Below are 56,849 nucleotides of genomic sequence, written 5' to 3' on the forward strand. Positions count from 1 at the left end.
CCTGCTCGCAGCCCTCGGGTGTGTGGGGTTGATGGCCGCCAGTCTGGCTGCAGCGCAGGGGGTGGCTCTGGAAAAAGTTCAGCCCAAAATGGTCTGTATGGTCAATGATACTCTGTTTCCCAGGGAGCAGATTCCGGTCGAGGTGGATGGGAAGACCTATTTTGGCTGCTGCGAGATGTGCAAGGGCCGATTGGCCGAGGATGCGAGCATCCGATCGGCAAAGGATCCCGTATCGGGCGCCTCGGTGGACAAGGCGCTCGCGGTGATCGGGGCCGCGCCCGACGGCAAAGTTCAATATTTTCTTACCGAAGAGACGTTTTCTCGATACAATCAGGGTTCCTAGGGACCTCAGGAGAGAAAAGCGATTATGTCGTCCGACCGACGAAAAGATGAAGCCTCCGAATCCAAGGGGCTCGATGCAGATGCAGATTGGCTGAATGCCATCAGCGACGTCGAAAAGATCGATGCGGCTACCAGCGGCCCTGATATCGTCGATTCAGAGCCGACAACGGGTTTGGCGGAGCGCTTCCGCCAACGTCAGCACGTTGAGCCGACTCTCACCGAAGATCCGGGTCTTTCGATCGATCCTCACTCGATGGAGCGCATTCGCCGCGGCAAGATGCCGATCGAGGCTCAGGTGGACCTTCATGGGTGCACTCAGGAAGAAGCTCTCAGTTCGGTGAACGAATTTCTCGAAGAGTCCTGGAACGCCAAGCGACGTCTGGTTCTGGTGATCACTGGCAAAGGTACCGCGCGCGATGGTGGAGGCGTGCTGCGTTCGGCAGTTCCTCGCTGGATCACCGACGGCCGATTTCGCAGTTGTCTGGTCGGGATCAGTGCCGCCGACAACCGCCACGGCGGCGATGGGGCAGTCTATGTCATGCTGCGCAAGCAGTAGCCCAAGGTCTTCGGGATAAAGACCGTTCGCAAACTGCCGATATAAAAGCAGGCTCTTCCACCTTCGGGAATGGCCTCCGCCACAGTTTCAGGGAGACTTTTGCATGTCACGCTATCGCCAGCTTTTGCAGGAAATTGAATCCGAGCCCCGCCGTTGGCTGGTGACAGGTGCCGCAGGTTTCATCGGCTCCCATTTGGTCGAAACCCTTTTGCGTGCTGGACAAAATGTAGTCGGTCTGGATTCTTTCGCGACCGGTCATGCCCATAATCTCGATAAGGTTCGCGCCTTGGTCGGATCCGAGTCGGCGGGCCGATTCACTTTCATCGAAGGAGATATTCGCGAGGAGGAAGACTGCAAGCGCGCCTGTGACGGGGTGCAGCACGTTCTGCATCAGGCGGCCCTTGGTTCGGTGCCGCGCTCGCTGGAAGATCCGATTGCGAGTCATGCCGCGAATGTCGACGGCTTTTTGAAAATGGCCAATGCCGCCCGGGTCAGCGGCGTGGATTCCATGGTCTACGCTTCGTCGTCGAGCGTTTATGGCGACCATCCGGCTCTGCCCAAGGTCGAGGATGCCATCGGCAATCCGCTTTCCCCCTATGCTTCCACCAAGTTGATCGACGAGATCTACGCCAGCACCATGCACCGTTGCTACGGGATGCAGATTGCCGGCTTGCGCTATTTTAACGTGGTGGGGACGCGCCAGGATCCCAACGGTGCCTATGCGGCGGTGATTCCGCGCTGGATTCGGATCTTCCTCGAAGGCGGTACGCCCGAGATTTTCGGCGATGGAGAGACCTCGCGCGACTTCTGCCCGGTGGGGAATGTCGTACAGGCGAATTTATTGGCGGCGACCACCGAGGCCGCCGGCGGTGAGGTCTTCAACATCGCACTCGGCGGGCGCATGACTTTGACCGAACTCTATGGCCATCTGCGCGATGCCCTGGTCGCTCAGGGTGTGCCTTGCGGGGATCGCGACGCGATTTACAAGGAATTTCGGAGTGGCGACGTCCGGCATAGCCACGCGAATATCGACAAGGCCGTAGCCCTGCTGGGATACGAGCCGGAGTTTACTCTCGCTGACGGGTTGGGGCTGACCGTCGCCGGCTTCGTGGCTGCCGAGGATTGAGCCCATTTTGACCATTTCCCTGTTGCTCCTGTCCCGCATGCGTTAGGGGAGATGAGCGATGGCGGCGGGTGAAAATAGCGAGACAACAGCCAAGGACGCTGCACCCAATCCGGAGGTCACCCCCCGTGCGGCCCGCCGGCAAATGCGGGATTTCCTGCGCGTCCACGAGCAGCGTCGACGCCAGCTGCCTCGCGCACTTCTGGTCGGATTGCTCGCTGGCCTGGTTGCCGTCGGCTTCCAGTTCATGCTCGTGCAGGCCGACGGCGTCCGGGATCGGCTGGTTTTATTCTCCTACGATGTCGGCTGGTGGGGCTTTTTGCTCCCGATGGGCTTTGGTGCTCTCGGCGTTTCCTTCGCGTTGGTTTTGGTCAGCTCCTTCGAGCCGGATGCCGCCGGCAGCGGCATTCCTCACCTGAAGGCGGTTCTGCATCATTTGCGTGGATTCCGCTGGCAGCGGATCCTTCCCGTCAAATTTATTGGTGGGATCGCGGCGATCGGCAGTGGTTTGGCTCTGGGACGAGAGGGCCCCACCATTCAGATGGGTGGGGCGATCGGCCAGATGGTGAGCCGTTGGTTCAAAAGTACTCCACGCGAAAGCCAGACATTGATGGCGGCTGGTGCTGGCGCGGGGCTATCGGCGGCCTTTAATGCACCCTTGGCGGGGCTGGTCTTTGTTCTGGAGGAAGTCCAGCGAGACTTCGCCCCGGCTGTGTTTACGGTGACGCTGATCGCTTCTGTGACCGCCGATGTGACCGCTCGTTATCTGCTCGGCCACCAACCGGTATTTACGATCGGCGACGTGCCGATCCCGTCGCTGGCTTCCTTGCCGGTGTCGCTGTTTCTTGGAGTGGCGGCGGCGATCGTGGGCGTTTTCTTCAACCGGGCGATGATCTGGACGGTTGATTTTTACAAAAACTTTGCGCATTGGCCGCGCTGGCAGCTCGGTGCCGTTGTTGGCGCGGGCGTTGGGCTCGTCGGCTATTTTGTGCCGGGTTCGCTGGCCGGCGGCCACCACCTTGTGGAAGCCACCATCGCCGGAAAGCTCGGTCTGATGATGCTGCTGGGTTTTTTCTTTCTGCGCTTCGGTTTGACGATGGCCAGCTACGGGAGTGGGGCACCGGGCGGGATCTTCGCGCCCATGTTGGTTCTCGGCGCTGCTTTGGGCAGCTTCACGGGGCAAATTTCCCATTCCCTCATGCCCGAGATCGTGACCCACCCGGAAACATTTGCCGTCGTTGGCATGGCGGCTCTTTTCACCGCAATCGTTCGGGCCCCCCTGACGGGCATTGTCTTGATGGTGGAGATGACCGGCGAGTACGATCTGGTTCTTCCCTTGTTGATTGCCTCGCTGACCGCAGGCGGCATCGCGGACTATCTCGGTGACAAACCGATCTATGAGGTTCTGCTCAAGCGGGATCTGACGCGTTGGCAGGAAAAACCTCAATTGGCAGAGACTTTATTGCTCGAATTGACGGTCAGCCCGTCATCGCCTTTCGATGGTAAGGAAGTTCGTGAACTGGGTCTGCCCCCGGGCTGTATTCTGATTACCGTGCATCGGGGTCTGAACGCCGAGGTACCTACCGCGACCTTCAAGCTGCAGGCCGGAGATCGGATCACGGTTGTGGTCGCACCGCAGGCGGCCGCGGCTGTTGGATTGCTCCACGACGGAACTGGCGCCACATAACTCGGTCCCCGGGGTCTTTCGGGATTCTCGCCGGATTTGATCCCGAATCTTCGCCGGGCTGGTTCTTCGGCGCTGGACGGTTTAAAAGAAGATCGCCATGAGTGAATTTTCCTTGCATCCCTTGAATGATGGTTTTTCCTGGGCCACTCCGCCCGGTCCTTACCGTCGCATCCGTCCCGAGCAGGCCGAATCCTGGAACGAGCAGGGTTTTCTGGTCGTCGAGGATGCCTTCTCGCCGGAAGTCATGGCTCGCGTGATCAGCGAGATCGATCCCTTCGAGGCGCAGGTGGAAGCCTTCCTGCAAATGCAGCAGGACGGAAAATTATTCATCGCTCGCTCGGGAGAGATTACTTTCACAACCCACTTGGTGACTCGGTCGGCGTATTTGCGGGACTTCGCCGCGGGGCCCGTATTTCAGGACCTCGTTCACGATCTGGTCGGGAATCGGGTACGCCTCTACTGGGATCAGGCGGTCTACAAGAAGCCGGAAAACCCATCCGAGTTTCCCTGGCATCAGGACAACGGCTACACCTTCGTGCGGCCCCAGCAGTATCTGACTTGCTGGGTCTCGCTGACCGATGCGACCGAAGAGAACGGCTGCCCGTGGGTGGTGCCAGGTGTTCATCGCCACGGAACCCTCGCTCATGAAATGACCGAACTCGGTTGGCGTTGCCTCGACAAGCCCGCGGATGCTGTGCCGGTGCCTGTTCGGGCGGGCTCGATCGTCGTATTTTCGAGTTTGACGCCGCATCGTACGGGCCCCAATAGCTCGGACGGCGTCCGTAAATCCTACATTTTGCAATACGCCCCGGACGGCGCGCAGGTGATTCAGGACGATACCGAGGTCCCCTGTGATGCTCCGGAGCGTCAGTTTCTGGTGCTGGAAGACGGCGGCTCTCCCGGGTCGAACGCCTAGGGTACGGGCTGCCGCAGCGCTGCTGTCGCGGGTATCCGTCGGGTTCGATTCGCCTAGACGGCGCTGGTGGCGTAACGGGCGCGGAGCTTGTTGCGGTAGACGATGGCGACCAGATTCATCAGGGTCACGACCGTCACCAGCAGAAGTGCAGTGGCAAAGACCAGCGGCTGGGCGGCCTCGACGTTCGGGCTCTGAAAGCCCACATCGTAGATGTGGAAGCCCAGGTGCATGAATTTTCTCTCCAGGTGGATGAAGGGTGCATGGTGGTCGATCGGGAGCGTCGGGGCCAGCTTGACCATCCCGACAATCATCAAGGGTGCGACTTCGCCGGCCGCGCGAGCCATTGCGAGAATCATTCCCGTCAGAATTCCGGGCGCGGCGGCGGGAACGACCACCTTCCATGTCGTTTCGAATTTGGTGGCACCCAGCGCCAGCGAGCCCTCGCGGACCGCTCGTGGGACGGCCGCCAGGCCTTCTTCGGTGGCGACAATCACCACCGGGACCGTAAGGAGGGCCAGCGTCAGGCTGCCCCAGAAGATGCCACCCGTCCCGAATGTCGGGGTCGGTAGAGACTCGGGATAAAAGATTTGATCGAGACTGCCGCCGATCCCGTAGACAAAAAATCCGAGGCCGAAAACGCCAAAGACGATGGAGGGGACGCCGGCAAGGTTGTTGACGGCGATACGAACGGCACGAACGGCCGGACCCTCAGTCGCATATTCGCGCAAATAGAGGGCGGCGAGCACGCCGAAGGGAGCCACCAGGAAAGCGAGGATGAAGACCATCATGACGGTTCCGAAAATCGCCGGAAAAATGCCGCCTTCTGTATTGGATTCGCGGGGGTCGTCACTGATGAACTCCCAGATTTTTGCGAAATAGAGGCGCACGGCGTCGGCGGTACTCAGGGCATTGGGGTGCACGGCACGAACGACTTCGCCGATCGGCATTTCCATCGATCGCCCGTTGCTGCTTTTCATGACCAGCGTCCCGAGCGCCAGCGCATCGCGTCGAGCGAATAGTTCCGTCGCGGCAATTTCGTATGCGGCTTGCGCGCGAGTTTCGGCCTTGTCGATCGTGGCGAATTCCGCTGCGGCCCGGTCGGGCGCGAGGTCCTGCAGGGCGACTCGCTTGCGCTCCAGGCGCAGTTGTTCGATCTCGTGGTTCAGGTCGCCGATGGGGCCCTTCTCAAGGTGCTCGGCTGCTTCGCGCTGGGCGGTTTTTTCGGCGTGCAGGGCCGGGAAGGCTGCGGCTACAGCTTCAGGACCCTGTGCGAGCACGATCCCGTCCCGCCGAATCTCGTGCATGGTGCCGTAGAAGTTGCCCCACTCGAGTCGTTCGAGGACGGTTGCATCGGCTGGCGTGGTTTTAGAGGCGATATCGGCATCGTCGATCCAGAGGAAGTCCATGCCGTAAAGATCCCGGTTGCCGACCTTGATCCGCGTGCGGGTGGCCCCCTCTTTATCGGGGATCTCTTCGTTTCCCCAGACTTCTCCGAGATGTGTGGTCCCGTCCTGCATGGAGAAGAGCACGACTTGCTTCTGCCAGAAATAAGCCAACCCATTGACGGCGATCAGATATACCAGTCCGATTGTCAGGAGAAGGTTGAGGGCCAGCGCTCCCCCGCAGAACCACGTGAAGATTTGCCCGAAGCGATCTGTGCCATTGCCAGTTTTTTTCATCAGAGTTTGCCGTAGCGCTCGCGAAGGCGATGCCGAACGATTTCGGCTGCCGTGTTGACGATAAAGGTCAGAATAAACAGCAGGAGTGCTGCCAGAAACAGCGTTCGGTAGAGAGTGCTGAATTGCGGAGCTTCGGGGATCTCGACGGCGATATTTGCCGACAGAGTTCGGAAGCCGTTAAACGGATTCCAATCCATGATCGGGGTATTCCCCGTGGCCATCAATACGATCATGGTCTCGCCGACAGCGCGGCCGAACCCGACCATGATCGCCGAGAAAATGCCCGGACTGGCTGTCGGCACCACGACGCGCGTGACCGTCTGCCAGAGGGTTGCGCCCAGCGCCAGAGATCCCGAGACCAGTTGCTTGGGGACGTTCGAGAAAGCATCCTCGGAAATTGCAAAGATGATCGGGATCACCGCAAAGCCCATCGCCATGCCGACGACGATCGCGTTGCGCTGATCGAAGGGCAGACCTGAGGAGTTGCGTAGCCATTTGGCAAAATCACCTTCGAAAACCAGATTTTCAAAGGGAATGCTCATTTCGATGCAGCCATAAATCCCCGCACCGAGGACCAGCATGAAAGGAAGAACTTCGATGCCCGCAGGAAGTCGATTTCGCGAACCGGCGGGAATTTTCGACCAGGCAAATCCTGTCAGGACCAACAGTAGCGGCAAGGCGACGGCCATGAGGAAGACGGACGCGAAAACCTCTTCGAGCCGCGGTGCCAGCCACAAGCCCGCCAGGAACCCCAGGACCACGCTTGGCATTGCCGCCATGATCTCGATCATCGGCTTGACGATTGCCTTCAGCGTCGGTGACATGAAGTGCGAAACGAACATCGCTCCGAGAACTGCCAACGGGACCGCCAGCAACAAGGAGTAGAAGGTGCCTTTCAGGGTGCCGACGAGCAGGGGGACGAGGCTGAATTTAGGCTCGAAGTCGTCGGTGCCACTGCTGGATTGCCAGATCATATCTGGTTTGGGGTAGGATTCGTACCAGACGTCACCGAAGAGGGTCTGCAGGCTGGTTTCGGGGTGGGGGTTGATGATGTCGAGCGTGGCGATCTCGCCGGCGCCCGCGATATAGGCGGCGTCGGCCTTGGGCCCGAAGTCGATCGCGGTGACGTTCTCGAGCGGGCTTTTCCCGCGCCAAAGTCTGCGGTTGGACGTGGAATAGTAGAGGCCGAGTTCGCCCGCCTCGGTGGCGGCGAGAAACCCCTTGTTGCGTCGCGACGGGGAGAATTTCGTGATGGCACTCTCCAGAGGCGCCATCTCGCGAATTCGTGTCAGAGTTGGCTGGTTGTTCTTGTCCTTGACGAGAAACCAGACGCTGATGCCGCCATCGGCCTGGCCGACGATCAGCGAGCGTCCTCCGATCAGCAGAGTCAGAGCTGTGATGTCGGCGCCCGCGGCAATTTTGCTGGGTTCGCGCAGGCGCCCCCCGCGGGAGTCCCACCACAGCAGCGTGCCACCGGCCGCGGCCGCGTAGATATTACGGCCCGTATCGTCGATGACGATTTGCCGGAGTTCGGTGAGCGGCGCGGACTCGCTGCGACTCTCCGACGTCGTGACTTCGCCGGTAAACAGATTCTCTTCGTTTTCCTCGAAGACCGCCACGACTCGGCCGTCCTTTTTCTGCGCAACGGTAACGCGACCGCCTTCCGCAAGCGGTCGCATGGCAAAAGCGCCGGGCATTTCGCCCTCGGGTGCGACGCGGACGGTCGGAAGAACGTCAACGATCGGTTCGACGCGGCGTTTGCTGTCCGGGAAGGTGATCTTCCAGCTGACGCGAGCGGAATGGAGCTGTCCGTCATCGCTGGCCGCGACCAGAAGATCCGACCCGGGTGGATTGAGCCCATCCCGATTTTTCCGACTCGCGGGGATCATTTCCTGGGTGGCAACGACCTCGCCGCTGGAAAGGTCGAGGGCCCGGATCTGCCCGTCGCTACCGAGCCCGACGATATGCGTGCGGTAGGGGTCGGCTACGAGCGCCTGGGGCTCGACCAGGTTGGCCTGCACCTGAGCCACTTCTCGGACCTGGGCGTCTTCGAGAAGTGGGAGCACCTCCCAGATCAGGAATACGACAATCGCCACGATACTCGCGATGATCGCGACTCCACCTCCACGAACCGTAAAGGTAGCTAGTTTGTCGGCCATCAGTCGCCTTCGCGTGCGACGGTTGCCGGCACGATTGCTCGTCTTCAAGCCCGGTTCCTCCCTCTTTGCTTTAAACGTGAACGACGCGCTGGCGCCACCGATCGACTCGATAATTTTACCGGGTCGATCGGTGGCCTCGCGGGCCTACTGCAATTGCCGGGTCTGCTTTGCGCTCACCGCCGCCGAAAGGGGGAGGTAGCCATCCTTGACGACGATCTCCTGACCTTCCTTGCTGAGCACATAGGTCAGAAATTGAGCGGTCAGTGGATCCAGAGGCTTGCCCGGTGTCTTGTTCACATAGACGACCAGGTAGCGTGCGAGCGGATATTTGCCCGAGAGCACATCTTCCGGCTCCACGGATCCGTAGGGGCTGCCTTCCTTTTTGGCGATTTTCAGGGCTTTCACGCCCGAAGTCCGGTAGCCAATCCCGCTGTAGCCCACAGCGTAGATATCCTCGGCGATTCCCTGGACCACAGAGGCCGAACCTGGCTGTTCCTTGACGGTATCCCGGTAATCGCCTTTGCAGAGCGCGACTTTCTTGAAAAAGCCGTAGGTCCCCGAGGCCGAATTACGCCCGTAGAGGCTGATGGGCTGGGATTTCCAGGCGGCTGCCTCGTCGCCCGCTTCGCCCCAGGTCGTGATGCCCTCGGGGGCGCCACACGCCATGTTTGAGGAGAAGATCGCATCGACCTGCGGCAGGGTAAGCTTTTCGATCGGGTTGTCCTTGTTGACGTAGACGGCCAGAGCATCGACCGCGACAAAAACCTCCGTCGGCTCATAGCCGAACCGTTTCTCGAACTCGTCTCGTTCCGTAGGCTTCATGGAGCGACTCATCGGCCCGATCTGGGCTGTGCCCGAGATCAGGGCGGGCGGTGCCGTGGAGGAACCCTTGCCTTCGATCTGGATCCGGACGTTCGGGTATTGCTTCTGGAACCCCTCGGCCCACAGCGTCATGAGATTATTGAGAGTGTCCGAGCCGATGCTGTCGAGATTCCCGGCAATGCCACCCACCTTGGTGTAAGCCGGCAGCTTTTCGTCGACCTCGACCGGGGCGGCTTGCACGGCAGGGCTCCACAGCATCAGGAGACTGCAGGCGGTAATAGCTCTGATAAATGAATTGATCATGATTTTCCTCTGTCGTTGGGGTCGATTGCCGACCATTGGATGACCTAGAAGACAACCTGGAAACGGGTTTGCCACACGTTTTCGCTGCCGATGGGTTCCCGCTCCGAGTAGATATAGTTGATCGTCCAGCGGAAGGCCGGGTTGAGATACCAGTTGATGCCCAGAGAGGTGTCGCGCAGTTCGCCCCCCTGAACCGACCCCGAATTCAGGTCGAGTCCGCTGTAGCGGGCCGCGATCTGAAAGGCGCCCCAGCCCGAGTTTTTGCCAAGAGTGACAGGCGATTTGGGTTGGATGCCGCTGAAGGCTCCCTTGCTGCGGTTAAATGGACGATGTTCTCCGGTAAGAATCCAGCTCGCCTCGACAAACCAGCTGTAAAAGTCCAGATCGGGTCCGGTGGTCGCATTCATAAAGCTGTGGCTGTACTCGGCCTGGCCGGTAAAGGGACCGATGACGTTTGCCAGACTGATATTGATGAGGTTGTTGCCGTTGGTGGAGATGTCGCCCGTACCGATCAGGCGTGGGCCAAAGCTGGTATTCGGGCGGCCGGAGTAGGAGGTCGTGCCGGCGTTGCGGAACTGATGGGTTGCGGCGACACCTGCATAGAACATCTTGCGGCCGTCTTCTTCCCACCAGGGCAATCCGTAGACACGAGTCGCTACGTTATACTCGGAATCGAAGTCGAAAGCGCTCGCCGTTTCATTGGAGTCGATATACGCGCCCAGGTCCCAGCCCAGGCGGCTATCGAAGAATCGGGGGTACATCGTGATACCCGTGTTTCGTGCGGCATCCAGTGTGGCTCCGGCACCGCGCTCCATGAAAGTGTTGTTGTTGCTGCTGGTCATTTGATCCAGCGAGGAAGGCTCTTTCATATGGCCGATCAGAACGGATCCAAAGAACGGAAGGTTACGGGCGCCCAGATAGAGATCCTTGATCCCGGCTTTTGCGCCCGCAAAATCATATTGAGCCTTGAAGAGAAAGTTCTGGAAGAGCGACCCGCTTACGTAGAGGCGCGCGCGTCGGATTTTTCCTCCTGATTCAGTTGAACCTTCATCGAACTCTGTCTGAATTGCCGAACTGGGCTTCAGAATGGCCCAGTCGTTCTGAATCCGCCCGCCGATCTTCAGCTTGAAGGCCTTGTCGGGGGATTCCAGGCGCAGGCCGCTCTTCCAGTAGACCTTGTAGTTTGTGGAAGCCTTCTGGAGGGTTTTCTCCTCGGCCGCAGCTTTTTCTTTCAGTTCTTCATATTTTGATTCGGATACCTTGCCGGTCTCGCGTAGGATTTCGAGAATCTCGGCGGTGACGCCTTGCTCTGCCCTTACGAATTCGGCGGATAGCAAGACGGTGCTCAGAATCATCTGGCAAACCAAAAACCTTGAAAACATTATACTTTATCCTCGGAATGGCTGGTGGGACGATCTCGCGAGTCCCAATTGCAAAACATCATTTTCGCGTTTCCTGCGGTGGAATCTAACAGCGGAATGTTTCCATCTGGTTACGGAGCAGTGTCGATCCAGTGAAAGATCCGGCGGGACCGACGATTTGCTTCTGTTAAGGTGCACGCATGTCTTATCCGGAGCCGAATTCCTCGATCCCGCTCGAGATCGTGCGGGAGGATGAGGAGATCCTCGTTGTGGCCAAGCCAAGCGGTCGGGTGAGTCTCCCGGGTGCGGGCCATACCTCGGATTCGGTTCAGAATGCTGCGATGGCGCATGCCGGGACGGTTTTGGGGGGGCTCGGGGCGGCACGGGATTACGGGTTGCTGCACCGACTCGACCGCGCGAGCAGCGGGCTTCTCCTGTTCGCAAAAAGCCCGAGAGCCTATGATCGCCTGCGTGAGGATTTTGCCCGGCGTCGCATTCGTAAGGATTACCTCGCGATTACCGCCGCGACGCCAATTCGAGGCGAGGGGGTCCTTCGCCAGCCATTGGCGGAACTGCGACTGCAGGACCGCAAGGTTTCGCGGCCGGATCCGCAGGGCAGCCCGGCGGTGACTCACTATCGTTTGCGCGCCCGCGGGCGCTCGGGTGTCGCGTTGCTGGAATGCCGAATCGAGACTGGCCGGCTCCATCAGATTCGCGCGCACCTTTCCTCGATCGGGGCCCCGCTCCTGGGCGATCTTGTCTATGCGAAGCGCGAGCCGGACGGTCGCGCCTCGATCGGCCGTAAGGCGGATCGAGAGATTCTGCTGCACGCCTGGCGTCTCGGATTCAAGCACCCGGGCACCGGCGAAAGCCTCCTCGTGGAGTTGTTGCCGCCGAGCCGTTTTTTGAGCGCATGCCGCCAGCATGGACTTCCCTTTTCCGGCGGAGGGCGGAAGCCTTCCCTGCAAAAACCTCGTAAGCCGCGGTCCTAGTCGAGCAGCGCCCGGACCGCTGCGGCGGCGTGGATTTTCTGCTCGGTCTCATAGGTCGCCTGATTCGATTCCAGGGTCTCCGCCGCATAGCGATAATTGACCATCAATCCGAGGGATTGTCGGAGTCCTTTGGGCGAGATGTCGGCGTTGGCGTGGATGGCTTCGATGCGAGCGCCATTGCGCAGGTGGAATCGGGCTACAGGGTCGATCGGTGTTCCGTCGGCTCGAGTTGCATGGAAGTAGCGGGCGCAAAGCTTTTGCAGGTCCGGGGATAGTTGGGCCGCGGTCTCTGGTTCGAGCAGACTTTCGCGATTCTCGAGGACGGTCGTCAGGCTTGCTCGCAGCGGGTCATCCGGGTCCAGGAATTCTGCGTTCTCGCGCGCGAGTCGGCTCTCCAGCCATACCCGAAAGCCGGGGATGGGCGAGAGGGTCGCGAAGGTCCCAAGCTGTGGGAGGTCCTGCCGCAGAAGGCGGGCGGCCCCGCGCAGGAGATACTCGCCGAAGCTGATGCCGCGCAGCCCTTTCTGGGGGCTGGAAATCGAATAGAAGATTGCGGTATCGGCCGCGTGGGGGTCGCCGACCGGGGCTTTCTCGTCCAGCAGTTTCTGAATCGAACTCGAAAGGCCGGCGACCAGCGCTACCTCGACAAAGGCCAGTGGTTCTCCGGGCATGGACGGGTGAAAGAGGGCGTAGCAGCGGCGGTCGGAATCGAGTCGGTTGCGTAGATCTTCCAGCGAGCGGATGGCGTGAACCGCCTCGTAGGCGACAAGTTTTTCCAGAAGTGCCGCAGACGAATTCCACGTGATCCGTTCGAGTTTGAGAAAGCCGAAATCGAAAAAGGACCGCAGGACGAAAACCAGGGCATCGTCGAGAGCTTGCAGTTGGGGACTCCGGGACACGATGGTGAGCAGGTCGGCGCGGAGATCGACAAGGAATTTTGCCCTGTCGGGTACGGCATGGAATTGCGTGAACAGGCGTCTGTACGGGGGGCGAAGAGCGCGGCGCAATTGGCGTTGGGCGTCGATCCTCGGGCCGACCTCGGTGGCCTCCTGCCAGGCTCGGGTGGCTGCGGCGATGGCCTCGGGCGACGGTCCGAACTCCTCGGCCAGGAGGATCAGGAAATTCTGTCGGCCCTCGCTGTCGAGGTTCTGGTAGCGGGCGGCAAGCTCGATCGCGTGGAGGCGACCGACAACCTCGCTGCCAGCAGCATCGAGGCACGCGGCGATCGCCTGCCTCCAGGTTTCGACCGGCTCCTGCATCCTTCGAATCCTAGAGCCCCTTCTCCTGCGCTAGTTGGGCGAGAGATGTTTCCGGTCGAGCTCCGTAATGGGAGATGATTTCGGCCGCAGCGAGACTGCCGAGCCGACCGCAGGTGGGGAGGTCCCGTCCCTGCGTCAACCCATGCAGGAAGCCTGCCGCAAATTGATCCCCGGCCCCGGTCGTGTCCACGACTTTCGCTACAGGATCGCAGGCGATTTCGTGGACTTCGCTGCCCGTAACCACCACGCTGCCGCGTTCGCCACGGGTCAGGGCGGCCAGCGTTCCGCTGGCCTTTACCTGCTGCAGGGCCTCGTCGAAGCTCGTGGCCTTGTAAAGCGAAATGATCTCGGCCTCGTTGGCGAAAAGAATATCGGCTTCGGCATCGACCAGATTGCAGAATTCTTCGCGGTATCGATCGACGCAGAAGGCGTCCGAGAGGGTAAGCGCGACCTTGCGATTGGCGCCGTGCGCGATTCCCATGGCCTTGCGAAAGGCCTGTTTCGCCTCGGGTGGGTCCCAGAGGTAGCCCTCGAGATACGTGATGGCCGAGGCCTCCACCAATTCCTCATCCACGTCACTCTCGGTCAGAGTCACACACGCCCCCAAATGGGTGTTCATGGTCCGTTGGGCATCGGGTGTGACGAGAATCAGACAACGAGCTGTGGGAGGGCCGCTGGTGGCCATTTTTGTCTCGAAATGAACGCCCAGCTCGCGGATATCGTGAGCAAAGGTCTCGCCGAGTTGGTCCTGGCGGACTTTGCCGACGAAAGCACCGCGGCTACCGAGGGAGGCAACGCCGGCAATCGTATTACCCGCTGATCCGCCCGAGGCCTCCTTGCCGGCGCCCATCTCGGAATAAAGCGTTTCCGCCTCTTCGGAGTCGATGATGCGCATGGAGCCCTTGTCGAGCTTGCGCTCGGTCAGGAATTCTTCGCTGGCGTTGGTGAGGACGTCGACAATGGCATTCCCGATGCCGAGAATATCGAAACGGGTTTCGGACATATTCATGTTGCTCCTTCGTTCTTACGCTCAACCACGCCCCGGGGTGGATCACAATGCGTTCGCGTACTACGTCCAGAGGTATGGTGGAAGGCGAAATCAAGATTCCCGAGGGTTTTCCCTCGAATTGGGACAAGCAGATGGGTTTTCGAATCCTCGAAATGTCCGGAGAAAAGGTCGTTGGCGAGTACGTGGTCGATGAGCGACATCACCAGCCCTATGGCATTGTCCATGGCGGTGTTCATTGCAGCGCTGTGGAGACGGTTTGCTCGATTGGTGCCGGCCTGTCGTCGCGAGAGCGAGGAAATGCGCACGGTGTGGTTGGGCTGGAGAATCACACGAGTTTTATTCGAGCTGTGCGTTCCGGCAAGGTGACGGTGACGGCGACTCCGGTGACGCGCGGCCGACAATCACAACTGTGGGAAGCCGAGTCGCGGGATGAAGAGGGCCGATTGGTCGCACAGGGCAAGGTGCGGCTTCTCTGCTTGCAGGCAGACGCCGTTCTCGGCGGAAGAACATTGGACGGAAGGCAGGAAGACAATGACGGAGCGTGAAAAAGATCTGGCGGCAGCAATTGACGCCGTGCGGGCGGCGTCCAGTATTTGCCGAGCCGTGCAGCAGCGGTTGGTGACCGCCGACACCCTCGAGAAAAAGGACAAGAGCCCCGTGACGGTGGCCGACTTCGCCTCGCAGGCGATTGTCTGTGAGCAACTGCAGCAATGCTTTCCGGATGATCTGGTGGTGGGCGAGGAAGGTTCGGCCGATCTTCGTGGAGACGAAGTCGCGGAATTACGCCAGGCGGTGGTCGAGGCTGCAGCCGACGAGATGGGGTACGAACCCGAAGAGGAAGAAGTTCTCGGATGGATTGACCGCGGTAGCGCCAAGGCGGATACGGAGCGCTATTGGACCATTGATCCCATCGACGGCACCAAGGGGTTTCTGCGTGGGGAACAATACGCTGTGGCATTGGGCCTGATCGAGAACGGCGAGGTGGTACTCGGCGTTTTGGGTTGTCCGAACCTGCCTGGTCCCCGTGGAACCGGATCGCTTTTCAGTGGGGTGCGCGGCGGCGGTGCCATGGTTCACGAACTCGATGGCGAGGGGATCGCGGGGGAAGCGATCCGCGTGGCTGCACCGGCAACGGTCGCCGAGGCCCGCTTCTGTGAATCCGTCGAATCCGGGCATTCCGATCACTCGGCCTCGGCACAGATCGCGGCAGCTTTGGGGATCACGGCCGAGCCTTACCGCATTGACAGCCAGTGCAAATATGCAGCTGTGTCTCGTGGCGATGCTTCGATCTACCTCCGGTTGCCGACTCGCGCCGATTACGAAGAAAAGATTTGGGACCATGCCGCAGGATTGGCCGTTGTGGAGGCCGCCGGCGGGCGGGTCAGCGATACAACCGGTGCCCCTCTGGATTTCGGTCAGGGGCGAACTCTGCGCGCCAACAAGGGTGTGATCGCGACCAGCGGCGGGATTCATCAGGACGTTGTTGCTGCGGTACAAAAGGTTCTCGCAGCGGGGTGAGTACCGACTCGCCGATTGCGCGGCAGGTGTGGAATGCTGGCCGCGCCTTGTCCCGGTCGATGCGCGGATTGACATTCGCTGCACCGGTGGCGTTTGTCTATAATCCGCTCGACTATGCGAGTGCCGCCCACCGGGTCTACGTCGACAGGTTTGCTGGTTCCAGGAAAAAGACGATCTTTCTCGGCATGAATCCGGGGCCATTCGGGATGGCCCAGACAGGTGTGCCGTTTGGTGAGGTCGCGATGGTTCGGGATTGGATGGGCATCGAGGCCAAAATCAAACGCCCCCCGGCCGAACACCCAAAGCGGCCGATCACTGGTTTTGACTGCACACGCTCCGAGGTCAGCGGGGCCCGACTCTGGGGGGCTGTGGCCGAGCATTGGGGCGACCCCGAGAACTTTTTTGCCGATAATTTCGTAGTCAATTACTGCCCGCTGCTTTTTGTCGAGGAGTCGGGTCGCAACCGGACCCCTGATAAATTGCCTGCGGCCGAGAGGGAGCCGATCTACGCCGCTTGTGACCGCCACCTGCGCAAGCTCGTCGATATATTGGCCCCCGACCTCCTCGTTGGGGTCGGCGCATTTGCTGCGGATCGTGCCCGCCGCACGCTGGGGACCGACGCCCTTCGGATCGAGACGGTTTTGCACCCGAGTCCCGCGAGCCCTCGGGCAAATCGAGGCTGGAAGGAACAGGCGGCGCAGGAATTGATGGCAATCGGATTGTGTCGTTAGCTCAGGCGAACTGAACGTCGCAGGCGGACTCGGAGAGTTCCCATAGTGCCTCGGCGGTTTGGCTATCGATGGCGTAGGCGGCGACCCCTTCGCTCGCTTCGTCGCTGAGCGAAGCGACGCGACAGTCCAACAGGTAGCTCCCGCCCCGCCCCTCGAGTTCCGGAGCGCTGGCGCCCCAGCAGGTTGTTGCTGCGCCCGCATCGACGGTTTTGAATTCGAGTGGTTTACCGTCCTTGCCTCCCATCAGAAGCTCGATGTCGGCGGAATCCAGGTGGCGCCCCAGATCGGTCGCGATGGCGCCGGGGTGCACGGCAAAAGAGTGAATTCCCTCGCGGCCGAATCGCGCCTCGAGTCCGACGGAAAAGAGAATATTGGCGGTTTTTGCCTGACCGTATGCAGCCCATTTATCATAGGGCTTTGCGTGGAAGTCCGGATCCTCGAGATCCATGCCGCCAAGGAAATGGCCGGCAGAACTGAGATTGATCACCCGAGCCGCGGGTGCGCGGCGCAGCGCCGGGATCAATTTCGCGGTCAGCAGGAAGTGCCCCAAATGGCAGGTGCCAAACTGCATCTCATGCCCCTCGCTCGTCCGCATCAGGGGGCAACCCATGATCCCGGCGTTATTGATCAGCAAATCCAGCGAAGGTGTCCCGGCCAGAATGGCATCGGCACTGCGTCGGACGCTGGCAAAGGAGTCCAGCTCGAGTTCCTGAAGTTCGACCTGCACGTTCGGACTTTCGCCGCGGATGCTTTCGGCGACAGATTGCCCCCGGATGAGATCGCGTGCGGTGAGAATGACGTTGGCGCCGGCGGCAGCCAGAGCGCGGGCCGTTTCCGCCCCCAATCCTCCTGATGCGCCCGTGATCAAGGCCGTTTTTCCCTGCAGGTCGATGCCGGACAGGACCTCCCGGGTGGTGCTGTTGGGTCCGAAACTTCGCTCGATTGTCGCCATGCTGATCTCCTGTCTTGCCGATCATCCACACGGACGGACGGTTTCGCAAATGATGGGCGATTCAGCTTTCGGCCCGCGCCTTCGAACTGGTATGAAAACCGGGATGGCATCAGGGATTCGCGACCAGACCGCAATCGTGGGGATTGGGCAGACGGCGTTCGGCAAGGGCCTCGAGGATTCCGAACTATCGCTTGCCTGCCAGGCGATTCGTGCGGCATTGGACGATGCGGGTATGGCGGCCGCCGAAGTCGACGGGCTCTCGCTTTTCTCGATGGAGGACGGTCGCGAGGTTGAAGTGGCTCGGAATCTCGGGTTCGGCGATATCCACTATTTCGGACAGGTCGGTTACGGTGGCGGAGCGGGTTGCGGCGTGATCGCGCATGCGGCCATGGCCGTTGCCACGGGGCAGTGCAACACGGCGGTGGCCTGGCGGGCCCGCAAGCGCGCGGATGCGGGCAGTCGTCCATGGGCGCAGGTCTCGCAACGCATCAGCGGGTTTCAGTCGTGGAGTCGACCCTTCGGGTTGCTGCGGCCCGTCGACGAGATTGCCATGCTGGCGCGGCGCTATATGCACGAGACTGGCGCGACCCGCGACCATTTCGCCAATGTCGCACTGGCCTTTCGCGGCCATGCCAACCGGAATCCGAACGCGATGATGCAGGCGAAAGAACTGACGCGCGAGGCCTATATGAAGTCCCGATGGATCTCCGAACCGCTTTGTTTGTTCGATAATTGTCTGGAGACCGACGGGGCATTGGCGGTGGTGATCACCGGTGCGGACCGCGCCAGAGACCTACGTTCGTCGCCGGTCTGGATTCATGCGGCGGCGCAGGGCTTGCCACCACAACACCAGGTCATGACCAACTTTTTCTGTGAGGATCCGCTTCAGGGCCCGGCGTGGGCGACCGCTCGCAAGCTCTGGGCCGCATCTGATTTCACACCGGCCGACGTCAAGGTGGCGCAAATCTACGACGCTTTCAGCCCCCTGATTCCGCTCTCGCTCGAGGGCTACGGGTTTTGCGGCCGCGGGGAGGGCGCCGCTTTCACCGAGGACGGCGCGCTGGAATGGCCGCATGGGCGGCTGCCGACCAATACTTCCGGGGGCGGGATGTCCGAAGCCTATGTGCACGGATTCAACCTCATTCTCGAGGGCGTCCGGCAAATGCGCGGGACATCGACGGCACAGGTCGAGAACGCGGATGTCTGCTTGGTGACCAGCGGGGAGGGCGTTCCCACGAGCGCTCTGCTCCTGAGGAATTAGCCCATGGAATCATCGTTTCTTTTGCCCGACACCGAAGATCCCGTGAGCGCACCCTTCTGGGAGGGCACAGCGGTCGGCGAACTTCGGGTGCAGGCCTGCGGTGAATGCGGCCGGTGGCGAATGCCACCGCGCCCGATGTGTCCTGTCTGTCAGTCTCTGGAAACTGTTTGGCGACGGACCTCGGGCGAGGGTCATATCTGGTCCTATGTGCGGCCCCACCCACCATTGCTGCCGGCCTATGCGGAGGTCGCCCCCTATAACGTGGCGGTAGTTTCCCTCGCCGAAGATCCTGGGATCCGCTTTGTCGGCAATCTCGTCACCGAGGCCTCGGCCCCGCTGAACTCGCTCTCGGAGGGGCATGTGGCCATCGGGATGGAGGTCCGCGTGGTCTTCCCGGCGCCGCAGGAAGGGGTGGTTCTGCCCCGCTGGTCGCCGGCTTGACCTGAGCGGCTTCTGATAGCAGCGTAGGGGAGTCCGGCCCGCGACCGTGGACCGGAGAGGAAGAACCTAAAAAAGACTTCAGGAGTGTCGTTCCATGAGCAAGAATCCATTTTTAAGTGAAGCCTGGCTGGATGCCATCATCGCCCTTCAGGAAGAATACGATGGGCAGTTGCCGCCACCTGCGGTGAAAATGAAGATGAACCAAATCGTCAAGGGCATGCCTTTTGGCGACGAGGTCCTTCATTTTCATCTCGATTCCAGCGAGGGAGCCGGCAAGCTCGGCAAGGGCCACGTCGACGGAGCCGATGTGACCGTCACGACCGATTACGATACGGCACGCGCTCTGGTCGTGGACCAGAATCAGGCCGCCGCGATGCAGGCCTTCATGTCCGGTCGGATCAAGGTGGATGGCGATATGACGAAAATCATGACGCCCCAGCCGCCCAAGAATGACGCCCAAAAGGAACTCGACCAGAAGATCATGGAAATGACCTCGTGAGGTTTTCGCGCAAGTCGCGGTTCCTGTGTGGCGTTTCGATCGCCATCGCTTTGTGCCTGAGCACATCGGGTGCGGCGATGGGCGCAGCTCCAGCGGCGGCCGTCGACGGCCCGGCTTTGGTCGAGAAGATTGCCAAGCGAGTTGGGGCGATCGAGGACGAGTTCCCCGGGAACTACAGTCGGCGGCAGATTGTCCGAAAAATTCTCGACCCGGATGACGGGTCCCTGCGCAAGACCTGGGAGATCGAAGCAGACGTCTGGGACTTTCAGGGCCAGCAACAGCAAATGAAGATTCTTGGCTGTCGACTCGACGGGAAAAAGACAGATCTGGGCGACTGCGAACCGGATCTGCAGGGCGACCCGATGCTGCGAGTATTCGGCCCCGACCGCAAGAAGAACTACAAGGTCACCTACGCGGGGGACACCGTAATCGGCGGGGTACCGGCGCACCGAGTCGAGATTGCCGCGCGCGAGAAGACCGCGCGCCATTTCGAAGGCCAAATGTATTTTGCCGTGGATTCACTTCAGGTGGTTCGTGTGGTCGGCGGTTTGGCGAAATATCCGTTTGGACTCAAGAAGTTGGCCCTCGAGTTGGATTTCGGAAAGGTGGGCGATGCCTCGATGATCCAGAAAGGGACTTCGGATCTTACGATCTACGTGCCGCTGCTCTACAATGAGCGTCTGGTCACCAGCTTTACGGCCACGGACCAGAAGCGATTGACCGCAGCCCAGCGGCCCAAGGACTGAGCGCTGCGCGTCGCGAGGTTCGGAAGCCAGGCAGCGTCTCGGGCCCGCCCCTTCGTTGCGTCTAGGCCTGCCGCTCGAGGATGCTCACGTAATTGGCGACTGCGGCACCACCCATATTGAATACTCCTGCCAGTCGGGGGTTTTGCACCTGAAGCGCGCCGGCGTTCTCGCAGAGCTGTTGGGCGGCGAGCACATGCATGGAGACCCCCGTCGCGCCGATCGGGTGACCTTTGGCTTTCAGCCCGCCCGAGGGATTCACCGGGAGGCGGCCGCCGATTTCGGTCTGTCCTTCTGCAATCAGGGCACCCGCTTGACCAACCGGGGCGAGGCCCATCGCTTCCATCTCGATGAGTTCGGCAATCGTGAAGCAATCATGGGTTTCCACCAAAGAGAGGTCGCCAACCGAAGTGCCGGCGATTTGGTGGGCTCGTTGCCATGCCTCGCGGCAACCTTCAAAAAGGACGATGTCACGCCGGCTCATGGGAAGGAAATCCTGCACATGGACAGCGGCACGAAAACCGATACGACGAGTTTTTCCGGCGGCCGCTTCCGGTGTTTGCAAAATCAAGGCGGCGGCCCCGTCGGATACAGGTGAACAGTCGGTGCGCTTGAGCGGACCGGCTACGCGCGGGTTCTTGTCCGAAGGCTCCAGGCAGAATTCGAGTGAGAGTTCCTTTTGCAGGTGGGCGAGTGGGTTTTGCGCTCCGTTGCGATGCCCTTTGCAGGCAATCCGCGCAAGAGCTTCGGTTTGGTCGCCGAACCGCGAGAAGTATTGCTCGGCAATTTTGCCGAAGACCCCGGCAAAACCGCCCGGGATCTCCGCCTCTTCCTTGACGTAGCTCGCGCGCAGAAGGATGTCGCCGACTTCCCGACCGGACACGCCCGACATCTTCTCGAAGCCTACAACCAGAACAGTCCGGGCCGAGCCGGCCTCGATGGCCTGCAAACCTTGATGTACCGCAGCCGAGCCCGTCGCACAGGCATTCTCTACGCGGGTCGCCGGCGTAAAGCGGAGGTCCTCATGGGCCTGCAGAGCGAGGGAGGCCGGGAAGCCCTGCGGGCTGAACCCTTCATTGAACTGTCCCGCATAGATCGCATCCACTTCATCTGCGGCAATCCCGGCATGCTCGAGGGCTCCCCGAACAGCCTGGACGGCGAGTTCTTCGACGTCTTGCGGGTGTTTGCCAAAGGGAAGGTGGTGCCATCCAACGATTTGTCCCGTGTATTGCATCCTGCCAGCCTACGAATTGGCGCCCGAAAGTGCACCCGCTGGCTTTCAGCCGGCAGCCGTGGCTTGTCGCGCGGTCTCTCCACAATCGTGGGCACGCGCCTCTTCGGCTAGATTGAAAATTTCTTCGTGGAGAAGGTAGTCGGCGATCGCCTGGGCGTCGCCTTTTTCGCACAGGTCGCCCGCCCGGAGAGGTGCGCCGAAAACCCAACGGATGGTTGTCGCTTCCTTGCGCCGACTCGGCAGGACTCGCATCCACACCTGATCGAGAAAGTCGTTGTTCAGGCCGCTGATGAAAACCGGGACGATCAGGGTATCCGGGTGGGTCTCCCGCACCATATGGCCCACACCGGCCTTGGCCGCGAGCAGTGAGTATGGGTCTGCGTCGACGTTCCGCCGGCCCTCGGGGTGCAGGCCGATACAGGAACCCGGCTGGGCGAGGACCTCGAGAAGTTGTCGTACACCGATCGGATTCAGCATGGATTTGCGTTCATCGCGAAAGACCGGCGGCCACATCGAGAAGCCCGAGAAGAACCCCGATACGATCGGGCCAAGCGGGTTGGTATAAAAAAATTTGGTGCGCACGGGAAAAAATAAATTCCGGAACATGCCGTGCTCGACAAACAGCACCGACAGGGTCACGAACATATCAAAAAAAGAGCGGTGGTTGGACACCAGAATCGTTCCGCGGGTTGGCTGCAGGGACTGCACGCGCTCGAGACCATGCGGCTCCCATCGGGCTTGTGTCAGCCATCGGACGACGCGCCCGGCACCATGTTTCTGCCAGAAGGCGATCCCACGCTGGCCGCTCGGGCTCTGGTTGAGCCATTCGTGAAAGCGCACGAGAGGCTTTTCCAGGCCTCTCAGGGATTCCTGTGGCATCTTTGTATGGGAAGTTCCTGTTGGATCGCTGCGCATGGTCGTATCTCAAGTTTCGAGTGGGAGGTTAATATGAATCAGCGGCCGGGCCAAGTTCCGCGCGGGCTGGCGGGAGTGGATTTTTTCAGGCGCAGGACTTATGGCGAGGTATGGCCGTTTCCCCCGAATTCCAGAAATTATTGCCGGCTCTGCCTATGGGCTTTGCCGATCCGGAAGATTCCGTAGCCGAGGTCCGCGAAAAAATGGCTCAGGTCCATGGGCACCCCTTCGGCGACGATATGATTGTGGAGGGGATGGATTTGCTGGGCGTTCCGGCCGCGAAAATTGGCACACCCGAAGCGATGGCGCGTGATGCAGTGGTTCTGCAATTCCACGGCGGTGCCTTTATCTCCTGCGATCTGTCCGACTATCTATTTTACGGTGCGCGGATCAGTCGCAATACCGGGCTGGCCGTACTGGAAATCGGCTACCGGCTCGCACCGGAGTATCCCTGCCCTGCGGGTGTCACGGATTGTGCGCAAGCCTATCGTGGCCTCCTCGATCACGGGGTGGATCCAGGCCGGATCGCCCTGATCGGCGACTCCTGCGGGGGCGGCATGGTTTTGGCGGCTCTTGCGCTGCTTCGAGATGCGGGCGATCCCATGCCAGCCTGCGCGGCGACTCTGTCGGGATGGTTTGATCTCGAGGCGCGCGGTACTGCCGCACAGGGCCCCGATGAGCCGTTTCTGACGACGGACTGGCTGCGGGCCCGAGGGCGCGACTATGTGGGTGCCGCAGGGGATTTGCGCTCGCCATTGGCCTCCCCGATTGAAGCGGATCTGACCGGATTCCCGCCGCTTTTGCTGCAGGCAGGTGGTGCCGATCTGGTTCGCGACGACTCGCGACAGCTTGCGGAAAAAGCCACCCGGGCGGGCGTGGATACGACGCTGCAGATCGTGCCGGAAATGATCCACGGCTGGCATGGGTTGCCGGTGCCGGAGGCCGACGAGGCGCTGGCTGCCGTCGGGGCTTTTTTCGCGTCTCATCTGGATTGAAGCGACGGCACGCCTTGCGTAAGGAGACGGTATGGCGATTCGAGAAGAGGAGATCACGTACGCGGCAGCGGGTATGACCTGCCGCAGTTTTTTGGCCTTGCCCGAAGGCGATACGCCGCGACCGGCGGTGATCGTGGTTCATGAATGGTGGGGCTTGAACGAATATATTCGAGGGCGGGCGCGTCAGTTGGCCGAATCGGGCTACGTGGCACTCGCGGTCGATATGTACGGAGACGGGCGGGTCGGTGACGACCCCGCGGCGGCGACAGAACTGATGGGCACGGTCCTGAGCGATATTCAGGTTGGTGAACAACGGTTTCAAGCCGCCATGGATTTTCTCAGTGCACGTCCGGAAGTCGCGTCGGACAAGATCGCGGCAATGGGCTATTGTTTCGGCGGTGCCATCGTTTTGCATGAGGCACGCATCGGCGCTCCCTTGCGAGCTGTGGTGAGCTTTCACGGATCGCTGGGTTCTTTCCACAAGCCGGCCAAGGGTGAAGTCAAGGCACGTGTTCTGGTTTGCCACGGTGCGGCCGATGCGCTGGTGCCCGAAGAGGATATCGAGAACCTTGCCCGGGAGATGCAGGATGCGGAGGCGGACTATCGCTTCGAGGCCTACCCCGGGGCGCTGCACGGATTTTCCAATCCGGGGGCTGACGCCAAGGCGTCAACCTACGGAATGCCGCTTGGGTATGATGCGGCCGCGGACGAGAAATCCTTCGCCTCCATGCAGGCACTCTTCGCCGAAGTCTTTGCCTAGGAGACTCGTTCGTGGAATTACCACCGTTTGTTGAATCGCTGGCAGGGTCGCTGCTGACATTTCACCAATGGCTCTACGAGGTCAGCGACGGTCGGATCGGAGCCAACCTGATGGGGCGCCCGATGCTTCTCCTGCGCACAACCGGCAGGCGCACCGGGCTGCCGCGCACCGCAGCGCTGCTTTATGTCCGCGATGGGGATGCCTTCGTGGTTATTGCTTCCAAGGGCGGCGCACCGCAGCATCCGGGTTGGTTCCACAATCTGCAGTCGACTCCGGATGTCGAGATTCAAGTCGGGCGGGAGCGCATGTCCGTCCAGGCCTCGATCGCGCAAGGCGAAGAGCGTGCGCGACTTTGGAAAGCGGCCGACCTCGTCAATCAAGGCCAGTACGATATCTACCAGTCGCGCACCAGCCGCGAGATTCCCGTCATTGTTTTGCGGCCATAGTCCCGCATCACTCAGCAACACAACTTGGAAGCCTCTGCTCCCTCGCGGAGAGGGGCTTTCGTGTTCTGGAGTCGTCGGGCGGGCGGCTGGAGTTTGGTACAGAGAAGCACAGTCGCAGGATAGGGCCGCTATAATTAATTGATTTTACTCGGTTTTAATTTCCAACCGGAAGATTCCCCTATCGTTCCACAGCCTCGTTCGTCGGCGTCGAACCGCTCCGTGGGGTAGGCGATCGCGGCAGTCGGCGCGCCGGGCCCGCCGAGCTTATCGGGAAAGCGGCTCGGGGTGCCGACTGACCAGGATATCGAAGAAGGTCTCCTCGGCGGCCAGCGTCGGAACCGCCGCCAGTCGTTCGAACTCTTCGGCAATGGGAACGAGAGGCCAAAGGGGTTGGTCGTCCAGCAGTAACCGTGCGTGGCTGAATTCTGATGCGAGCAGTGTCTCGAGTTCGTCGAGCTTTCGCCCGACACGAGCGAGCCCCGACGGCCATACTTCGACGATGGCTGCATCGATCCGGGAGAGGAGGGCGCCCGCGCCTTGCAAAACATCGACCTCGGCGCCCTGCGTATCAATTTTGGCGACGACTGGCGATTCGAGTGCATCGGCTTCGACCAGAGTATCGAGCCTCGCCAGCGGAACCGTGACCGAAGGGATTCCAGTAGTTGGTGCGTGGACAAGCCGTTGGTCCCCGTGGTTCTCGCGATCTCTCTGCAGGGTCATTTCTCCGCTACGGGACCAGAGAGCACTTTCGTGTACGGAGATTCGGTTCTCCAGATCGTGCAGGGCGACGTTTCGTCGCAGTAATTCGGCGTTGCGCGGGTCTGGTTCAAAGGCAAAGGTCCGGACCGACGAATCCTCGGTCACGGGAATCGCGACCAGTCCGATATTGGCGCCGATATCGATCAGGGTGCCGCCCTTGCCGAGCAGGTCCTCAAGCAGCAGCCGCAATAGTTCCGGCGCCCATGTCCCGGAGTCCCGGTAGGTTCCATGGACAACGGTATCGCCCGTAGCACCTACGAATTTACCGAGAGTGCCGGTGGCCAGAACGACCTCTTCGCCATCGATGCTCGCGCAGGGATTCATCTTCCTATTGAAAGCCTTCGCTCTTCCCGAATGCCAGCGGTCGATTCCCGAAGCTGGTTTCGATAGGCAGGAACCATATGGCACCGCTCAAGGAATCCGAAATCCCCCGTCTCCCCAATCCCGATGCCGATCATTACCGACTGCCGGGCTCGGACCGGCCGATGCCGAGAACGACATCGGTCATCGACCGGGGGATCGGCAAGCCGTTTTTGACCAAATGGGCGGGTAATTTGGAGCGCCAGCGGGTGATGGCCGAGCTCGAGGCCCTCATGGCCGAGGAGCTGGACCCCCAGCAGGCGACCGCCCTCGTTGCCCGACTTCAGGCACGTCTGGCTCGCGAGCCGTATTGCGAGGTGGAGAAAAACGCAGCGGGCGCCTTCGGGACTGCCGCCCACGGTTTGGTGGAAGCCCATTTGCGTGAGCGGCTCGGACTGCCGCCCGAGACTGAATCGCCCGGCCCGGATCGCCCCGGATTCGATCCTGAACTTGTGGCGCGAGCCGGCCAGTTGGCGATCGATTGGCTCGATGCTGTCGGTTTCGAGCCCGATCCCGAAGGCGTGGAGGAACGACTCTGGAGCGTGGACGAACATCTCTGGTCTGCGGGAACGGCGGACGCTTTTGGCACGGCGAATCTGGCCGGGCTGATCGCGCACAGCAGCTGGAACCGTCCGCCAAAGGAAGTGGATGTGGCTCCCGACCTCCGCGTTCCGGTTTTGATCGACCTGAAGACATCCAAGTCCATCGGCGTGGCGCACAAGGTGCAGACGGCAGCCTATGTGACCTATCTTCTCGAACGAAAACGGATCGAGGCGCCGTGCCATACGTGTATCCTGCGGGTTGCGAAAACAGCGGACGACCGCCGCCCGACCGAGGCCATTCTGATTCACCCCGATGAGTTCATTCGTTACGGCAGTGCATTTCGCTTTATCCGCAGGATCTATAATTTCCTCTCGCAAGAAGAAGTTCTGGAGCGAAAATACTGGCGGCAATCAAAATCGTGATGAATCGCTCGCGTTCGTCCGCGGGGCCGCATCAAGAGTTGTCAAGAAGTCGGTAGCTCGCCGGGTTGGCCGGACAGATGCCCGGACCACATTCGGCAAAGGTGGCCAGAGCGTTTCCCGCAGCGATCACGAGGACCAGAAAAAAAGCCAGTTTGTGCAGACTGGAGAGCGGCCGAGGTCTTGGAGGTTCGCGAAATTGGGAGGCCGGCAGCAGCATCGCTGACCCCAGAAGCAGGGTGATCAGAAAGACCACCAACGCCCACGTATAGAGCTGCATCCCGAAAACGGGAACGCCGTAGCCGGGGTCGCCCGGCAGGATATGCAGAAGGATCTGGCGGGCCGACACGCAGGCGCCGAACAACGCGCTCAGCAAGGATACGCCGTAGCCTCCGGTGGAGGGGCCGAATCGTACGTTGATCAGAGCACCAGTCGCGACGCCGAGCATGGCGATGCGCTGCAGGAGACAGAGAGGGCAGGGCATCTCCTGCCCGATAAATTGCGCAGCGAATGCGCCGCCAAGCACGCCGCAGAGCAGGATTGCCGCGATGGCATTCAGGTTGCGCGCGAAGGAAATCGACATCATTTCAGAAGGAGAGGCCGAGTTCGCTGCTGGCGTGGTGCGAAAATAAAAGGACGGCGAGGACGATACTGCCCAGCCCAAGGCCGGCGGCGGTGGTCCGGTCGCCACGCCAGGCGAGTCCGATCGCGATCGCCTGCAAAAGAAAAATTCCTGCCATCATGGGTTCAATTCTCCTGCTTTCCTCTCTGCTCTGTGAAGCAGAAATATTCACCAGCACGCAAATCGGGCAAATAGAGCAGCCGGGCGAGGTATTGCAGAGAATTTCAGGCAGAGCGACGCTTCTCGTTTGAACTTGCGGGCTGGTTGCTGAAGGATCGCTGTCCATGGCAGACGAACCAACGAATGAGCGCGAAGGCGAGTTTTCGAAGGCTTATACCCAATATGCACTCGCGCTCCTGCTGATCGTCTACATCTTCAATTTCATCGATCGGCAAATCGTGGCGATCCTCCTCCAGTCGATCAAGGAAGATCTGAACCTCAGTGATACCCAGTTGGGGTTTTTCTCCGGCACGTCTTTCGCCATCTTCTACTCGACCCTCGGGATCCCGATCGCCCGCTGGTCGGACCGGGGTTCGCGACGGAATCTGATTGCGATCGCGCTCTTTTTCTGGAGCGCAATGACCGCATTGCAGGGCTTTGCTCGCTCTTTCACGATGCTGGCGCTGGCCCGGGTCGGGGTCGGCATTGGCGAGGCTGGTTGCAGTCCACCGGCGCACTCGATGCTGGCGGATTTCTTTCCCGTTTCCAAGCGCGCGACGGCGCTGGCGATCTATGCCCTCGGTATCCCGATCGGTAGTGCCATCGGATATGCGACCGGAGGATGGGTCGCCGAGAATATGAGTTGGCGGGCGGCTTTTTTTGTCGTCGGGTTTCCGGGCATATTCTTGGCCGCGATCGTGCGGCTCACTCTCAAGAATCCGACCCGAGGCTACTGGGAGTCACAACCGGAACCGGTGCGGCGCGAGCCCATTGGTGATGTTGCGCGATTCTTGATGGCACGGCGGTCTTTTTTACATCTGGCTTTTGCCGGGGCGCTTCATGCCTTCATCGGCTACGGTGCGGGTTCCTTCAATCCGGCGTTTCTCGAGCGTGTCCATGGATTCTCTCGCTCCGAACTTGGTTATGTTCTGGCTGCTGTGGCTCTGACGGCCGGCGTCGCAGGAACCTATCTGGGTGGCGCGATCACGGATCGTCTCTCGAAGCGGGACGTGCGCTGGTACACCTGGTTTCCCGCTCTGACCACCGGGTTGAGCGTGCCCTTCATGTACCTCTTCTATATGTCGGACGGAGCCTGGACCGCGATCGGCTGGAGCCTTCTGCCGGCGCTGCTGGGTAGCACGTACCTCGGCCCTACCTTCGCCCTGACCCAGACGATGGTGCCGGCACGTTGGCGATCGCAAGCCTCGGCCGTCCTGCTGCTGGTTCTGAACCTGATTGGTCTAGGCTTGGGTCCGCAGTTTGTCGGCTGGCTTTCGGATACATTTTCTCCGGAATACGGCGTGGAAAGTGTCCGGTATGCTCTGGTCTGGACGACCAGCATCGGGGCGCTGTGGTCCACGGTTCATTATATGCTTTCGGCGCGCACCCTGAAAAAGGATTTGAGCGCTCAGGAACAACTGGACGGCTGAGGCCGGGAAGAGCGATTGATGCCAAACTTCAAGATGTGGGGGCAGGCCCTGAGCGTCATGCCCCGAATCGACAAGGCTGAATGGGATGATCTCGATCTCGTCTCTCGTTGGTTGATCGCGTCCCGCGCCGCTGTTCTGGTGATGACCTTCGTCTCGGCGGCGTTCGGTGGACTGCTGGCGGCCAAGGCGGGACTTTTTTCCTGGGAGCCCTTCCTGCTGTGTGTTCTCGGCCTGTGCCTCGCCCACGCAACCAATAATCTCATCAACGACCTGACCGACTATTGGAAGGGCGTCGACGAGGGGAATTATTTCCGGACCCAATACGGGCCGCAGACGGTTCAGGCCGGATTCCTCTCGGTGCGGGGACTGATGGGCTATGCCGCCATTACCGGTGCTGCCGCGTTGCTGATCGGCGTGTGGCTGGTGATGACCCGGGGGGAAGGCGTTCTCTGGCTGTTGGCCGCGGGCGCTTTTTTTGTCCTTTTCTACACCTGGCCTCTGAAATATATCGGCCTCGGCGAGCCTGCTGTCCTGGCGGTATGGGGGCCGCTGATGGTGGGCGGGACTTATTATGTGGTGACGGGGCAATGGAGTGCGGAAGTGGCGTGGGCGAGCGTCGCGTACGGGCTGGGCCCGACGGCTGTGCTGTTCGGTAAGCATATCGACAAGCTCGATCTGGATGCCGCCAAGGGGATTCGGACCTTGCCGGTCCTTCTGGGCGAGAGGCAATCCCGTCGTGCCGTGGTGGCCATGCTGGTATTGCAATTCGTGATCGTTGGCGCCCTGGTCCTGAGCGGCTATTTTCAATGGCCGATGCTTCTCTGTTTTCTCGCAGCACCATCGATTCAGCGGGTTCGTCAGATCTACGCGCATCCGCGGCCTGCTGAAGAGCCGGAAGATCTGCCCCCCGGGATCTGGCCGCTTTATTTTGTCGCCGTGGTGTTCTGGTTCAACCGTCGTTTCGGGTTGCTGTTTGTGGCAGGTCTTCTCGGTGATCTATTTCTGAGCCTCGGGTGAATTCAATCCGGCCGGGCCGGGGGGCGGATCCCTGCGGTCCCCGAGGTGGTCGTTGCTTTCGTCGAGCGCCGAGCAATTCAGTCGAAAACCGAGGATCCCGGCCGCCACGGTCATGGCGAGGCTGACCCAAAAGAGCTGGGGGAGCGGGCCCCAATAGATGCGGTAGGCGTGCTCGGCGCGCCAGAATTCCAGAATCGTGCTCGAGGCGGAGAAGAGAAAGAGCAGAATCACGCCAAGCTCGCCCTCGTAGCGCCGGTGGGGACGCCTCCAGAGAAGAATCGCCGAGATCAGCAGGCCGACTCCGGCAAAGTAAAGCGGCAGCGGGTGGACGGGATGAGAGTGCGGGGCGCCCCGGTCCAGCACGCCGGCTTCGATCTGCGAATGGTAGGTATAGCTGTCCGAGGGCAGAGAGATGCCCCAAGGGAGGTCGCAGATCTCGCCGTAGCAGCATCCATTGAGGAAGCAGCCAAAGCGGGCCAGGGCGATACCGATACCGACGGTTGGTGCGAGACCATCAACAAAGCGGCCGATCGGCAGGCGCAAGGCCCGCAGGACGAACCAGCCGCCGATCGTGAGGCAGGCGATCGCACCCGGTGCATGGAGGCCGCCGCTGCTCAGGCGAAAGAGCTTTGTGGGGTCGGCCGCAAAGAAGTGCCATTTGGTGATGGCGAAATGCAGGCGCCCACCGGCGAGCACAATGACCATCATCAAAAAGATGGCGATCAGGACTCGTCCCGGGGGGAGTTGCTCGCGGACGATGGTCCAGCGCAGGCCGAGGCCGACGCAAATCACGATGGCCAGTCCTACGAGCAGGTCGTGGCTGGCGATCGTGCCGAGAAAAGGAAGCTCAAAGCGCGTGAGCACGTTCTATGTCCGATCGGGCTGGAGGTATCTCACAACCTCAGAAGGCGCACTCACATGAGCCCCCCGCCGTCGAACAAGTACCGCCGCATACCCCGCAGGCGTCGCCGGTCTGACAACCGTCCGTTGAGCATTCACCCGCGGTGCAGGTGTCGATCGTGCAGGTGTTCCCATCGCAGCTGGCCGGGCCGTCGGGCTTGAACTGACAGTCACTCTGACAGCAGGTGTTGCCGTTTTCCGAGCCATCATCGCATTGCTCGCCGGTCTCGACCGCGCCGTTGCCGCATACCGGCTCCGGGGTGGGTTCCGCTGTTGGCGTCGGTGTCGGCGTCGGGACAGGCGTCGGCGTCGCCGGGGGCGCCTCGGTAGGTTGCAGACACCAGAGGTCGAGAGTGCCGGTATCGCCAGCAGCAGCATCGCTCACTGCCAGAGTCCACTCGCCGCCCAGGTTTTGCCCATCAAATGCGGACAAGGGGTTGTTGGGGACGAAGGTGCCCGCGATGGTGGGCGTTCCATTGCTGCATTCATCCTCGACGGCCGCGGAGGCTTCGTCGTCGAGGAGCGCCTCGATATCATTTCCCGCACAGCCCCAATCGCTCGCACCCGGGTTGCCGGGTCGATCTACGAGGACCACGCTGGTGCCCGACTCCTCATGGGTGAGGGTCACCTGAAGGTCGCCGACCCAGCTATGGGTAATCGAAACCGACAGGTTCAGATCGGCAATTGTGCCCGAGGGCGGCAGATTGATGCTGTCGGACAAGCTGCCGCCAGCGTCCGGAATGGCCGCTTCCGGCTGGCTGCAGAGTCCTGCAGGGGTTGGTGCCGGTGTCTCTGTGGGTTTCGGACTTGGCTCCGGGGTTTCGGTCGGCCCGGGCGTTTCGGTCGGTGCCGGTGTTTCGGTGGGCTCGGGCGTCTCTGTGGGTGCTGGTGTTTCGGTCGGCTGTGGCGTCGGTGTGGGGGCAACGCCCCCTTCGCAGGCAAACACCCGCAGATCGTCGACATACCAACCGATGATGCCGTTACAGCCGTCGGTGCCAAGCTCAAAGCGCAAGGCGATGGTGTCGCCCGGATTGGCGAGGCTCGCCAGGCTGATCTGGGATTGGCCCCAGCTGCCCCCATTGGACCCGCCATCGGTGCCCGAGAAGGCTGGCTCGCCGGTATTCGGGTTGTCACTCGTCTTCAGCGTCGCGTTGTAGGAGTTGAAGCTGAAGGCGGAGCCGGGAATCAGGCTCCAGGTGCCTCCGTTGACCGAAATCTTCACGTTTGAGCCATCCCACTCAGTCTCGGTCGCGACCCAATGGTCAAAGGCGATGCGGGCTGTCGTGATATCTGCGGGCAGGGAGATCGACGGGGACTCGAGGACGAGTACGCCCGCTTCGGTGTCCGCCCCGCAATTGCCGACCACGACATTGGGAACAAACATGGCCGAGCCGGATCGACTCCCCGGCAGGCTCGATTGGATCGACCAATCCGGTGCATCAAATGTGGATGGATTTGCGACGGCTCGCGTGGTTGCTGTCCAGCCCGAGGATCCGCTTTCCCAATCCTGCAGCAAAATCGTATTGGGTGCGTTGCCGCTGCACAGCGCCGGGGCATCCGCGTCGAGAAGGGCAGCAAAGGAGCAAGGGGTCTCGTCGCGCAGTTCGGTCGCCTCGATCGCGTTTGTTACCGCCTGGCAATCCGCAGAAGTGATGGCGGGACCGGTGCTGCCCCAGGGGCCGGCACCCGTCGTGAGTTCGAAAAGTGGCGTCCCGATCAGATCGGTACACGAGGTTTCCAGCGCCGTGGCGAGATCATGAAAGTCGCTGGCCGCCTGCAGGTAGGTAACCGCTGCGCGCCAGAAGATATGGGAGGCTTTGGGGATGCCCAGCGCAGCGATCGTTTTGCCATTGTACTGGCCACCATCCACAAGCAGCGCAAAGGCATGATTGGGGACGCCCGAATTGATATGAACGCCGCCCGCATCGCCAGTTTGGCACCAGTAGTCTGCCGATCCGACCCGTCCGGGATCGCCGTAGCATTCCGGCCGCCACATATCGCGAATCGCGCCGCCAAATGCCCAATCGTCCTCGCCGGAAAGCCAGCGGATCGTATTATCGCCCTTGGGGGAGCCGTTGCCGAAATCGGAACAGAGGTTGCCGGCGACCGCCCGCAGGGCGTTGGGCGTATCGGTGCCGCGACCATTGAGCATATCCACGACTTCGCCCCAGATGTCCGAGTAGGCTTCGTTCATCGCGCCCGATTGCCACTGGTAGATGAGGTTGTTTGTTTTCTGCGTGTAGCCGTGGGCCCACTCGTGCGCGACGGTGTCGTCGGCGGTGACACCATCGCAATAATTGGTCGATACGCCATTCCAGGTCGCGTTGGGACAGCTGATATTCGGGTCATTGTTGACCGTGAGCATCGTGGCATCCAGACCGTCGAAGGACAGATAGGCTCCGTTGGTCATGCTCGCGAACAGATTGTAGGACTCCTTGGCCCCGTCGATCTCGTCCTGCCAGGCCGAGACCTGGGCTGTGGTCCCTCCGGCCCAGCTATCGGTGATCGGATCGGGGTCCCCGTCTTTCCAGACGCGATTGGCGACACTGGATTCTCCGACTTCGCGTTTGAGGGCTTCGTGAATTCCCGAGATCTGAGCTACCCGCTCGCCACTCTGCGCATCGAGAAAGAGGAACTCGCGAATGTTGGCGTCGGTTGCCTGAACTTCGATTTCGAACACCAATCGGAGTTCGGGTGTTTTTCCGCTGAGCAGGCCGCGTGGGAAAACACGCAGGCCGTGGTTGGTTGCGTTGAACAGCGCGGGGTCGGCGGCACGCTGCCGTGCGATTTCCTGCAGGGCGAGTTGCGAAGCGGTGTCGGGCGCGAGGGCCGCTGTCGTTCCCAGATCTGCGGGAACGGGCACGAAGGTGCCATTGACCATCGTCAACCGCCCGCTGGCGTCGAGGTGCGCCCGCAGACTGCTGCCATAGACCGGGACTCCGCGATGCACCTGCCGGTAGGCGACAGTCTCATGCCCGAGGAAGTCGGTCTTCGACGAGATTTCTTCGAGCTCCTCGTCCGCGTTTCGAATACCAAAGAGGTTGCCGTAGCCCGCGAAAAAGGCGTTCGCCTTGCTCGTGGCGGAGGCGTTCCGTGCCTGCATCGGGGCCAGATCAATGCCTTGATCGACTTGCACAAATCGAGCTGTTCCTGTGGCGGGGCGCGGTTCGCTCCGGACGTTCGCTCCAACGGCGCTGCGGAGTTGCGGAAGGTCACTTCCCCAGGCGAGCAAGGGCAGGGCGGGTATCGCCAACAGCGCGGCTAGCAGCAGACGTTTTGTCATCAGAGGACCTCTTTCCAGACCCTTTCCGGCCCCAATTATCAGTATCGCGGCGAAGCCTCCCGGCTTCGCCGCTCATGATGGGCCGTTTTTCTTAAAGGACGCAATCGCAGCCGCCGCCAGCGGTCGAGCAGATTCCGCCGCAAGGGCCGCAGGCTTCTCCGTCGCGGCAGCCACCCGCGCTGCACTCACCTGCGGTGCAGGTGTCGATGGTGCATTCATTACCGTCACAGCTGGCCGGCCCGTCCGCCTTGAACTGGCAGTCTGCTTGACAGCAGGTGGCCCCGTTTTGTTCTCCATCGTCACATTGCTCGCCGGTCTGCACGATGCCATCGCCGCAAACGCCGGCCGGGGTCGGCTGAGGCGTGGGGGCAGGCGTCGGCGTCGGGCCACCCGGGAAGCTGAGCGGATTGGCCGGGTCGGTGCCGGCGTCTCGTTCGTCCATGTCGAGGAAGGAATCCAGATCCCTGTCGATGCCCATACGGGTGCCCGATCCGGGAGGAACACAGGTGTAGGTGACCGAAACGTTGAAGGTCTCAGGCAATCCGAGAATGACACTCGCGGGGAAGGTTGCGCCCCGGTCGGTGAGGAAAGAGTTGCTGCCGGGCTGATACACGGTGCCGCGGTGTTCTTCGGTTGTGGCTCCGTTGCCCTGAATCACGCCTTTGGAAATCACTTCACAATCGCCGGCCGCAGCTCTGGTCAGCATCAGATTCACACGGTCGAGATCTGCGGTGGGAGCACCCGGTCGCAGTGTGATCTGCTGTCCGACGATGGGCGCCATGTTGGAGTCAAAGGCCAGAGACATGGCTTCCAGATTCCGCTTTTCCTGATCGCTCAACCCAAAGACAGGGGCACTGAAAAACGTGAAGAGGGTGTCGATTGCGCCATCGTGGAGATAGCCGCTGCCGCGGACCTGATCGCCGGGTTGATTGAACATCCCGACCTTCTGATACATATTTCGTAGGTGGGGGATCTTGAACTCTTGCGTTTCCCCTTCCTGCGAGGAGTCGCCGTCGGTCCCAAAAAAGCCGGCTGATCTGTCCGAAGTATGACAGGTGTTGCAGTTGCCGACGCCATCGGTGTTGCGGCCGAAGTAGAGGGCCTCACCCTGGGCCGCGATGCCGGTATGCACCCGGTTGAACGACATCTCGGGATTGGGTGGATAGATGATGCCCATCGCGAAGGTGGCAAACTGCTCCATTTCTGTCGGTGTGAGTTGGCTGCTGCGTCCGAGGAGTCCGACGAAAGCAGGGTTGAACTCCTGAAATCCGCCGAATTCGTTAAAGGCTCCCGTGCCATTTGCCCGGCTATTCGGTTCCTCTTCGGCGCGACTTTTGTCGCCGCGCCAATGCAGAGGGCCGTGGCCCTCCATGCCGCGCAAGGATTGTGTGGTCATTGCCCCCTTGAGAGCACTGAAAGGCGACGGGTTGCCGATCTGAAAAGGATTCAAGTTCAACATCTCATGCTCGTCCGGATTGCCGAGGTTCCACGTCAGGCTGTCGAAGTCGCCAGAGATATGGCACGAGCCGCAGGATTGCGTGCCGTTGTTCGAGCTATTGGTTGCGTCGTAGAGGAATTTCCGGCCATCGGTGATGCTTGAGGGCTCGGGGTTGTGAATCGGAATATGGAAGGTCTCGGTCTCCGAGACGATGTCCACCACCGAGATTCCATTGTCGAATCGAGTCTGGACGTAGAGCTGGTTGCGCGTTTCGTCGAGAACCAAACCACCGGGGCCGCCGCCAGTGATGGTGATCTGATGATTCTCATCGGGAACGAAGGTTCCCGCTTCGAGCTCGGCGGTGTCGTAAACCCCCACCTTCCCCGATCCGAAAGCGGCGACGTAGAGAGTCGTGCCGTCAGCAGAGACCACCATTTCGAGCGGCGTGGCCAGACTGCGCGATTTGAGCGCCGGATCAGCCGGGATCTGCGAGAAATCAACGTGGGTATTCAAGGCCCAGGGCGTGACCGCACCGTTGGTCGGATCGATGACGGTGATTCTGTTCTCATGGAGGTGCCCCTGCACCGTAGTGCCGCGGGTGCCGGATCCTTCGAAGCGGACTTCATTGAAGGCCTCGGTGTTCGAAACATAGATGTTGCCCGACTGCGGGTTGGTCACCATGTTGAAAAGGATGGTGCCCACGCCGGCAAAATCGTCGACGAGTTGTATGCTGGCGAGCGAGTTTCCCGACACGTCGAGGGCAAACACATCAAGATCCGGGAGGCGGAACTGGATGGCGTCGTTCCAGCTGCGGCCCAGTTCGTCTTCCCAGGCGCCTGTCTGAATGTTGAATTTGACGATGAGCCCGACCTCGGGGCCGGGGTTGCCATCGGCGTCGGTGTTGGGGGCGGGAACTCCACCCGGCAGGTTCAGGCCATTGATCTGGCAGGGACCAGCGGCGGCGCCACCGTCACAAACCAGTGGCTCGGTTACGACCGTGGTCTGGTTGCCAGAGTGAAAGGCCGCCGAGTAGACGGTCATCCCGTCGGGGGATACCGCGAGGGCACGGGGAGTGTCGCTGAATAATTGAAGGATGCGTGCCCGGTTCGCCGCGAACGTATTGGGCGTCTGCTGCGTGTCGAATACCCAGACATCGTGTCGTCCAATGCCGGGAACCGAGTAGTCGGCATCAATCAGGCTGTTCTGTCCGCGGTGTGCCGTGGTCACAAAGGCAAAGCGGCCGTCGGTCCCGGCAAAGACGATATCCCTTGGCTCGTCACCGACCAGCAGAGTTCTTGCGACCTCGATTTGGGCACATCCGGTGGCCGTTGGATTTGCGTCAAAGGAGACCACGCTGACCGAGTCCGAGAGTTGATTGACAACCCAGGCATCGCCGCTTTGGGGCTGGACGGCCACTGCGACGGGATCGAGGCCGACCGGGATGCTGCACTCGTGGACCGGAAACCCTGCAGAAAGATCGAAAACCTCGAGGTGGGCATCGGGGATATTGGTCACCAACAACCGGTTGCCATCGAGGGTCAGGGCCATCGGCCGCACGGCTATGGATTCGAAGTTCGTGTAAGTCTGCGCTCCGGCGGGCGCGGTCGTCCAGGTCGCTCCAATAAAAGCTATAAAAAACAGTAGTTTGTTGAGTTTCATTGGATGGCCCTCCTAGGCTTTTTTACTGACACGGGGCCCAGAGGCCCTGAACTTTATGGCTTCACTACTATACGGGTGCCGACTGCGTCCCGTCCAGTTTTTTCTCTATACGTTTCTCTATGTCAGATGAAGATCCATGCGCGATCCGCGGGTTTTTCCTCACCTGAGTCCGCATCCACTATCCAGTCACGGGGCGAGTCGGACTATGTTCAGGCGGACCAAAGGTTTGTCTTTTCTTTCGGACGGACGCCTCGGCTCCCCGCCTTTCCGGATCGGTGGTCCGGCCGGGGAACTTGAGCGCATCGCGTGCCCCGGCGAGGGGTTTCCCGCCGGCTGATTTTCAGGCGGGCATCTGCAGCAATTCGACCAGGGCACTGCCTTGGTCGGCGGGGCCCTCGAGATAGGCCCAGGCCACGCCGATCTCGGGCATCTCATGCTCCCAGATCGGATGGAACCCGAGGCCGCGGAGGCGCTCCATGGGTGCCTCGATCGAGTCGACGCGGAACCGAATATGGTGGATCCCCTCGCCGCGCGTCTCGAGCACTTCGCGATGCGGACCTTCCCCGCTTTTGACAGCGATCAGCTCGATTTCCAGATCCCCGGACTTGCCGAACGCAATATCAAGCGTCAGATCGACTCTGCGGCCTCGATAGAGGGTATCTTTGAGCGCAGATTCCATCCGCTGAAAGGGTCCGAAAAGTGGTTCGAAGGTCTGCAAGGCCTTCTCCATATCGTGAACGAGATATGCGACCTGGTCGATCGGCGGGAGGCCCAGAGTTTTGGCAATCGTGTCGGACATCTTAGTCGGTCTCCATGGGCGGTCTGCCCTTTTGCGCAAAGCTTGTTCTGTCCGCGACGATAGATTTCAGAAGCCGACGACTTCCGGCAAAGTCGCGCCGCGCATTTTTTGCACCAAATGGAATCCTTTTCGGAACCACACCAGCGGAGCCGGCTCCCGGACTTCCTTGCTGAACTCGGGCTTGCGGTGCAGGGCTTGGTACCACGTTTCCACTTTCGGATGTAACCGAGCCATCGGATAACCTCCCGCGAGCAGGCGGTGCACGTAGATATACCAGGCGATATCGACCACGCTCAGCGTATCGCCGAGGAGGAATCGATGCTCGGCCAGCGTCGCTTCGAGTCCCTGCAGGTGGCGTCGAAAATTCCCGGCGGCCTCGGTCGCTTGCGCATCCGTGATTCCATGTTCCGCCATTTCCCTCCAGAAGCGTATTTCGACCTCCTTGTGCGGATCGCGTCGGCCGTCGATTTCCCCCTCATCTTCGGCAAATATCTTCAGCGACGAAGGTTTTTTTCGGACCACGAATTGCGGGAATAAAAACCGCATGGTCAGGGTCCGGATGTCGAGGTGCAGATCATCCTCTTCACGCAGCAGGGCGGTCGCCTGGGCCATTTTCCCATCGGGGATCAGCGGTGGTTCCGGGAAAATTTCCTCCAGATAGGCGAGAATATCGTTGCTCTCGATGATCACCCGCCCGTCGTGCACCAAAACGGGCACCAGTCCGCGCGGATTGATCCCCAAAAACCATGGCGAGTAGTTTTTCTGGGCGGGAAGATTGACCGGATGCGATTCCCAGGGAATTCCCTTCAGGTTGAGGAAGATCCGGGTTTTCTGCGAGCAGGAGGACCCGCTGAAGTGCAGCAGGTGAAGGCCTTTCCAATCGAGAACTTCCCGGGTGCGGATTTCTTTTTCATCGAGTTGTGGCATGGCAAATTTCCTTGATCCTTGACAATTCGAGCTACGGTCACGAGGGTCCAAGGGCATCGAAAGGATAACCTCATGAGCAAGGAATTGAAGACCCTCGATAATGGACTTTCGTCTTGGGACGACTTCCCGGTACACCAGACAGCCGAACCGATCAGAAACGTAGCGACCAGCGATCGTAATTTCTACGATCGGTACTATTTCAACCTGCACGGTTCCTCCGACGAACTCTTCATGGTCATGGGGTTGGGGCAATATCCAAATCTGGGCGTTCAGGACGCGTTTGCTGTAGTGGGCCGAAAGGGCACCCATCGCGTGGTGCGTGCCTCGCGTACTCTCGGCGATCGCATGGATATGAGTGTCGGGCCTTTCCGGATCGAGATCATCAAGCCGCTTGAAGAGTTGCGCTTCATTCTCGAAGACAACGAGCACGGCCTGGCCTGCGATCTACGTTGGCGGGGCGCGATTCAGGCCTTTCTCGAGCCACGCCAGTTTGTGCGGAAACACGGCCGCGTCCTGTTCGACACCGAGCGATTTGCCCAGACCGGTTTCTGGGAAGGGACTCTGCAATGCGGTGACGAGACGATTGCGATTACGCCGGATCGTTGGAAGGGCACGCGGGATCGTTCCTGGGGGGTGCGGCCCATCGGAGAGCCCGAAGCGCCGGGTATCCGCGGCTCGGAGGGCCAGCTCACCGGCATCTGGAATTATTATCCGATGCAATTTGATGATTACACGATCCTCTACATGCTCAACGAGCAGGAAGACGGCGTTCGGACAATCGAGGAGGCCACCAAGATCTGGAACGATCCGTCGCGGCCGCCCGAGTGGCTGGGCCGACCGGAATACGAGCACACCATGAAATCCGGCACCCGCATGGTCGAGCACTCCGTGATTCGCTTTGTCGCCGAGGATGGCAAGGTGACCGAGATTCAGTGCGAGCCTCTGACTTGTTGTTATATCGCTGTCGGCACCGGCTACGGTATGGAAGAGGATTGGCGCCACGGGATGTACCAGGGCGATCTGGTTGTGCAGGGCCTGGTGCAGTCCGAGGAAGAAATCGCTCCGATCGGCCAATACGCGATCGTGGACCATGCGGCTCGATTTACGACAGCCGATGGCGAGGTCGGCTACGGACTTCTGGAGCACGGTTTCTTCGGCTCCTTCAAGAAGTACGGCATGATGGATGCCGGTTCGGGGGCGGCCTGATTCAGGCTTCGGCGTAGCGGTGGGCGTTTCGCGCAGTACGGGCAGGACGGTCTGGGGTTATCTGGTCTCGCTCGCGCATGGATACACGGGCCATCGGTGGGTTTCGGCCCACGAGTTGCGCGATATCTACAATTATCGCCAGATCGATGAGCGCATCAGCACCTCCGGTCAGCCCACCGTCGCGCAATTCGATTCGATCCGCGATGCGGGGTTCACTTCCGTGGTGAACCTGGCACCTGCGGGCGCCGAGAACGCCTTGCCGGACGAGGCCGGCGTCCTGCGCGGGTTGGGACTGCACTACGTGCATCTTCCCGTGGACTTCGCGCGACCGACGCAGGCGGATTTTCAGGGATTCGTCGAGGCCTTGGGCGCATTGGAATCGGAGAAGGTCTGGATCCATTGCGCCGCCAATATGCGGGTATCGGCCTTTGTCTTTCGCTACCGCACCGAGATTCTCGATCAGGATCCGGGGCCCGCGCGAGCGGATCTCGAGGCGATCTGGGAGCCGTTTGGTGCGTGGAAGCCTTTCCTTGCCGGCCAGCCTGACGCCTGAGCTTTCTGTGGGCCTGCTTCGGTCAGGGCCAGCCCTCAGCCTTTGGGGAACAATAACTGGACCTGAACCCGCAGGGATCCCTCCGGGCCGGAGTCGTCGGGTGTCACCACGTTTCCGAAGCCTTGGATCTGGAAGTTGATCGGCGGGAACCCCTGAAACACGGTCAGCTTGCCGATGCCCCCGCCCAGCGGCACGCTCCAGCGGTTGTCGGCATTTGCCTTCCAGTCCGCGGTAAAGACCGGAGAGGTGGTCAGGTACCAGCCGTCGGGAAGGTTGAAGTTCACAAACGGTTGCACGAGCATCTTGCTCCCGTCGGGGCGTTTGCCGTCCCCACCGAAGGTCCAGATGTTGTTGATCAGAAATCCGGCCAACCAGGGGCCATTGGTGTAGACGCCAACAACGCTGGGCCCCGCACCCCATTTGCCCGAGCCGGTTTTTTTCGAGGTGGCGGTCGGCAGCGTGAATGTTGGCCCGAAGCCCCAGACCATGTCTCCGGTGTCGGGGGAGAAGAAAAAGCTCGGATTGATATCGCCCAGACCGAAGGTCGAGCCGCTCTCCTGCTGGATATCGGGCTGCGAGACCAGCGGGATGATCCAGCGAGTGATCAGATTCAGATCCTTGGACAGCTTGAAGGGAATGACGGGCTGCACGTTGAGGATATTCTGCGTGCGGTCATTGTCGCTGATGCCGAAGTTGGTGTTGTTCTGAAAGGGCAGGCTGATCAGGTTCGCGATCGGATTCTGCGCCTGTTTGGCGAGATCTTCCTCGCGCTCCGCAATATCCTCCTGCGCGGCGGCAGCCATCGGTGAGATCGCGAGAATCAGGATGATGCAGATCGTTTTCAGAATCAGTTTCATGCTTCAGACGTTTCCTTGCGCGCCTGATGGTTTTTCAAGGCTCGGATCAGCGGGATGTCGAAACGGCTGGTGGCGCCATTTTGCTGGGGGCGCGCATAGGGCTGCCAGCGCGGTTCGGGTTCGGCACCACGCGGTTGGTCGCCCATGATGGTGACGCGCTGAATGATGCGTTCTTCGCTGAAGTCATTGATCACGAAATGCTGGGTGCAGCGATTGTCCCACATCGCGATGGTGCCCTCGGTCCAATGGTAGCGCACGGTGAACCTGGGGTTGCTGACCCAGTTCGTCAGGTAAGTCAGCAGGACCTGGCTTTCCTCGTGGCTCAGTTCGACAATCCGCCGGGTGAAATGCTCGTTGACAAAAAGAGATTTGCCGCCCGTCACCGGATGCGTCCGCACGACCGGATGGATCGCTGTCTGCTCGGGCTGCATATGCGGTGCGGCATCGTGAACAGCGGTAAGGCCCGCGCACAGGTCGCGCAGGGGCTCGGAGAGCTCATCAAAGGCCCGGTACATATTCGACCACATCGTATCGCCACCGGCAGCCGGGCATTTGACCATGTTGAGGATCGCCATCACCGAAGGTTCGCGCTGGAAGGTGATGTCGCTATGCCATTCGTCGGCGATCCCCATGCGGCTGGCCGCAAGCTCGAAAACCTGATCGTGCTCCAGGTAGGCATTTTTCAGATTCGGATGTGACTCGAGTTCGCCAAAATGCTGGCCGAAAGCCACATGCTGTTCTTGCGTGAGGTTTTGGCGGGGAAAGAACAGGACGAGATGCTCATGCAGAAGGTCGCGGATCTCCTCGGCACCCGACGACGATAGCTCGGGGAGGCGCAGGTCGGTGATTTCGGCTCCCAGAGAGGCTGATAGTCTGCGGATTTCCATAGAGGGAATCTTTATCGATTCAGAGCTTTTTCGCCAACCAGCTTGCAGCCCGGTGGCCGATCGTTAGGGACACGGGATGCTCGAAGGAACGATTCATCCTGATTTCGCCGATGTCGCCGCGATCTTTCGCAAGATTCTTCCGCAACGAGGCGAGGGCGGCGCGGCCGTGGCCGTCTATCACCGTGGCGAGAAGGTCGTGGACCTCTGGGCGGGTACCCGCAACGATGCCGGTACCCCTTGGGAGGAAGATACTCTCAGCCTTTCGTTTTCCACGACCAAGGGCGTGGCATCCACGCTGCTTCATATTTATGCCTCGCGGGGCTTGATCGATTATGATGCGCCGGTCGCGACTTACTGGCCTGAGTTCGCTGCGCAGGGCAAGGACAGCATCACGGTGCGTCAGTTGATGTGCCACGAGGGAGGCCTCTACGCGATTGCCGACATGCTGGAGAACGGCACCGAGATGCTGGATTGGGATCAGATGGTGCGACGCCTCGCTGAGGCGACACCGCGCCACGCGCCGGGAGTCGCTCACGGCTATCACGCCTTGACCTACGGTTGGTTGGTAGGGGAGTTGGCGCGTCGAGTTTCCGGTGGAGGCACCTTCGCGGATCTGATTCGCGCCGAGATCGCCGAACCTCTCGGCCTCGAAGGGCTTTATTGCGGCGTTCCGGAATCCGAACTCGGGCGCTGCGCGCAGCTCAAGGCTCGCGGGTTTGAAGGGCCTATCGAGAAGCGACGCGCGGCGGGCGCCAAGGTGCGGGCTCAGGCGGAGAAGGGCAAGCGTATTCTCGCGACCCTGCGGGTGCCCTGGGATCCGACCGAATTGGTCGATGCGATGATCGCGCCGAAGATGGAGGAGGTCGATTTTAATTCTCCGGAATTTCGCCAGGCTTCGGTTCCGGCGGCCAACGGCATGTTTACCGCTCGCTCGCTGGCGCGGATGTACGCCTGTCTCGCCCATGGTGGCGAACTCGATGGCGTACGTTTGCTTCCGGAAGCAGCGATTCTTCGGGCGACCCAAATCCAGAATCGCACCATTGGGCGCGTGATGCCCATCCCGATGCACTGGCGTCTGGGGTATCACCGCGTGTTTGCGGTCCGGGCCAAAGCCCCGGCAGCCTTTGGTCATTTCGGTTTCGGTGGTTCGGGTGCCTGGGCTGACCCGGAGCGCGACCTCTCGGCCGCCCTGACGGTCAATAGCGGCGTCGGGACGCCTTTCGGGGATACCCGCATCGCTCGTGTGAGCGGCGCGGTGATGCGCAGCGCAGACCGTCGCTGAGCGGCTTGGCCGGATTGTCTTGCGTCGGCGGTGGTTTCCGACAGAATCAGGCCATGATCAATCGTATGAAGCAGGTCGCCATTATCCTTTCACTTTTGGCCGGAAGTCTCGCGGGCGGGGCATTGACCGCCGAGGCCGCAATGATCGCGGTCGGCGATGCTTTCCCGGCGTGGGAAATGAAGGATCAATCCGGCAAGGAGGTCACCTCCAAGCAGCTTGCCGGGAAGAGCTATCTCCTCTGGTACTATCCGAAAGCCATGACCTCAGGATGCACCGCCGAGGGGCAGGCCTTGCGCGACGCCCATCCCCAATTCGTGGCGCGTGGAGTCGAGATCCTCGGTGTCTCCTTTGACAAGCCGGCGGCGAATGCTGCCTTCGCCAAAGCAGAAAACTTCCCCTACCGGCTGCTGAGCGACGACGGAGCGCTTGCCGTTCAGGTCGGCGCGGCCACATCTCGCGACCAGGGATATGCCCGCCGGATCTCCTACCTGGTCGGTCCGGACGGCAAAGTTCTGAAAGCATACGGCTCGGTCAGCCCCTCGCGCCACGCTAGCGAAGTTCTGGCTGATCTGCCCCCCAGCTGAGGCTGGGTGGCGCCGGGCTCTCCGGTTCGTAAAACTGGAGCATGTCCGAGCCCGAGGAAGAAATCGACGCAGGCCTTGATCTGGATGGAATCGCCGAGGCACGCAAGGCATGGGATCGGGCTCCGGAAGGACGGTTGATCGATCGCGGGCATCGCATTGGGGATTTGCTCGATGCCCCGTCCTGGAACGTGACGGAAGCTGGAGCCCGGCGTCTAGTTGTCGAGGCGACACTTCCGGTTCTTCTCCAGAACTACCGAGGACAACTCTTCGGTGGTTTCACCGGAACCTATGTGGATTTTATCGCACTGGCGATGGTGCGCCAGACCATGGGAGCGGGCGAGAAGCAGTCGATGGGCCTCACGACACTGAATATGCGGATCGACTATTTCGAACCCGTGCGAGCGCCCCGATTCTTGCTCGAAGCCGAACTCCTCAAAAGTCGGGGAGCGAACTGTTTTGTGGAGGTTCGCTTTCGCGCTCCGGACGGCTTGCTGCTGGTGGCGGCTTCGGTGGCCTTGCGGCGGTTGAATCTGTCTCCGGGGGCGGGTGTTCCATCTGCCTCCTCCTGAATCTGGGAATGGCACGTGGGCGTTCCTTCGCCCGGACTCGGCCAAAGCAGGTTGCCGATCGCGGGACGACGGTGATAGCCACAGCATCAGGTCCATAGGTCAATCGATTGCCCGGACAGGAAAGGTTCCCATGAGCGAGCGTGAATTCGCCGATGTGCGACAAGGAAACCATGAGAGCGGAGAAGCTCTGACGGTCGAGAATTTTCTGGCGGAACTCGAGGTCTTGCAGAACGAGATCGCGGTGGAAAAAAACCGCGTCTGGCCATGCGTGGCGGATGGGACTCTGGCCCCGCATCTATTGGTCAGGCTCTGCAAGGAGTATTATTTCCTCGGGAAATGGTACACCGCCGAGTTCGGCTCTCTGGTCGCGAATGCTCCTGACGTAGACGCATTGCGTCTCGATACGAGTTCTCATTATGCCCACTGGGCCCAGAACCTGGCGGATGAGATGGGCTACGCGGGAGATCCCAACCACGTCGATATGAAGGTGGATTGGGCCCGCCAGCTCGGAATCTCGGACGACGAACTGATGAACTATCGAGCCATGCCTGAAACCGTAGGCTCCGTATTTACCTCGCTTTATTATATGCGACGTTCCTACGAGGAGGGGCTGGCGGCTTTTGGTTGGGCAGGTGAGCGGTTTGCGGCCTCCACGAATTATGCCCGCATGATGTTCGAGGGCATGCGCGACCATTACGGGATGGAAGTCGAGAATTTTCGGGTGCACGCCTATGCGGAAGAAGATCATGGCCGCATGGCGGAGTATTTATTGGGTCAGGTGGCCGGGACGGCCGGCCAGCAGCGGCGGATTCGGCGCGCGATCGAACATGTCCTGCAGTGCCGAAATGCACGCACGGTGGCTTTGAATCTTTGGCTGGACGAACCGCAGGCATTGCGCAAAGCTCCGGACTGAGCCACTCATAAGGGTATGGATGATCTCGCCTACCCCGCCTTCGACGCGGACAATCATTATTACGAAGCTCTCGACGCTTTTACCCGTCATCTCGATCCCCGAGTGGGACCACGCACCGTGCAGTGGGCGGAAGTCGACGGACGTAAATATCATGTCGTCGGTGGCCGGGTTTCTTATGCCGTGAGTAACCCGACATTCGATCCGATCGCGAAGCCCGGAGCGATGCGCGATTATTTCTGCGGCAATCCGACGGGTCGAAGCCCCCTCGAGATGTTGCGTGACCGCGAACCCATTCGGCCGGAATATCGCAATCGCGATGCGCGGGTGGAGGTGCTCCAGCAACAAAACCTCGAGGCGTGTTGGCTCTTTCCGACTCTCGGCGTTCTCTATGAAGAACTGCTCAAGGAGGACCCGGAAGCGGTTCAGATTCTTTTTCGCTCCTTCAACCAATGGCTCGAAGAAGATTGGGGCATGGACTACCAGAACCGCATTTTTGCAGCGCCCTATATTTCGATGTCGCGGGTGGACGATGCTTGTGCCGAGCTCGAACGGGTACTGGAAAAAGGGGCTCGCCTGATCTGCATGCGACCGGCCGCCGTCTGGACCGAGGACGGGCCGAAGTCGCCGGCCGATCCGATGTTTGATCCCTTCTGGGCTCGGGTGAACGAGGCGGGGATTACGGTTGTCGTCCATGCCGGGGATAGCGGCTATACAACGCACGGTTATGCGCCTGATGGTTTTTCCGCGACCTTCGGAGGTGGTTGGTCGCCTTCGATCAAGGCGTTCAATATCGAGCGGGCGGCCTATGATTATTTGATCACTCTGGTCTTCGAGAAGCTCTTCGTGCGTTTCCCGAACCTGCGCGTGGCATCGGTCGAGAATGGCAGTGACTTTCTCCCCGATCTGCAACGGAAACTCGGTCAGCATCACCTGCGGCGCGCTGACTGGTTCGGGGAAGATCCGATGGAAACCTTCCGACGCCACGTCTGGATCAATCCCTTCTGGGAAGATGATGTCAACGAAGTCGCGGAGATCATGGGAACCGATCGGGTAATCTTCGGTTCGGATTGGCCCCATATCGAAGGGATGCCGCAGCCATTGGAATATTTATCCGAGCTCACTGCATTCTCGGATGGCGATCGGCAGAAAATCCTCCGCGATAATGTACGTGTTCTCAATACGCCCCAGCCATCGTGAGAACGCTCGGCTGGGGCTGGGTATGTTGCGGCCCGAGGGATGAGGTCTGAGTAATGAGGCCCCCCTGGGATGGACACCGGCTCTGGGAGGCCGCCGAGACTGTTCGGTCGGCAGGGTTGGGGATGGAGCGTCGTTTTTTCGGAGCGACGATGGCGGCCGTGGATATCGGTTCGCTGGCTGTCCTCGAAACCCGCGGATTCGGGAGCCGTATGGTGCCGACATCCGTCGGTGATCTGCATGTTCTGGAAGTTCCGGGGACCGGGAAGCTTCCTCCGGTAGTTGTTCTGCACGGGCTGGGATCTTGCGCGGCCGATTATGCGGGGTTGATGGAGGCGCTGCGCCGGCATGTCCGCGGGATCATTGCGCCCGACCTGTTCGGTCACGGTTTGAGTCCGGTGCCCGCGGCTGGAATGCATGCCGAATTATTGGCTACCGGGCTTGAGGAAGGATTGCGCGCGGTCTTGCAGGAGCCGTCCGTGCTGCTCGGGAATTCGATGGGAGGGCTTGAGGCGGTGCGATTGGCGACGCGCATGCCGGAGCTGACGCGAGGCCTTTTCCTTGCGTCTCCCGGCGGTGCCCCGGCTGCGGGCGCAGAGCTGGACTCGCTGCTGTCGACGTTCGCCATCGGCACGCGGCGCGAGGCTCTGGATTTTGTCGATCATTTTCTCGGCCGCGAGCACGCTCTTCGGCCGGTTCTGGCTTTTGGGGTCGCGGCCCGGATGGCATCGCCCGCCCTGCGGGAGCTCCTCGAGAATGTCCGCGCGGACGATATGCTGTCGGCCGAGGAGGTGCGCTCGGTCGCTTGCCCGACTTTCCTGTTCTGGGGCGCACAGGATCGCGTGCTTCCCCGCTATCAGCGGGATTTCTTTCTGCGCAACCTTCCCGCCGACATGAAGTTTGCCTCCCCGGCAGGCTATGGGCACGCTCCGCATATGGATGATCTGGGCGGATTTGCGAAGACGGTGCTGCGTTTTCTGCACACTTTGCCGCGAGAGCCGGCAAGAACTTCCGGGTAGCCCGGCGTCGCGGGTTTCAGGCCGAGCGCGAACGCACGGCTCAGCCCGCAGTTTCCTCGAGGACGGTTCGGGCCCATTTATAATCGGCCTTCCCGTTGGGAGCCCGTCGCACCTGATCCACAATCACAATCTGCTTGGGCATCTTGTAGGCGGCCAGTTTGTCGCGGAGGAACTCGCGCAGGTCCGGCCCCGACAGGGCAATCCCCGCCTTGATCGAGGCCACCGCAGTGACCCGTTGGCCAAACTTTTCATCGTCGATTCCCACCACGAGACAGTCGACAACGTCGTCGTGTCGTTTGATCGATTCCTCGACCTCTTCCGGGTAGACTTTCTCGCCGGCGGTATTGATGCAGTTGGAGCCTCGGCCGAGAAGAGTGAGGCTGCCGTCGGCCTCCACGATCGCCCAATCTCCGGGGAAGGAGTACCGCACGCCGTCGATTGTTTTGAACGTGGCCGCCGATTTTTCCTCGTCCTTGAAGTAGCCGAGCGGGACGCTTCCGCCGGCGGCGACCATGCCGGTTTCACCCGAGCCGGGCTTCACTTCACGCCCATCTTCGGTGAAGACTTTCGTTGTCGGGTTCATGGCAAATTTCGCGGTCTGACCGATATTGCCACGCGCCGTCAGCTGCGTGCCCATGCTGCCTTCCGTCGAGCCCATGGCGTCGATGAGCAACATATCATGCCACTCCAGAAGCTGTTCTTTCACCTCGGATGTCCACATCACGCCGGAGGACATCATGAAGCGAAGGTGCGAGAGGTCATATGGCTTCCCTTCGTCGCGGGCTTCGCCAAGAGCTTTCAGGATCGGTTTGGCGAAGGCATCGCCGACGATCGTGATCTGACCCGCCTTCTCGCGCACGGCGGTCGCGAGAAGTTCGTGGGCATCCAGAGAGCGGCTTTCCAGCGTGATCACCGGTGCCCCGGCCAGGTGCGGAATCAGAGCGCCCAACCACATTCCCGTTCCGTGCATGAGAGGGCAGGCCGGGATCGAAGCGAAGGCACCGCCGTCGGCGTGCAGCTTCTCGACCAAGGCGGGGACTTCCTCGATCTCGGGGAGACCGAGTCCCAGAATCGGGAAGGCCGACTTCATCAGTCCCTGCAGCATCCCTCCGATGTCGTACATCACGCCTTTGGGCATGCCGGTCGTGCCACCGGTGTAGAGCATATAGATATCGTCCGAACTGCGCTCGATTCTCGGCGCTGGTTCGTGACTGGCGATCAGGTCTTCGTAGTGCGCGGCACCAGGGAGGCTCTCGCCGCCATCGTCGACTTCCACCCAGAGTTTTACCTTGGTGGCTCGCGCCTGAACCCGCGCTACGCGGTCGCTGAGACTGGAGTGAAAGACCAGAGCCTCGGCGTCGGAATTGTCGAGCAGATAGAGAAGTTCGTCGTCGAGGTAGCGGTAGTTCACATTGATCGGAACGCCGCGAAGTTTCATCCCTGCAAATTGGGTCTCCATATACTCGTTGCCGTTGAAGAGGTACATGCCGATCTTCGAGTCAGGTCCGAGGCCAGCCGCTGCGAAGGCGGATGTCAGGCGCGCCGCGCGATCTTCATAGACAGCCCAGGTGCGGCGGGTCTGACCATGGATTACGGCATCGCGATCGGCGAGCAGGTCGGCAAACGTTTCCCAGAGAGTGGCGTAATGGATTTCCATAAGACTCTTGCCTCTAGGATAGTTTGCTCGGTTTGCCTAGTCTGTGGCACGAGTTTCCGAAGAAGTTGGCAAAAAAATCATCGACGAACCTCGGCTGCTGGTTGGCCCGGCCGGATAGGATCGACGCCGCCGGGGCCTCCGGCCCATCTGTGTCGGCGGGCCGTCCCTCTGCAGGAGAGCGTCAGAGTCCGGGAATCGACTCGAGAATCAGCGTATCGACAGCAGGATTGCTGCCGGTCCAATTGATCGGATCTGCGATGGCCGCGAGGCAGGAAGCAGCGGTCGAGCAGAAGAAACCGGGAGTGGGGTCGAAGTAGGCGTTGTCGAATTCGTCTTCGTCGTCAGGGCCCGCCCCGACGGCGACGGCATTTACGCCAGCCGTCAGTCCACAGGGCACCGCCGATTGGTTGGAGTCGTCGGCGCCGGTTTGCCACTGCGAGCTATTGGATTGGACGGCAAAGAGGAATTCAGGTTGCGAACTGGAGCCCTGATAGAGAAGGACCTGATCGCCCGCGGTCGAGAGGTTGAATCCACCGTCGAAGGTGTCGAAGTCCTCGGCGGAGTTGTCGAACCGAATGACGGTCCCTTGCGGGAGAACGGTCGGGGCAATGTACTGCAGAATTCCCTCGCCCGGGCGCATCGTGCAATTATCCAGAACGCCATTGTCGGTTACGAAAATTTCCGTGCCGGCCGAGATTCCTCCAGCGCGCAGCACGACCATCGAGAAGCCCGAAGGCGAGTCGCTATGAATGCCGATGATGGCCATATCGCCAGCGACCAGATCACTGCTCGGCGGGGGCGGGGAGGTGATCGTTCCGATATCGGTGGGACTCCGCGCGGCGAGGCCGAAGCCGTTCTCGTCGATTGTCACGATACCGCATACCTGATCGACGGTGTCGCCGGGGCTCCAACTGGGGGCATAGAGCGAGGTGTCGACGCGCAAGCTGGCACCGAAAGCATCGCGAATCGTATCCGCTCCGGTAGTCGTGCCGACACCGATGCGCAGGTTCTCGAGGCATACGGACTGGCTTTCGTATGCATCGGATGCCGCCGCAGCACCGGACAGGAAATTGTCGGGGATCGCGTAGCCGCTCGCGACCGTCGATACCGAGCCATCGTTGGGGACCTCGATTTGCGCCTGCGTTTCCGGGTGGTCCCAGTCCTCGTACTCATCAAAAATCCCGCTCACGTCGACGAGATCCCCGGGGCTGATGCCCAGTTCGTCGATTTGTCCACCGCTTACGACCACGCGGATCCCGGCGAGCGTCCCGCCTGCTGTGTCCTGCGCATAAAAGCCATCGTCGGTAATGGCGGTCACCAGCACGTTCTCGACGCAGGCGGCCTCAGTCGGTATTCCGTTCGCGCGAATATTCGCAATCGTGGTGCAGCCGACCTGCGGCGAGCCAATCGCGACGCATTCGCCGTCCTGAATCGCGACGCCGTCGCCTTCGCAGAGTACCGATGAAGGAACGCAGTTGCCGTTATCCACCAAAACATTCGAACCGGTACAAAGTGTGGTCGCGATCAGTGGTGCCGCATCGCCGGCGGCAGAGGCCAGGGCGAGCGAAGTGGTATCGGCGAGCGCGAGGACGTCCGGGGCTGTGAGTCCCTCCGTGAGTGCGGCCTCGCCGCAAGGTCTTTCCAGCCTCGACCAGGCGCGTGCCAGGGCGACTTCGCAGCGAAGGTATTCGGCGTTTGTGTCTTTTTTCAGCGCCTTTACTTCGAATTTCATGATGCAGGAGGCGTAGTTCCGCGCGGCGTTCATCTTGCCGGAGGCGCAGAGCTTCGCGTCCGGCGCACCTGCGGCCGGGCTCGGTAAGACGATGCTCAGCCCGAGGACGAGCGAAAACGCAAAAATACAACGAAGTGAATCTGAAAACATGTGGTGAATCCCCTTGAGTGCTCTGGAAATACTGTAGGGTGTGGTCATGACCGTCAACAGGTTTCCTTCCGGGGGAGGGGCAGAAAAATGATCTCTGGATGGGCATCTGCGCATCGGTCGCGGCTTTGGTGGCATCTGGTCGTCCAGCTGCGGATCGTTCTGGGGTTCGCCTTTGTTCCCTCAGGATTGAAAAAAATTATCGGTCAACCGTTTACCGATCCGGCGAATCTGGGAATTTTCCACGACTTTTTGCACGCATTCCATGCGACCGGTCTGCTCTATCGCTTCGTCGGCGTCGTCCAGCTCGTCGCGGCCTTGCTGTTGATGACCCAATTTTTCGGGGCGCTGGGAGCGATGGTCTTTCTGCCTGTTTGCTGCGGGATTCTGGTCCTGTGTTGGGGCACCGGAGCGATTCCGACAGCGATTGTCGTGACGGCGATGACGCTGGCTGCCTTGCTCCTTCTGCTTTGGGATTTTCCCTTATGGGCCGGTTTATTGCGCTTGCGCTCCGACAGGATGTCGAGCGAGCCGCCTGCCGGTATCCGCCTCGGGATCTGGTCGGTGTGCGGCGCGGCGATCTTTTTCGGCTATGCCGGCAGCTGTCTCTGGGCCGGGGAGATCTACCGGCCGCGAGGAATGGATTGGGGGGCTCCCGGCTTTTATATCTTGCCCGTTCTCCTCTCGTTCCTGGGTGTCGCTTTTCTGGTCGAGCGGAGCCGATTGCCTAAATCTTGAGCTTGCAATGCCTTAAAAATAAGCACGCATCTCGCTTCGCTTTGCATTCGAGATTGAAAATTCCACACCAACCCCTATATTTCCGATCACCCGGCTGGCGCAGATGTTGCTGCTCCAAAGGGACAATCAAAATCATTGGTCGGAACTGCACACAGAAAAGGCAGGGCGAGGATACAAACGGCAAGTTTTGTCCTCGCGGATCCTTTCCCTGGTGGCGTGTTCAACCAACTCTAGTTGAGGAGCAAACGGAGCGATGAAGACAAAGTTGGAGTACATCTGGCTGGACGGCTACAAGCCGACCCAAAGCCTGCGCAGCAAGACGCAGGTCCGGGAAAATTTTGGTGGCACACTCGAAGAATGCCCGATGTGGTCCTTCGATGGCAGCTCGACCTTGCAGGCCGACGGCAGCTCTTCGGATTGCCTGCTCAAGCCGGTCGCCATCTTCCCGGATCCGGGCCGCAAGAATTCCTATCTCGTGATGACCGAAGTTCTGAACGCGGATGGCTCGCCCCATGAGTCCAACGGCCGCGCGACGATCGAAGACGGCGACGCCGACTTCTGGTTCGGTTTCGAGCAGGAATATTTCCTTTGGGATCCCGACACGGATCTGCCTCCGGGCTTCCCGGCGGGCGGCTATCCCGCCCCTCAGGGCCCTTACTATTGCTCCGTTGGCGCTAAAAATGCCTTCGGTCGCGAAGTCGTCGAGGAGCATCTCGATCTCTGCCTCGAAGCCGGCATCAATGTCGAAGGCATCAACGGCGAAGTGGCCGCAGGCCAGTGGGAATTTCAGGTATTTGCCAAGGGCGCCCAGCGTGCCGGCGACGAGACTTGGGTCGCTCGCTATCTGATCGAACGTGTTGCCGAGCGTTATGGCTATGCGATCAACTGGCGTCCGAAACCTCTGGGCGACACGGATTGGAATGGTTCGGGCATGCACGCGAACTTCTCCAATGGTGCGATGCGTGATCTGGGTGATGAAGGAGTCTTCACCAAGATTTGTGACGAGTTCGGCAAGAACATCGAGCGTCATATCTCGGTGTACGGCGCCGAGAATGACCAGCGCCTCACGGGTGCTCACGAGACGCAGTCCATCGACCAGTTCAGCTATGGCGTGTCGGACCGTGGTGCCTCGATCCGTATTCCGATCGGTACGGTCGAAGACGGATGGAAGGGTCGGTTGGAAGACCGTCGTCCGGCGTCCAACGCGGATCCCTACAAGGTGGCTGCAGCCATCGTGAAGACGACGAAAGAAGGCCTCGCCTGAACCGTTCGTTGTCTGGATCGTGAAACGAGAGAACGGGGTCGCGCAAGCGGCTCCGTTTTTTTGTGCCGGGCGTCGCATTCCGGCACCAGACCCCCGCCAGAGTCTTTTGCGTCCCGCTACGAGCCGTGCAGGAGTCCCATCCCCTGAGCGCGGTCCCTGACTGTGTCCGAATGCTTGGTCAGGCAGTCCAGCCGCCCTGGAGCAGGCGCACCAAATCAGCCATGCTGCGGTGGCGATCCGCGGGGTTCTTTTGCAAGCAGGTCATGCAGATGGCTTCGAGTTGTTTCGGGATGTTGCGACTGGACCGCTCGGACGGGGGCGTTACCTCGACTTCGCCGACACTCCGGATCACCTCTCCGACCGTATCGCCGGGCGACGGGAGTTCCCCCGAGATCAGCTCATAGAGCACCGCGCCCAGGCTGTAGACGTCCGTCCGGGCATCGATTCCACGGTCCCGGCGAATCTGCTCCGGGGACATATAAGCAACCGTGCCCTGCAGAGCGCCCTGTCCGGTCAGCGAGCTATCGGGTGGGTCCATCAGGCTCTCGGGTTCGTCGGGCGGCTCCTCGGAGATATCCTCGCGCCCCCAGACCTTCGCGAGGCCCCAGTCCAGCAGCAGGACTTCCCCGAAAGGTCCGACCAGAATATTCTCCGGCTTGATGTCGCGATGAACAACGCCATGATTGTGGGCGTAGTCCAGAGCTTGTCCGACCTGAATGAGAACCTCGACGAGTTGGACCAGGTCATAGCGATCACGGTAGGCAAAAACTTCGCGCAGGGTGTAGCCGTGCACCAGCTTCATGGTGAAGTAGATCCCGCCGCGATTGTCCCGGCCCAGTTCGTAGACGGGGATGGTATTGGGGTGCTGCAGCGTCGCCGTGACGCGCGCTTCGCGGAGCAGCCGTTGTTGCTCGATCTGGTCGTCCCACAATTCCTTCCGCAGCGATTTATGACAGATCACGCGCCCGAGGTGCAGATCCCGACAGGACTGAATAATCGATTTCCCCCCACGGGCGACCGTCGAGAAAAATGCATAGCGCGTCTGCGGGTTGAGCTTCTCCGGCAGGGGCTTGTCGGTCTCTTCGCGATAGACCGTCTGCACATCGTCCTTTGTCGGCTGCGGGAATTTCATCGGCTCTGCTTTCCTGACGTTCGTTCTGACAGGAGAGCGCCGTTATGGCAATAAAGCAGGGCGGAGAAATACCGGCGATCATCCGGCGCAAGCCGAACCAGGCCGGGGGTCTGTGACCCACGGCCCACCCGATCTAGAGCGATGGATTGATCAGGTATTTATGACCGGTCTTCTGCATGCCGTAGTCGGCAATAGCCTCGGGCGAGAGCGCCTGCGCCAGAGAAACCTCGGCACTATAGTGGCTGGCGAAAGTCGTGTCGATTTCGGCGGCGACGCGTTGCTGGAGTTTCTGCATCGCTTCGATGCCGATTTTTCCGAGGAACGGTGTCAGGAGCCAGCCGCCGAGGCCCCAGGCCATGCCGAAGTTGCGGTTGAGTGTGGTGGGCGATCGGTCCAGGCCGCCGTAGATATAGACCTGCTTGTGTACGGTGGATCCGTAGCCGCTGAATTCGGTTGCGTTCTGGTTGGCGGCGGCTTCCATGGCGCCGAGAATGTCGCCGGCGAGTTCGCCTCCGCCGGTGGCATCGAAGGCCAGAGTGGCGTTTGTCGTTGCGAGTGCCTCGACCAGATTTTTTCGAAAATTCTCGTCGGATGAATTGCAGATATATTTCGCACCGATTTCGCGCAGGATATCTTCCTGCTCGGTTTTGCGCACAATATTCACAAGCTCCACGCCGTCGGCCAGACAAATCTTGTTGAGCATCTGGCCCAAATTGGAGGCCGCTGCCGTATGGACCAACGCGCTATGGCCCTCGTCTTTCATCGTCTCGACCATGCCGAGCGCGGTCAGAGGGTTCACAAAACACGAGGCACCCTGTCGCGGGGTGGTCCCTTCGTTGAGCAGCAGGCACATGAATGCGGGCACCACCCGGTATTGCGAGTACATCTCCCCGCCGACGACGCTGACGGTCTTGCCCATCAGGGCCTGTGCCGCGTCCGAGCTTGCTGCAGCGACCACAACGCCCGCACCTTCGTTGCCCACCGGCAGGGACTGACCCAGTCGTGCCTTTTGCATGGCCATCGCGCCGCGGCCCACGGGGGCGGTCACAACCGGTGCGTCGGCCGTGCCGCCATACTCGGCTTGCGTCATATCGGCCATGCCGAAGAGCAGACCGAGATCGGATGGATTGATAGGTGTTGCTTCCATGCGCACCAGAACGTGATCCGCATCGGGTTCCGGCACGGGTGCCATCTGGAGCGACAGTTCTAGTTGGGCATCCTCGCGCAGGAGGGAACGTAATTGCAGGGCTTCAGCGGGAATCGACATTTTGTACTCCTTGTTCGGCTTCCCTCGGCTAACCCCACCGCTCAAAGGCCGTCAACCCCGTGGGACACCGGTCGCGGTCCCTCAGGTCAGGCGGGACCCCAGCGGCCATCGCCAAGGCGTTCGTCGGGTGTCGTCTTTCCCCGGAACAAATAGGCGAGCGCCTGACCCTGATCGAGCAGGCCGATAGCTTCGCGGGAAAAGAGGGTCGGATAGTCTTCGTAAGCGTCGAGTGCCGGTAGGAGTTCCGCCGGGATCTCGTAGATTTCGCCGTACACCGTACCTTGCGCGGCCCTCTGCATGCCCGGAAATTCTCCCAGATCGAAAAGGGCAAAGCCGTCGACAGTTCGGGCCGGCCCGATTCGTCGGGCCTCGGCCAAACGCCAGGCCGCTGATTGTCCCTGCATCAAGGATCCGTAAACGAAAAGGCGCATCGCGGGTACCGAGTCCTTGCCCGACCTACAGTAGCGTCAGCCGGCCCTCGGCGATGCTTGCCGGGAGGCCGCAGAATTCTTCGTCGCGCAGAATGGCGGCGAGCAGGTCCGGGTCCTCGCTCGACGCCCAGACGCGCTCGCCGGCATCGGTCAGGCAGGCAAATGTCGCCCGGGTCGGTCCGCTGGCTTCGGCGTGGACGGTGTAGCTCTCGGTGACGGCCTGACCCTGGTAGTTCTCATGCCACGCGCGCTCGGGCAGGCGGGCAAAGTCCTCGCTGACGTTCTCGATCCGCGGGGTCGTCGTGGCCCCCGGTTCGGTGCTGTAGGTGGCATAGGCGAATTTCTGGAAGGTGCCCCCGACCGAACCCACCAGGCCGACCTCGCCGGGGGTCGTGCGCA

At 60.7% G+C, this 56,849-nt stretch carries 54 protein-coding genes (2 of these 54 cut by a window edge); 29 read left to right on the top strand and 25 right to left on the bottom strand.

The genetic code is table 11. From position 1 onward, the window contains the following. The 5 genes from P8K07_04685 to P8K07_04705 form a co-directional block, all read left to right on the top strand. Positions 1-343, top strand: partial view of a hypothetical protein gene (locus tag P8K07_04685; protein MDG1957819.1) — the 3' portion only. Its footprint begins 26 nt before the window's first position; 343 of the gene's 369 nt are visible here — the last part of the coding sequence; its start codon lies off the left edge, out of view; it ends in the stop codon at positions 341-343. A 24-nt stretch (positions 344-367) separates the two neighbouring features. Then, positions 368-898 carry a Smr/MutS family protein gene (locus P8K07_04690; protein MDG1957820.1) on the top strand — a complete coding sequence of 177 codons (531 nt, stop codon included), beginning with the start codon at positions 368-370 and terminating at the stop codon, positions 896-898. 103 nt (positions 899-1,001) lie between these two features. Next, entirely contained in the window at positions 1,002-2,024 is a 1,023-nt protein-coding gene (locus P8K07_04695; protein MDG1957821.1) for an SDR family oxidoreductase, read from the top strand. Between the two features lie 58 nt (positions 2,025-2,082). Next, complete coding sequence (clcA, locus tag P8K07_04700) at positions 2,083-3,708, top strand: H(+)/Cl(-) exchange transporter ClcA (GenBank protein MDG1957822.1); 1,626 nt, start codon at positions 2,083-2,085, stop codon at positions 3,706-3,708. 97 nt (positions 3,709-3,805) lie between these two features. Next, complete coding sequence (locus tag P8K07_04705; GenBank protein ID MDG1957823.1) at positions 3,806-4,624, top strand: phytanoyl-CoA dioxygenase family protein; 819 nt, start codon at positions 3,806-3,808, stop codon at positions 4,622-4,624. A gap of 53 nt (positions 4,625-4,677) precedes the next feature. Here the strand turns inward: P8K07_04705 and pstA are convergent, their stop codons facing one another. From pstA to P8K07_04725, 4 genes are all read right to left on the bottom strand, one after another. Next, positions 4,678-6,303: a phosphate ABC transporter permease PstA gene (gene pstA / locus P8K07_04710; protein ID MDG1957824.1), complete on the bottom strand. Its 1,626-nt coding sequence runs from the start codon at positions 6,301-6,303 to the stop codon at positions 4,678-4,680. Next, the gene (locus P8K07_04715; protein MDG1957825.1) at positions 6,303-8,510 is read right to left on the bottom strand and encodes an ABC transporter permease subunit; all 2,208 of its coding nucleotides are present in this window, start codon (positions 8,508-8,510) and stop codon (positions 6,303-6,305) included. Before P8K07_04715 ends, pstA begins: the two co-directional genes overlap by 1 nt. A gap of 96 nt (positions 8,511-8,606) precedes the next feature. Beyond that, the gene (locus P8K07_04720; protein ID MDG1957826.1) at positions 8,607-9,587 is read right to left on the bottom strand and encodes a phosphate ABC transporter substrate-binding protein; all 981 of its coding nucleotides are present in this window, start codon (positions 9,585-9,587) and stop codon (positions 8,607-8,609) included. A 44-nt stretch (positions 9,588-9,631) separates the two neighbouring features. Further along, the gene (locus P8K07_04725) at positions 9,632-10,969 is read right to left on the bottom strand and encodes a porin (GenBank protein ID MDG1957827.1); all 1,338 of its coding nucleotides are present in this window, start codon (positions 10,967-10,969) and stop codon (positions 9,632-9,634) included. A gap of 179 nt (positions 10,970-11,148) precedes the next feature. Here P8K07_04725 and P8K07_04730 point away from each other — a divergent pair, with 179 nt between their 5' ends. After that, on the top strand, positions 11,149-11,940 hold the full coding sequence (locus tag P8K07_04730; GenBank protein MDG1957828.1) for a pseudouridine synthase: 792 nt from the start codon (positions 11,149-11,151) through the stop codon (positions 11,938-11,940). On the opposite strand, the gene P8K07_04735 is transcribed toward P8K07_04730, so the two are convergent. Both P8K07_04735 and P8K07_04740 read right to left on the bottom strand, forming a co-directional pair. Beyond that, on the bottom strand, positions 11,937-13,199 hold the full coding sequence (locus P8K07_04735) for a malonyl-CoA decarboxylase family protein (GenBank protein MDG1957829.1): 1,263 nt from the start codon (positions 13,197-13,199) through the stop codon (positions 11,937-11,939). The two genes, P8K07_04730 and P8K07_04735, sit on opposite strands and share 4 nt — an antisense overlap. Positions 13,200-13,209: 10 nt before the next feature. Next, the gene (locus tag P8K07_04740) at positions 13,210-14,202 is read right to left on the bottom strand and encodes an adenosine kinase (GenBank protein MDG1957830.1); all 993 of its coding nucleotides are present in this window, start codon (positions 14,200-14,202) and stop codon (positions 13,210-13,212) included. A gap of 53 nt (positions 14,203-14,255) precedes the next feature. On the opposite strand from P8K07_04740, the gene P8K07_04745 reads away from it, so the two are divergent. From P8K07_04745 to P8K07_04755, 3 genes are read left to right on the top strand one after another with little or no spacing between them, the layout of a single operon-like run. Next, positions 14,256-14,753: a PaaI family thioesterase gene (locus P8K07_04745; protein ID MDG1957831.1), complete on the top strand. Its 498-nt coding sequence runs from the start codon at positions 14,256-14,258 to the stop codon at positions 14,751-14,753. Continuing rightward, the gene (locus tag P8K07_04750) at positions 14,740-15,726 is read left to right on the top strand and encodes a 3'(2'),5'-bisphosphate nucleotidase (protein MDG1957832.1); all 987 of its coding nucleotides are present in this window, start codon (positions 14,740-14,742) and stop codon (positions 15,724-15,726) included. The genes P8K07_04745 and P8K07_04750 overlap by 14 nt, the downstream gene beginning before the upstream one ends. A gap of 59 nt (positions 15,727-15,785) precedes the next feature. Then, positions 15,786-16,457 carry a single-stranded DNA-binding protein gene (locus P8K07_04755; protein MDG1957833.1) on the top strand — a complete coding sequence of 224 codons (672 nt, stop codon included), beginning with the start codon at positions 15,786-15,788 and terminating at the stop codon, positions 16,455-16,457. Position 16,458: 1 nt separating this feature from the next. Here the strand turns inward: P8K07_04755 and P8K07_04760 are convergent, their stop codons facing one another. Next, positions 16,459-17,409 carry an SDR family NAD(P)-dependent oxidoreductase gene (locus tag P8K07_04760; protein ID MDG1957834.1) on the bottom strand — a complete coding sequence of 317 codons (951 nt, stop codon included), beginning with the start codon at positions 17,407-17,409 and terminating at the stop codon, positions 16,459-16,461. A gap of 103 nt (positions 17,410-17,512) precedes the next feature. On the opposite strand from P8K07_04760, the gene P8K07_04765 reads away from it, so the two are divergent. From P8K07_04765 to P8K07_04780, 4 genes are all read left to right on the top strand, one after another. After that, positions 17,513-18,670, top strand: a complete 1,158-nt coding sequence (locus P8K07_04765; protein ID MDG1957835.1) for a lipid-transfer protein — start codon at positions 17,513-17,515, stop codon at positions 18,668-18,670. Between the two features lie 3 nt (positions 18,671-18,673). After that, positions 18,674-19,111, top strand: a complete 438-nt coding sequence (locus P8K07_04770; GenBank protein ID MDG1957836.1) for an OB-fold domain-containing protein — start codon at positions 18,674-18,676, stop codon at positions 19,109-19,111. A gap of 94 nt (positions 19,112-19,205) precedes the next feature. Next, positions 19,206-19,610, top strand: coding sequence for an SCP2 sterol-binding domain-containing protein (locus P8K07_04775; GenBank protein ID MDG1957837.1), 405 nt, complete (start codon positions 19,206-19,208; stop codon positions 19,608-19,610). Next, positions 19,607-20,356, top strand: a complete 750-nt coding sequence (locus tag P8K07_04780) for a hypothetical protein (protein ID MDG1957838.1) — start codon at positions 19,607-19,609, stop codon at positions 20,354-20,356. Before P8K07_04775 ends, P8K07_04780 begins: the two co-directional genes overlap by 4 nt. A 61-nt stretch (positions 20,357-20,417) precedes the next feature. Here P8K07_04780 and P8K07_04785 read toward each other — a convergent pair whose 3' ends face one another. Next, positions 20,418-21,587, bottom strand: coding sequence for an acetyl-CoA acetyltransferase (locus tag P8K07_04785; protein ID MDG1957839.1), 1,170 nt, complete (start codon positions 21,585-21,587; stop codon positions 20,418-20,420). 45 nt (positions 21,588-21,632) lie between these two features. Further along, entirely contained in the window at positions 21,633-22,466 is an 834-nt protein-coding gene (locus P8K07_04790; GenBank protein ID MDG1957840.1) for a lysophospholipid acyltransferase family protein, read from the bottom strand. Positions 22,467-22,612: 146 nt separating this feature from the next. Between P8K07_04790 and P8K07_04795 the strand changes: the two genes are divergently transcribed. From P8K07_04795 to P8K07_04805, 3 genes are read left to right on the top strand one after another with little or no spacing between them, the layout of a single operon-like run. Beyond that, positions 22,613-23,497, top strand: a complete 885-nt coding sequence (locus tag P8K07_04795; protein ID MDG1957841.1) for an alpha/beta hydrolase — start codon at positions 22,613-22,615, stop codon at positions 23,495-23,497. A 31-nt stretch (positions 23,498-23,528) separates the two neighbouring features. Continuing rightward, positions 23,529-24,257 (top strand): dienelactone hydrolase family protein, encoded by a 729-nt coding sequence (locus tag P8K07_04800; GenBank protein MDG1957842.1) that lies wholly within the window; start codon positions 23,529-23,531, stop codon positions 24,255-24,257. Positions 24,258-24,268: 11 nt separating this feature from the next. Further along, on the top strand, positions 24,269-24,703 hold the full coding sequence (locus tag P8K07_04805) for a nitroreductase family deazaflavin-dependent oxidoreductase (protein MDG1957843.1): 435 nt from the start codon (positions 24,269-24,271) through the stop codon (positions 24,701-24,703). Between the two features lie 264 nt (positions 24,704-24,967). On the opposite strand, the gene P8K07_04810 is transcribed toward P8K07_04805, so the two are convergent. Continuing rightward, positions 24,968-25,786 carry an FkbM family methyltransferase gene (locus P8K07_04810; GenBank protein MDG1957844.1) on the bottom strand — a complete coding sequence of 273 codons (819 nt, stop codon included), beginning with the start codon at positions 25,784-25,786 and terminating at the stop codon, positions 24,968-24,970. A 77-nt stretch (positions 25,787-25,863) separates the two neighbouring features. On the opposite strand from P8K07_04810, the gene P8K07_04815 reads away from it, so the two are divergent. Continuing rightward, positions 25,864-26,787 (top strand): hypothetical protein, encoded by a 924-nt coding sequence (locus P8K07_04815; protein MDG1957845.1) that lies wholly within the window; start codon positions 25,864-25,866, stop codon positions 26,785-26,787. 31 nt (positions 26,788-26,818) lie between these two features. On the opposite strand, the gene P8K07_04820 is transcribed toward P8K07_04815, so the two are convergent. Together P8K07_04820 and P8K07_04825 are read right to left on the bottom strand one after the other, a co-directional pair. Continuing rightward, positions 26,819-27,370, bottom strand: a complete 552-nt coding sequence (locus tag P8K07_04820) for a disulfide bond formation protein B (protein ID MDG1957846.1) — start codon at positions 27,368-27,370, stop codon at positions 26,819-26,821. Between the two features lies 1 nt (position 27,371). Next, positions 27,372-27,527 carry a DUF5993 family protein gene (locus P8K07_04825; protein ID MDG1957847.1) on the bottom strand — a complete coding sequence of 52 codons (156 nt, stop codon included), beginning with the start codon at positions 27,525-27,527 and terminating at the stop codon, positions 27,372-27,374. Positions 27,528-27,690: 163 nt separating this feature from the next. Here P8K07_04825 and P8K07_04830 point away from each other — a divergent pair, with 163 nt between their 5' ends. Together P8K07_04830 and P8K07_04835 are read left to right on the top strand one after the other, a co-directional pair. Beyond that, positions 27,691-28,995: an MFS transporter gene (locus P8K07_04830; GenBank protein MDG1957848.1), complete on the top strand. Its 1,305-nt coding sequence runs from the start codon at positions 27,691-27,693 to the stop codon at positions 28,993-28,995. Between the two features lie 18 nt (positions 28,996-29,013). Beyond that, positions 29,014-30,012, top strand: a complete 999-nt coding sequence (locus P8K07_04835) for a prenyltransferase (protein ID MDG1957849.1) — start codon at positions 29,014-29,016, stop codon at positions 30,010-30,012. Here P8K07_04835 and P8K07_04840 read toward each other — a convergent pair. The 5 genes from P8K07_04840 to P8K07_04860 form a co-directional block, all read right to left on the bottom strand. Then, positions 29,992-30,876, bottom strand: coding sequence for a prolipoprotein diacylglyceryl transferase (locus tag P8K07_04840; GenBank protein ID MDG1957850.1), 885 nt, complete (start codon positions 30,874-30,876; stop codon positions 29,992-29,994). The two genes, P8K07_04835 and P8K07_04840, sit on opposite strands and share 21 nt — an antisense overlap. Positions 30,877-30,913: 37 nt before the next feature. After that, positions 30,914-34,195, bottom strand: a complete 3,282-nt coding sequence (locus P8K07_04845; protein MDG1957851.1) for a M4 family metallopeptidase — start codon at positions 34,193-34,195, stop codon at positions 30,914-30,916. 91 nt (positions 34,196-34,286) lie between these two features. Then, positions 34,287-37,292, bottom strand: a complete 3,006-nt coding sequence (locus P8K07_04850) for a hypothetical protein (GenBank protein MDG1957852.1) — start codon at positions 37,290-37,292, stop codon at positions 34,287-34,289. A gap of 340 nt (positions 37,293-37,632) precedes the next feature. Next, positions 37,633-38,091 (bottom strand): VOC family protein, encoded by a 459-nt coding sequence (locus P8K07_04855; protein MDG1957853.1) that lies wholly within the window; start codon positions 38,089-38,091, stop codon positions 37,633-37,635. A 66-nt stretch (positions 38,092-38,157) separates the two neighbouring features. Continuing rightward, entirely contained in the window at positions 38,158-39,018 is an 861-nt protein-coding gene (locus tag P8K07_04860; protein ID MDG1957854.1) for a glutathione S-transferase family protein, read from the bottom strand. 72 nt (positions 39,019-39,090) lie between these two features. Between P8K07_04860 and P8K07_04865 the strand changes: the two genes are divergently transcribed. Both P8K07_04865 and P8K07_04870 read left to right on the top strand, forming a co-directional pair. Further along, the gene (locus tag P8K07_04865) at positions 39,091-40,224 is read left to right on the top strand and encodes a hypothetical protein (protein ID MDG1957855.1); all 1,134 of its coding nucleotides are present in this window, start codon (positions 39,091-39,093) and stop codon (positions 40,222-40,224) included. Then, positions 40,202-40,777 (top strand): protein tyrosine phosphatase family protein, encoded by a 576-nt coding sequence (locus P8K07_04870; GenBank protein MDG1957856.1) that lies wholly within the window; start codon positions 40,202-40,204, stop codon positions 40,775-40,777. Before P8K07_04865 ends, P8K07_04870 begins: the two co-directional genes overlap by 23 nt. Positions 40,778-40,812: 35 nt before the next feature. On the opposite strand, the gene P8K07_04875 is transcribed toward P8K07_04870, so the two are convergent. After that, positions 40,813-41,634: a neuromedin U gene (locus P8K07_04875; protein ID MDG1957857.1), complete on the bottom strand. Its 822-nt coding sequence runs from the start codon at positions 41,632-41,634 to the stop codon at positions 40,813-40,815. Beyond that, positions 41,631-42,521, bottom strand: coding sequence for a TauD/TfdA family dioxygenase (locus P8K07_04880; protein MDG1957858.1), 891 nt, complete (start codon positions 42,519-42,521; stop codon positions 41,631-41,633). The genes P8K07_04875 and P8K07_04880 overlap by 4 nt, the downstream gene beginning before the upstream one ends. A gap of 76 nt (positions 42,522-42,597) precedes the next feature. Between P8K07_04880 and P8K07_04885 the strand changes: the two genes are divergently transcribed. The 6 genes from P8K07_04885 (at position 42,598) to P8K07_04910 (ending at position 48,082) form a co-directional block, all read left to right on the top strand. After that, entirely contained in the window at positions 42,598-43,803 is a 1,206-nt protein-coding gene (locus tag P8K07_04885; GenBank protein ID MDG1957859.1) for a serine hydrolase, read from the top strand. Positions 43,804-43,856: 53 nt separating this feature from the next. Further along, entirely contained in the window at positions 43,857-44,387 is a 531-nt protein-coding gene (locus tag P8K07_04890; GenBank protein ID MDG1957860.1) for a peroxiredoxin, read from the top strand. A gap of 41 nt (positions 44,388-44,428) precedes the next feature. Beyond that, positions 44,429-44,956 carry a PaaI family thioesterase gene (locus tag P8K07_04895; GenBank protein ID MDG1957861.1) on the top strand — a complete coding sequence of 176 codons (528 nt, stop codon included), beginning with the start codon at positions 44,429-44,431 and terminating at the stop codon, positions 44,954-44,956. Positions 44,957-45,086: 130 nt separating this feature from the next. Further along, positions 45,087-45,869 (top strand): iron-containing redox enzyme family protein, encoded by a 783-nt coding sequence (locus P8K07_04900; GenBank protein MDG1957862.1) that lies wholly within the window; start codon positions 45,087-45,089, stop codon positions 45,867-45,869. 15 nt (positions 45,870-45,884) lie between these two features. Continuing rightward, complete coding sequence (locus P8K07_04905) at positions 45,885-47,066, top strand: amidohydrolase family protein (protein MDG1957863.1); 1,182 nt, start codon at positions 45,885-45,887, stop codon at positions 47,064-47,066. Between the two features lie 53 nt (positions 47,067-47,119). Beyond that, positions 47,120-48,082, top strand: coding sequence for an alpha/beta hydrolase (locus tag P8K07_04910; GenBank protein ID MDG1957864.1), 963 nt, complete (start codon positions 47,120-47,122; stop codon positions 48,080-48,082). 40 nt (positions 48,083-48,122) lie between these two features. Here the strand turns inward: P8K07_04910 and P8K07_04915 are convergent, their stop codons facing one another. Together P8K07_04915 and P8K07_04920 are read right to left on the bottom strand one after the other, a co-directional pair. Next, the gene (locus P8K07_04915) at positions 48,123-49,739 is read right to left on the bottom strand and encodes an AMP-binding protein (GenBank protein MDG1957865.1); all 1,617 of its coding nucleotides are present in this window, start codon (positions 49,737-49,739) and stop codon (positions 48,123-48,125) included. 181 nt (positions 49,740-49,920) lie between these two features. Further along, positions 49,921-51,621, bottom strand: coding sequence for a hypothetical protein (locus tag P8K07_04920; GenBank protein ID MDG1957866.1), 1,701 nt, complete (start codon positions 51,619-51,621; stop codon positions 49,921-49,923). 87 nt (positions 51,622-51,708) lie between these two features. Here P8K07_04920 and P8K07_04925 point away from each other — a divergent pair, with 87 nt between their 5' ends. Continuing rightward, positions 51,709-52,356, top strand: a complete 648-nt coding sequence (locus P8K07_04925; GenBank protein MDG1957867.1) for a hypothetical protein — start codon at positions 51,709-51,711, stop codon at positions 52,354-52,356. Positions 52,357-52,609: 253 nt separating this feature from the next. Then, entirely contained in the window at positions 52,610-53,620 is a 1,011-nt protein-coding gene (locus tag P8K07_04930; GenBank protein ID MDG1957868.1) for a glutamine synthetase beta-grasp domain-containing protein, read from the top strand. Positions 53,621-53,798: 178 nt separating this feature from the next. On the opposite strand, the gene P8K07_04935 is transcribed toward P8K07_04930, so the two are convergent. From P8K07_04935 to P8K07_04950, 4 genes are all read right to left on the bottom strand, one after another. Then, a complete protein-coding gene (locus P8K07_04935) occupies positions 53,799-54,752 on the bottom strand; it encodes a serine/threonine-protein kinase (protein ID MDG1957869.1) in 954 nt (317 codons plus the stop codon). Between the two features lie 133 nt (positions 54,753-54,885). Then, positions 54,886-56,019: a zinc-binding dehydrogenase gene (locus P8K07_04940; protein MDG1957870.1), complete on the bottom strand. Its 1,134-nt coding sequence runs from the start codon at positions 56,017-56,019 to the stop codon at positions 54,886-54,888. Between the two features lie 86 nt (positions 56,020-56,105). Continuing rightward, the gene (locus P8K07_04945) at positions 56,106-56,450 is read right to left on the bottom strand and encodes a gamma-glutamylcyclotransferase (GenBank protein ID MDG1957871.1); all 345 of its coding nucleotides are present in this window, start codon (positions 56,448-56,450) and stop codon (positions 56,106-56,108) included. Between the two features lie 25 nt (positions 56,451-56,475). Next, positions 56,476-56,849, bottom strand: partial view of a hypothetical protein gene (locus P8K07_04950; GenBank protein MDG1957872.1) — the 3' portion only. The gene runs 1,108 nt beyond the window's last position; only the last 374 of its 1,482 coding nucleotides appear in the window; its start codon lies beyond the right edge, outside the window; its stop codon occupies positions 56,476-56,478.

It is taken from the genome of Candidatus Binatia bacterium (assembly GCA_029248525.1).
In the GTDB taxonomy this organism is placed as follows: Bacteria; Desulfobacterota; Binatia; order UBA12015; family UBA12015; genus UBA12015.

Coding starts and splice junctions, on each gene's coding strand:
- P8K07_04720 (MDG1957826.1), bottom strand. CDS start 9,587: ATGATCAATTCATTTATCAGAGCTATTACCGCCTGCAGTCTCCTGATG.
- P8K07_04745 (MDG1957831.1), top strand. CDS start 14,256: ATGCGTTCGCGTACTACGTCCAGAGGTATGGTGGAAGGCGAAATCAAG.
- P8K07_04820 (MDG1957846.1), bottom strand. CDS start 27,370: ATGATGTCGATTTCCTTCGCGCGCAACCTGAATGCCATCGCGGCAATC.
- P8K07_04810 (MDG1957844.1), bottom strand. CDS start 25,786: ATGAATCCCTGCGCGAGCATCGATGGCGAAGAGGTCGTTCTGGCCACC.
- P8K07_04800 (MDG1957842.1), top strand. CDS start 23,529: ATGGCGATTCGAGAAGAGGAGATCACGTACGCGGCAGCGGGTATGACC.
- P8K07_04735 (MDG1957829.1), bottom strand. CDS start 13,199: ATGCAGGAGCCGGTCGAAACCTGGAGGCAGGCGATCGCCGCGTGCCTC.
- P8K07_04790 (MDG1957840.1), bottom strand. CDS start 22,466: ATGCCACAGGAATCCCTGAGAGGCCTGGAAAAGCCTCTCGTGCGCTTT.
- P8K07_04935 (MDG1957869.1), bottom strand. CDS start 54,752: ATGAAATTCCCGCAGCCGACAAAGGACGATGTGCAGACGGTCTATCGC.
- P8K07_04795 (MDG1957841.1), top strand. CDS start 22,613: ATGGCCGTTTCCCCCGAATTCCAGAAATTATTGCCGGCTCTGCCTATG.
- pstA (MDG1957824.1), bottom strand. CDS start 6,303: ATGAAAAAAACTGGCAATGGCACAGATCGCTTCGGGCAAATCTTCACG.
- P8K07_04875 (MDG1957857.1), bottom strand. CDS start 41,634: ATGAAACTGATTCTGAAAACGATCTGCATCATCCTGATTCTCGCGATC.
- clcA (MDG1957822.1), top strand. CDS start 2,083: ATGGCGGCGGGTGAAAATAGCGAGACAACAGCCAAGGACGCTGCACCC.
- P8K07_04915 (MDG1957865.1), bottom strand. CDS start 49,739: ATGGAAATCCATTACGCCACTCTCTGGGAAACGTTTGCCGACCTGCTC.
- P8K07_04860 (MDG1957854.1), bottom strand. CDS start 39,018: ATGCCACAACTCGATGAAAAAGAAATCCGCACCCGGGAAGTTCTCGAT.
- P8K07_04690 (MDG1957820.1), top strand. CDS start 368: ATGTCGTCCGACCGACGAAAAGATGAAGCCTCCGAATCCAAGGGGCTC.
- P8K07_04725 (MDG1957827.1), bottom strand. CDS start 10,969: ATGTTTTCAAGGTTTTTGGTTTGCCAGATGATTCTGAGCACCGTCTTG.
- P8K07_04705 (MDG1957823.1), top strand. CDS start 3,806: ATGAGTGAATTTTCCTTGCATCCCTTGAATGATGGTTTTTCCTGGGCC.
- P8K07_04940 (MDG1957870.1), bottom strand. CDS start 56,019: ATGTCGATTCCCGCTGAAGCCCTGCAATTACGTTCCCTCCTGCGCGAG.
- P8K07_04930 (MDG1957868.1), top strand. CDS start 52,610: ATGAAGACAAAGTTGGAGTACATCTGGCTGGACGGCTACAAGCCGACC.
- P8K07_04770 (MDG1957836.1), top strand. CDS start 18,674: ATGGAATCATCGTTTCTTTTGCCCGACACCGAAGATCCCGTGAGCGCA.
- P8K07_04775 (MDG1957837.1), top strand. CDS start 19,206: ATGAGCAAGAATCCATTTTTAAGTGAAGCCTGGCTGGATGCCATCATC.
- P8K07_04920 (MDG1957866.1), bottom strand. CDS start 51,621: ATGTTTTCAGATTCACTTCGTTGTATTTTTGCGTTTTCGCTCGTCCTC.
- P8K07_04855 (MDG1957853.1), bottom strand. CDS start 38,091: ATGTCCGACACGATTGCCAAAACTCTGGGCCTCCCGCCGATCGACCAG.
- P8K07_04730 (MDG1957828.1), top strand. CDS start 11,149: ATGTCTTATCCGGAGCCGAATTCCTCGATCCCGCTCGAGATCGTGCGG.
- P8K07_04945 (MDG1957871.1), bottom strand. CDS start 56,450: ATGCGCCTTTTCGTTTACGGATCCTTGATGCAGGGACAATCAGCGGCC.
- P8K07_04830 (MDG1957848.1), top strand. CDS start 27,691: ATGGCAGACGAACCAACGAATGAGCGCGAAGGCGAGTTTTCGAAGGCT.
- P8K07_04885 (MDG1957859.1), top strand. CDS start 42,598: ATGCTCGAAGGAACGATTCATCCTGATTTCGCCGATGTCGCCGCGATC.
- P8K07_04760 (MDG1957834.1), bottom strand. CDS start 17,409: ATGGCGACAATCGAGCGAAGTTTCGGACCCAACAGCACCACCCGGGAG.
- P8K07_04865 (MDG1957855.1), top strand. CDS start 39,091: ATGAGCAAGGAATTGAAGACCCTCGATAATGGACTTTCGTCTTGGGAC.
- P8K07_04900 (MDG1957862.1), top strand. CDS start 45,087: ATGAGCGAGCGTGAATTCGCCGATGTGCGACAAGGAAACCATGAGAGC.
- P8K07_04740 (MDG1957830.1), bottom strand. CDS start 14,202: ATGTCCGAAACCCGTTTCGATATTCTCGGCATCGGGAATGCCATTGTC.
- P8K07_04835 (MDG1957849.1), top strand. CDS start 29,014: ATGCCAAACTTCAAGATGTGGGGGCAGGCCCTGAGCGTCATGCCCCGA.
- P8K07_04870 (MDG1957856.1), top strand. CDS start 40,202: ATGCCGGTTCGGGGGCGGCCTGATTCAGGCTTCGGCGTAGCGGTGGGC.
- P8K07_04895 (MDG1957861.1), top strand. CDS start 44,429: ATGTCCGAGCCCGAGGAAGAAATCGACGCAGGCCTTGATCTGGATGGA.
- P8K07_04695 (MDG1957821.1), top strand. CDS start 1,002: ATGTCACGCTATCGCCAGCTTTTGCAGGAAATTGAATCCGAGCCCCGC.
- P8K07_04765 (MDG1957835.1), top strand. CDS start 17,513: ATGGCATCAGGGATTCGCGACCAGACCGCAATCGTGGGGATTGGGCAG.
- P8K07_04750 (MDG1957832.1), top strand. CDS start 14,740: ATGACGGAGCGTGAAAAAGATCTGGCGGCAGCAATTGACGCCGTGCGG.
- P8K07_04845 (MDG1957851.1), bottom strand. CDS start 34,195: ATGACAAAACGTCTGCTGCTAGCCGCGCTGTTGGCGATACCCGCCCTG.
- P8K07_04880 (MDG1957858.1), bottom strand. CDS start 42,521: ATGGAAATCCGCAGACTATCAGCCTCTCTGGGAGCCGAAATCACCGAC.
- P8K07_04815 (MDG1957845.1), top strand. CDS start 25,864: ATGGCACCGCTCAAGGAATCCGAAATCCCCCGTCTCCCCAATCCCGAT.
- P8K07_04925 (MDG1957867.1), top strand. CDS start 51,709: ATGATCTCTGGATGGGCATCTGCGCATCGGTCGCGGCTTTGGTGGCAT.
- P8K07_04850 (MDG1957852.1), bottom strand. CDS start 37,292: ATGAAACTCAACAAACTACTGTTTTTTATAGCTTTTATTGGAGCGACC.
- P8K07_04890 (MDG1957860.1), top strand. CDS start 43,857: ATGATCAATCGTATGAAGCAGGTCGCCATTATCCTTTCACTTTTGGCC.
- P8K07_04785 (MDG1957839.1), bottom strand. CDS start 21,587: ATGCAATACACGGGACAAATCGTTGGATGGCACCACCTTCCCTTTGGC.
- P8K07_04825 (MDG1957847.1), bottom strand. CDS start 27,527: ATGATGGCAGGAATTTTTCTTTTGCAGGCGATCGCGATCGGACTCGCC.
- P8K07_04910 (MDG1957864.1), top strand. CDS start 47,120: ATGAGGCCCCCCTGGGATGGACACCGGCTCTGGGAGGCCGCCGAGACT.
- P8K07_04755 (MDG1957833.1), top strand. CDS start 15,786: ATGCGCGGATTGACATTCGCTGCACCGGTGGCGTTTGTCTATAATCCG.
- P8K07_04905 (MDG1957863.1), top strand. CDS start 45,885: ATGGATGATCTCGCCTACCCCGCCTTCGACGCGGACAATCATTATTAC.